The organism is Cellulomonas marina (assembly GCF_900111925.1).
GTDB classification, from domain to species: Bacteria; Actinomycetota; Actinomycetes; order Actinomycetales; family Cellulomonadaceae; genus Cellulomonas; species Cellulomonas marina.
Genome location: NZ_FOKA01000009.1, coordinates 57176 through 113466, shown reverse-complemented (window position 1 = coordinate 113466; position 56291 = coordinate 57176). Strand labels below are relative to the sequence as shown.

Annotated in this window: 57 protein-coding genes and 1 pseudogene (2 of these 58 running past the window's edge); 28 read left to right on the top strand and 30 right to left on the bottom strand. The window is 76.3% G+C overall.

Annotated features, from left to right (window positions below):
* The 3 genes in view from BM048_RS11135 to BM048_RS11125 are tightly spaced (at most 9 nt apart) and all read left to right on the top strand, a layout consistent with a single transcriptional unit that may run on beyond the window.
* A protein-coding gene (locus tag BM048_RS11135; protein ID WP_139224429.1) for a DUF2599 domain-containing protein crosses the window boundary here: on the top strand, positions 1–511 show its 3' portion. It extends 422 nt beyond the left edge of the window; only the last 511 of its 933 coding nucleotides appear in the window; the start codon falls outside the window, past its left edge; it ends in the stop codon at positions 509–511.
* Position 512: 1 nt separating this feature from the next.
* The gene (locus tag BM048_RS11130) at positions 513–1040 is read left to right on the top strand and encodes a 2'-5' RNA ligase family protein (protein WP_090033129.1); all 528 of its coding nucleotides are present in this window, start codon (positions 513–515) and stop codon (positions 1038–1040) included.
* 9 nt (positions 1041–1049) lie between these two features.
* Complete coding sequence (locus BM048_RS11125; protein WP_090033128.1) at positions 1050–1631, top strand: MarR family winged helix-turn-helix transcriptional regulator; 582 nt, start codon at positions 1050–1052, stop codon at positions 1629–1631.
* Here BM048_RS11125 and BM048_RS11120 read toward each other — a convergent pair.
* The 4 genes from BM048_RS11120 to BM048_RS11105 form a co-directional block, all read right to left on the bottom strand.
* On the bottom strand, positions 1541–3820 hold the full coding sequence (locus BM048_RS11120; protein ID WP_090033126.1) for a putative bifunctional diguanylate cyclase/phosphodiesterase: 2280 nt from the start codon (positions 3818–3820) through the stop codon (positions 1541–1543). The genes BM048_RS11125 and BM048_RS11120 overlap by 91 nt on opposite strands.
* A gap of 99 nt (positions 3821–3919) precedes the next feature.
* Positions 3920–5410 (bottom strand): putative bifunctional diguanylate cyclase/phosphodiesterase, encoded by a 1491-nt coding sequence (locus BM048_RS11115; RefSeq protein WP_175499512.1) that lies wholly within the window; start codon positions 5408–5410, stop codon positions 3920–3922.
* Positions 5411–5946: 536 nt separating this feature from the next.
* Positions 5947–8118, bottom strand: coding sequence for an acyl-CoA dehydrogenase family protein (locus BM048_RS11110; RefSeq protein ID WP_373308394.1), 2172 nt, complete (start codon positions 8116–8118; stop codon positions 5947–5949).
* A gap of 65 nt (positions 8119–8183) precedes the next feature.
* The gene (locus tag BM048_RS11105) at positions 8184–8909 is read right to left on the bottom strand and encodes a TetR/AcrR family transcriptional regulator (protein ID WP_239078672.1); all 726 of its coding nucleotides are present in this window, start codon (positions 8907–8909) and stop codon (positions 8184–8186) included.
* Positions 8910–9033: 124 nt separating this feature from the next.
* Here BM048_RS11105 and BM048_RS11100 point away from each other — a divergent pair, with 124 nt between their 5' ends.
* The 3 genes from BM048_RS11100 to BM048_RS18955 are packed head-to-tail and all read left to right on the top strand — an operon-like array spanning position 9034 to position 12816.
* Entirely contained in the window at positions 9034–10419 is a 1386-nt protein-coding gene (locus BM048_RS11100) for an acetyl-CoA C-acetyltransferase (protein WP_090033123.1), read from the top strand.
* A 1-nt stretch (position 10420) separates the two neighbouring features.
* Positions 10421–11785 (top strand): 3-oxoacyl-ACP reductase, encoded by a 1365-nt coding sequence (locus BM048_RS11095; protein WP_090033121.1) that lies wholly within the window; start codon positions 10421–10423, stop codon positions 11783–11785.
* Positions 11786–11799: 14 nt separating this feature from the next.
* Positions 11800–12816 (top strand): MaoC/PaaZ C-terminal domain-containing protein, encoded by a 1017-nt coding sequence (locus BM048_RS18955; RefSeq protein WP_275407326.1) that lies wholly within the window; start codon positions 11800–11802, stop codon positions 12814–12816.
* A 60-nt stretch (positions 12817–12876) separates the two neighbouring features.
* Here the strand turns inward: BM048_RS18955 and BM048_RS11085 are convergent.
* The 3 genes and pseudogenes from BM048_RS11085 to BM048_RS11075 all read right to left on the bottom strand — a co-directional run bounded on the left by BM048_RS11085 (position 12877) and on the right by BM048_RS11075 (position 14882).
* Positions 12877–13691 (bottom strand): annotated as a pseudogene (locus BM048_RS11085) (formate/nitrite transporter family protein).
* A 46-nt stretch (positions 13692–13737) separates the two neighbouring features.
* Positions 13738–14400 (bottom strand): hypothetical protein, encoded by a 663-nt coding sequence (locus tag BM048_RS11080; protein WP_175499511.1) that lies wholly within the window; start codon positions 14398–14400, stop codon positions 13738–13740.
* 2 nt (positions 14401–14402) lie between these two features.
* Entirely contained in the window at positions 14403–14882 is a 480-nt protein-coding gene (locus BM048_RS11075; protein ID WP_090033120.1) for a pyridoxamine 5'-phosphate oxidase family protein, read from the bottom strand.
* A 148-nt stretch (positions 14883–15030) separates the two neighbouring features.
* On the opposite strand from BM048_RS11075, the gene BM048_RS11070 reads away from it, so the two are divergent.
* Entirely contained in the window at positions 15031–15318 is a 288-nt protein-coding gene (locus BM048_RS11070) for a hypothetical protein (protein ID WP_090033119.1), read from the top strand.
* A gap of 169 nt (positions 15319–15487) precedes the next feature.
* Positions 15488–17818, top strand: a complete 2331-nt coding sequence (locus BM048_RS11065) for an ATP-binding cassette domain-containing protein (RefSeq protein WP_090033117.1) — start codon at positions 15488–15490, stop codon at positions 17816–17818.
* On the opposite strand, the gene BM048_RS11060 is transcribed toward BM048_RS11065, so the two are convergent.
* On the bottom strand, positions 17803–18396 hold the full coding sequence (locus BM048_RS11060) for a GNAT family N-acetyltransferase (RefSeq protein ID WP_090033116.1): 594 nt from the start codon (positions 18394–18396) through the stop codon (positions 17803–17805). The two genes, BM048_RS11065 and BM048_RS11060, sit on opposite strands and share 16 nt — an antisense overlap.
* Positions 18397–18508: 112 nt before the next feature.
* Between BM048_RS11060 and BM048_RS11055 the strand changes: the two genes are divergently transcribed.
* A complete protein-coding gene (locus tag BM048_RS11055) occupies positions 18509–19108 on the top strand; it encodes a pentapeptide repeat-containing protein (protein ID WP_090033114.1) in 600 nt (199 codons plus the stop codon).
* A gap of 26 nt (positions 19109–19134) precedes the next feature.
* On the opposite strand, the gene BM048_RS11050 is transcribed toward BM048_RS11055, so the two are convergent.
* The 4 genes from BM048_RS11050 to purS all read right to left on the bottom strand — a co-directional run bounded on the left by BM048_RS11050 (position 19135) and on the right by purS (position 21247).
* A complete protein-coding gene (locus tag BM048_RS11050) occupies positions 19135–19560 on the bottom strand; it encodes a hypothetical protein (RefSeq protein WP_090033112.1) in 426 nt (141 codons plus the stop codon).
* A gap of 166 nt (positions 19561–19726) precedes the next feature.
* Positions 19727–20260: a GNAT family N-acetyltransferase gene (locus BM048_RS11045; protein WP_090033111.1), complete on the bottom strand. Its 534-nt coding sequence runs from the start codon at positions 20258–20260 to the stop codon at positions 19727–19729.
* A gap of 1 nt (position 20261) precedes the next feature.
* Positions 20262–20960, bottom strand: coding sequence for a phosphoribosylformylglycinamidine synthase subunit PurQ (gene purQ, locus BM048_RS11040; RefSeq protein ID WP_090033110.1), 699 nt, complete (start codon positions 20958–20960; stop codon positions 20262–20264).
* A complete protein-coding gene (gene purS / locus BM048_RS11035) occupies positions 20960–21247 on the bottom strand; it encodes a phosphoribosylformylglycinamidine synthase subunit PurS (RefSeq protein ID WP_090033108.1) in 288 nt (95 codons plus the stop codon). Before purS ends, purQ begins: the two co-directional genes overlap by 1 nt.
* A 135-nt stretch (positions 21248–21382) precedes the next feature.
* Here purS and BM048_RS11030 point away from each other — a divergent pair, with 135 nt between their 5' ends.
* From BM048_RS11030 to BM048_RS11010, 5 genes are all read left to right on the top strand, one after another.
* Positions 21383–22867, top strand: coding sequence for a cryptochrome/photolyase family protein (locus tag BM048_RS11030; RefSeq protein ID WP_090033107.1), 1485 nt, complete (start codon positions 21383–21385; stop codon positions 22865–22867).
* 82 nt (positions 22868–22949) lie between these two features.
* Positions 22950–23873: an NADP-dependent oxidoreductase gene (locus BM048_RS11025; protein WP_090033106.1), complete on the top strand. Its 924-nt coding sequence runs from the start codon at positions 22950–22952 to the stop codon at positions 23871–23873.
* An 85-nt stretch (positions 23874–23958) separates the two neighbouring features.
* Positions 23959–24294 (top strand): YnfA family protein, encoded by a 336-nt coding sequence (locus BM048_RS11020; RefSeq protein WP_090033105.1) that lies wholly within the window; start codon positions 23959–23961, stop codon positions 24292–24294.
* Positions 24295–24478: 184 nt separating this feature from the next.
* Entirely contained in the window at positions 24479–25345 is an 867-nt protein-coding gene (locus tag BM048_RS11015; protein WP_373308397.1) for a DNA/RNA non-specific endonuclease, read from the top strand.
* A complete protein-coding gene (locus BM048_RS11010) occupies positions 25342–26376 on the top strand; it encodes an asparaginase domain-containing protein (RefSeq protein ID WP_090033103.1) in 1035 nt (344 codons plus the stop codon). The genes BM048_RS11015 and BM048_RS11010 overlap by 4 nt, the downstream gene beginning before the upstream one ends.
* 85 nt (positions 26377–26461) lie before the next feature.
* Here the strand turns inward: BM048_RS11010 and BM048_RS11005 are convergent, their stop codons facing one another.
* The 9 genes from BM048_RS11005 to BM048_RS10965 all read right to left on the bottom strand — a co-directional run bounded on the left by BM048_RS11005 (position 26462) and on the right by BM048_RS10965 (position 35346).
* Positions 26462–27349, bottom strand: coding sequence for an ABC transporter ATP-binding protein (locus BM048_RS11005; RefSeq protein ID WP_090033234.1), 888 nt, complete (start codon positions 27347–27349; stop codon positions 26462–26464).
* A complete protein-coding gene (locus tag BM048_RS11000) occupies positions 27346–28395 on the bottom strand; it encodes a FecCD family ABC transporter permease (RefSeq protein WP_090033102.1) in 1050 nt (349 codons plus the stop codon). The genes BM048_RS11005 and BM048_RS11000 overlap by 4 nt, the downstream gene beginning before the upstream one ends.
* Entirely contained in the window at positions 28392–29462 is a 1071-nt protein-coding gene (locus tag BM048_RS10995) for a FecCD family ABC transporter permease (protein ID WP_203708734.1), read from the bottom strand. The genes BM048_RS11000 and BM048_RS10995 overlap by 4 nt, the downstream gene beginning before the upstream one ends.
* Positions 29463–29481: 19 nt before the next feature.
* A complete protein-coding gene (locus tag BM048_RS10990) occupies positions 29482–30534 on the bottom strand; it encodes an ABC transporter substrate-binding protein (protein WP_090033099.1) in 1053 nt (350 codons plus the stop codon).
* Positions 30535–30614: 80 nt separating this feature from the next.
* On the bottom strand, positions 30615–31544 hold the full coding sequence (locus tag BM048_RS10985) for a phosphoribosylaminoimidazolesuccinocarboxamide synthase (RefSeq protein ID WP_203708732.1): 930 nt from the start codon (positions 31542–31544) through the stop codon (positions 30615–30617).
* On the bottom strand, positions 31541–31948 hold the full coding sequence (locus BM048_RS18225) for a hypothetical protein (protein ID WP_090033098.1): 408 nt from the start codon (positions 31946–31948) through the stop codon (positions 31541–31543). The genes BM048_RS10985 and BM048_RS18225 overlap by 4 nt, the downstream gene beginning before the upstream one ends.
* Positions 31949–31997: 49 nt before the next feature.
* Entirely contained in the window at positions 31998–33266 is a 1269-nt protein-coding gene (gene purD / locus BM048_RS10975) for a phosphoribosylamine--glycine ligase (RefSeq protein WP_090033096.1), read from the bottom strand.
* Between the two features lie 199 nt (positions 33267–33465).
* On the bottom strand, positions 33466–34749 hold the full coding sequence (locus BM048_RS10970; protein WP_090033094.1) for an adenylosuccinate synthase: 1284 nt from the start codon (positions 34747–34749) through the stop codon (positions 33466–33468).
* 171 nt (positions 34750–34920) lie between these two features.
* On the bottom strand, positions 34921–35346 hold the full coding sequence (locus BM048_RS10965) for a DUF3151 domain-containing protein (RefSeq protein ID WP_090033092.1): 426 nt from the start codon (positions 35344–35346) through the stop codon (positions 34921–34923).
* 185 nt (positions 35347–35531) lie between these two features.
* On the opposite strand from BM048_RS10965, the gene BM048_RS10960 reads away from it, so the two are divergent.
* Together BM048_RS10960 and BM048_RS10955 are read left to right on the top strand one after the other, a co-directional pair.
* Positions 35532–35954 (top strand): STAS domain-containing protein, encoded by a 423-nt coding sequence (locus BM048_RS10960; protein WP_090033231.1) that lies wholly within the window; start codon positions 35532–35534, stop codon positions 35952–35954.
* Between the two features lie 101 nt (positions 35955–36055).
* On the top strand, positions 36056–36454 hold the full coding sequence (locus BM048_RS10955; RefSeq protein ID WP_090033090.1) for an STAS domain-containing protein: 399 nt from the start codon (positions 36056–36058) through the stop codon (positions 36452–36454).
* Positions 36455–36528: 74 nt separating this feature from the next.
* On the opposite strand, the gene fbaA is transcribed toward BM048_RS10955, so the two are convergent.
* Positions 36529–37551, bottom strand: coding sequence for a class II fructose-bisphosphate aldolase (fbaA, locus tag BM048_RS10950; protein WP_090033229.1), 1023 nt, complete (start codon positions 37549–37551; stop codon positions 36529–36531).
* Between the two features lie 143 nt (positions 37552–37694).
* Here fbaA and BM048_RS10945 point away from each other — a divergent pair, with 143 nt between their 5' ends.
* From BM048_RS10945 to BM048_RS10940, 3 genes are all read left to right on the top strand, one after another.
* On the top strand, positions 37695–40151 hold the full coding sequence (locus tag BM048_RS10945; RefSeq protein ID WP_175499510.1) for a glycosyl hydrolase family 95 catalytic domain-containing protein: 2457 nt from the start codon (positions 37695–37697) through the stop codon (positions 40149–40151).
* 63 nt (positions 40152–40214) lie between these two features.
* Entirely contained in the window at positions 40215–40352 is a 138-nt protein-coding gene (locus BM048_RS18220; RefSeq protein ID WP_175499508.1) for a hypothetical protein, read from the top strand.
* Positions 40301–41422, top strand: coding sequence for a PP2C family protein-serine/threonine phosphatase (locus BM048_RS10940; RefSeq protein WP_239078669.1), 1122 nt, complete (start codon positions 40301–40303; stop codon positions 41420–41422). The genes BM048_RS18220 and BM048_RS10940 overlap by 52 nt, the downstream gene beginning before the upstream one ends.
* A gap of 25 nt (positions 41423–41447) precedes the next feature.
* Here the strand turns inward: BM048_RS10940 and BM048_RS10935 are convergent, their stop codons facing one another.
* Together BM048_RS10935 and purT are read right to left on the bottom strand one after the other, a co-directional pair.
* Positions 41448–42122 (bottom strand): TrmH family RNA methyltransferase, encoded by a 675-nt coding sequence (locus BM048_RS10935; protein WP_090033086.1) that lies wholly within the window; start codon positions 42120–42122, stop codon positions 41448–41450.
* Positions 42119–43339: a formate-dependent phosphoribosylglycinamide formyltransferase gene (purT, locus tag BM048_RS10930; protein ID WP_090033085.1), complete on the bottom strand. Its 1221-nt coding sequence runs from the start codon at positions 43337–43339 to the stop codon at positions 42119–42121. The genes BM048_RS10935 and purT overlap by 4 nt, the downstream gene beginning before the upstream one ends.
* A gap of 83 nt (positions 43340–43422) precedes the next feature.
* Between purT and BM048_RS10925 the strand changes: the two genes are divergently transcribed.
* Positions 43423–44166: a VTT domain-containing protein gene (locus BM048_RS10925; protein WP_090033083.1), complete on the top strand. Its 744-nt coding sequence runs from the start codon at positions 43423–43425 to the stop codon at positions 44164–44166.
* 35 nt (positions 44167–44201) lie between these two features.
* Complete coding sequence (locus BM048_RS10920) at positions 44202–44942, top strand: HAD-IIA family hydrolase (protein ID WP_090033225.1); 741 nt, start codon at positions 44202–44204, stop codon at positions 44940–44942.
* 6 nt (positions 44943–44948) lie between these two features.
* On the opposite strand, the gene pyrE is transcribed toward BM048_RS10920, so the two are convergent.
* A complete protein-coding gene (pyrE, locus tag BM048_RS10915; RefSeq protein ID WP_090033081.1) occupies positions 44949–45524 on the bottom strand; it encodes an orotate phosphoribosyltransferase in 576 nt (191 codons plus the stop codon).
* Positions 45525–45533: 9 nt separating this feature from the next.
* Positions 45534–46301, bottom strand: a complete 768-nt coding sequence (locus BM048_RS10910) for an SDR family NAD(P)-dependent oxidoreductase (RefSeq protein WP_090033223.1) — start codon at positions 46299–46301, stop codon at positions 45534–45536.
* Positions 46302–46345: 44 nt separating this feature from the next.
* Here BM048_RS10910 and BM048_RS10905 point away from each other — a divergent pair, with 44 nt between their 5' ends.
* Positions 46346–47143: an exodeoxyribonuclease III gene (locus BM048_RS10905; protein ID WP_090033222.1), complete on the top strand. Its 798-nt coding sequence runs from the start codon at positions 46346–46348 to the stop codon at positions 47141–47143.
* Positions 47144–47147: 4 nt separating this feature from the next.
* Here the strand turns inward: BM048_RS10905 and BM048_RS10900 are convergent, their stop codons facing one another.
* Complete coding sequence (locus tag BM048_RS10900) at positions 47148–47834, bottom strand: TetR/AcrR family transcriptional regulator (protein WP_090033220.1); 687 nt, start codon at positions 47832–47834, stop codon at positions 47148–47150.
* Between BM048_RS10900 and BM048_RS10895 the strand changes: the two genes are divergently transcribed.
* From BM048_RS10895 to BM048_RS10880, 6 genes are all read left to right on the top strand, one after another.
* Positions 47833–49014, top strand: coding sequence for an MFS transporter (locus BM048_RS10895; protein ID WP_175499506.1), 1182 nt, complete (start codon positions 47833–47835; stop codon positions 49012–49014). The two genes, BM048_RS10900 and BM048_RS10895, sit on opposite strands and share 2 nt — an antisense overlap.
* Positions 49015–49076: 62 nt before the next feature.
* A complete protein-coding gene (locus BM048_RS19050; RefSeq protein WP_308439481.1) occupies positions 49077–49949 on the top strand; it encodes a glycoside hydrolase family 3 N-terminal domain-containing protein in 873 nt (290 codons plus the stop codon).
* On the top strand, positions 49835–50770 hold the full coding sequence (locus BM048_RS19045) for a glycoside hydrolase family 3 protein (protein WP_308439480.1): 936 nt from the start codon (positions 49835–49837) through the stop codon (positions 50768–50770). The genes BM048_RS19050 and BM048_RS19045 overlap by 115 nt, the downstream gene beginning before the upstream one ends.
* On the top strand, positions 50743–51372 hold the full coding sequence (locus BM048_RS19040) for a fibronectin type III-like domain-contianing protein (protein WP_308439483.1): 630 nt from the start codon (positions 50743–50745) through the stop codon (positions 51370–51372). Before BM048_RS19045 ends, BM048_RS19040 begins: the two co-directional genes overlap by 28 nt.
* Before the next feature lie 250 nt (positions 51373–51622).
* Entirely contained in the window at positions 51623–52612 is a 990-nt protein-coding gene (locus BM048_RS10885; RefSeq protein WP_175499504.1) for a DUF4190 domain-containing protein, read from the top strand.
* A gap of 89 nt (positions 52613–52701) precedes the next feature.
* On the top strand, positions 52702–53220 hold the full coding sequence (locus tag BM048_RS10880) for a septum formation family protein (protein WP_090033076.1): 519 nt from the start codon (positions 52702–52704) through the stop codon (positions 53218–53220).
* Between the two features lie 39 nt (positions 53221–53259).
* On the opposite strand, the gene BM048_RS10875 is transcribed toward BM048_RS10880, so the two are convergent.
* The 3 genes from BM048_RS10875 to BM048_RS10865 form a co-directional block, all read right to left on the bottom strand.
* Positions 53260–54303 (bottom strand): NAD(P)-dependent alcohol dehydrogenase, encoded by a 1044-nt coding sequence (locus tag BM048_RS10875; RefSeq protein ID WP_090033074.1) that lies wholly within the window; start codon positions 54301–54303, stop codon positions 53260–53262.
* A 106-nt stretch (positions 54304–54409) separates the two neighbouring features.
* Entirely contained in the window at positions 54410–55396 is a 987-nt protein-coding gene (locus BM048_RS10870) for an acetylxylan esterase (RefSeq protein WP_090033073.1), read from the bottom strand.
* Positions 55397–55647: 251 nt separating this feature from the next.
* Positions 55648–56291 carry the 3' portion of a dienelactone hydrolase family protein gene (locus BM048_RS10865; RefSeq protein ID WP_090033071.1) on the bottom strand. It continues 496 nt past the right edge of the window, so the window shows 644 of its 1140 coding nt (coding positions 497–1140); its start codon lies off the right edge, out of view; its stop codon occupies positions 55648–55650.

Here is a 56291-nt window from a genome sequence, read left to right as displayed (position 1 = left end):
CGACGGGACGGTGGTCGTCACCGATGCGGCGGGCGGGTTCGTCGCGGGCGTCGCCGCGCCGGGGACGGCCCCGGCCGCCGACGGGACGACGTCCGTCCCCGGGCCCCGCGGGGCGGGCGTCGTCCCCGGTCCCGACGGCACCCTCGCGGTCATGCTCCCCGCGAGCCCCACCTCGACCGCCGGCACGACTCCGGCCGAGCTGCCGCTGTGGCTCGCCGCGACCACCGTCCTCGACGCGCGGTGGGGCGACCGCGAGGGCGGGCGGTCCCTGGCCGTGACCCCCTCGGCCTGGGCGCGCGTGGGCGGGGCCGCCGCGGCGGAGGGCGTGTGGGCGCAGCTCGTCGCCCGCGAGCCGGAGGCCGGGACGACGTCGATGCACGACCAGCTCTGGTGCCACCAGCTCGGCGCGCCGACGAAGGCGACCTGGAACCTCGAGCCGTGGCGGCCCGAGGTCGACACGCTCGAGCTGCTGGCCGCCGGCTGCAACCCGGTCGAGCAGGGCGAGGGCTGACGTGCCGCGCCTCCACGCCCTGGAGCTCCTGCCCGACGGGGCCGGCGACGCCGCGGTCCGCGCCGACTGGCAGGCCCTGCGCGACGCGGACCTGCCGTCCCAGCTCGACCACACCGGCGCGACGAACGCCCCGCACGTCACCCTGCTGCCCGCCCCCGCGCTCGACGAGCCGCTGCTGGCGCGGGCCGCGGCGCTGGTCGGGCCCCTCCTGCCGCTGGAGGTGCGCGCGGCGGGCCTCGTCGTGCTGGGCGGGGAGCGGGTGACCCTCGCGCGGCTCGTCGACGTGCCCGACGCGCTCACCGCGGCGGCGCTCGAGCTGCGGGCCGCGGCCCCCACCACGCCGCACCCCGGCTGGCTGGCGCACGTCACGCTGGCCCGGCGGCTGCCACGCGCCGACGTCGGGCGGGCGCTGGCGGTGCTGGGGCACGCCGACGTCGTCCTGCGGCTGGTGGCGCTGCGCCGGTGGGACCCGGAAGCCGGGACGGTGACCACCCTGGTCAGCGCTGACGGGACGCCGACGACGCCGTAGGGTCCCGTCATGGGCACGCGGTGGCTGGGCGAGGCGCAGCTGGCGGCCTGGCTGCCGCTCATCGCGGTGGTCGAGCGGCTCCCGACCGTGCTCGACGCCCAGCTGCGGCGCGACGCCGGGCTCACGCACTTCGAGTACATGGTCCTGGCGATGCTGTCCGAGGCCGACGGCGCGACGCTGCAGATGACGGACCTGGCCCGCCGCACCGACGCGACGCTGCCGCGGCTCTCGCACGTCGTCGCCCGCCTCGAGGCGCGGGGGGCGGTGACGCGCTCGACGAGCCCCACCGACCGCCGGGCCACGGTCGTGACCCTCACCGACGCCGGCGGGGACGTCGTGCGCGCCGCCGCCCCCGGGCACGTCGCGCAGGTGCGGCGCAGCGTCTTCGACGTGCTCGACGAGGAGCAGGTCGAGCAGCTCCGGGGCATCGCGAGCGCCGTCCTGGCCCGGCTGGAGGAGGACGGCCGGCAGCCGCGCCGCACCGTCGGCGGGTCCGTGCGTCAGGACGCTGAGCCACCCGCCGAGCCGCCCGCGAACCCGCCCGCGAACCCGCCCAGCAGCGCGACCGGCCCGGGCCGGCCCAGCAGGTAGCCCTGCGCGTCGTCGCACCCCTCCTCGGTGAAGAACGCGAGCTGCTCCTCGGTCTCGACGCCCTCGGCGATCGTCCGGACGCCCAGGTCGCGGGCCAGGCCGAGGATCGCCCGCACGACCGTGCGGGTCCGGCTCTCGTCGACGGACACCGCGAAGGACCGGTCGAGCTTGAGCACGTCCACGGGCATCCGCCGCAGCCACGTGAGGGCCGTGTTGCCGGCGCCGAAGTCGTCGAGCGCGATGGCGAACCCGCGCTCGCGCTTGCGCCGCAACCGGTCGCCGAGGCCCGGCACGTCGGTGCCGAGCACCTCCTCGGACAGCTCGAAGAACACGCCGTGCGGGTCGACGCCGTGCCAGGCGGCCAGCCCGGCGAGCTCGCGGTCCAGCTCCGCGACGGCGAGCTGCACGGCCGCGAGGTTGATGAACACGTCCGGCCCGTCGCCCGCGGCCTGCCACCGTGCCGCCTGGCCGAGGGCGGCGTCCACGGCCCACGACGACAGCGCCGGCATGAGCCCCACCTCCCCCGCGAGCGGCAGGAACTGCGCGGCCTCCACCACCCCGCGCCGCGGGTGGTTCCACCGCAGGAGCGCCTCGGCCGCCACCGTCCGCCGGTCGGCCAGCCGGACGATCGGCTGCCAGTACAGCTCGAGCTCCTCCTGCTCCAGCGCCTGGTGGAGCTGGCTGCCCAGGTCGAGGCGGTGCTGCACGCGGGCGCCCAGCTCGGCGGTGAACGGCTCGGCGCGGGCCCGGCCGCGGCGCTTGGCCTCGTGCAGCGCGGCGTCGGCCTGGGCCAGCAGCTCCTCGGCGCGGCGGCCGCCCGTGAGGCCCGCCGGCGCGTCGTCGCCGCCCGGGTCCTCGGGCTGGTGCGTGACCACGCCGATCGACACCGTCACGCGCGTGGCCACCGAGCCGACGCGGAACCGCCCCTCGGCCGCCGCGGCGACGCGGGCCGCGAGCCGGGTGCCGGCGTCGTCCTCGCCGGTCGCCTCCCCGTGCGCGTTCCCACACGCGTCCCTGAGCGTGCTGGCGGTGACGGGCAGCCCCTCGGCGACGACGACGAACTCGTCGCCCCCGAGCCGCGCCAGCGCGAGACCTGGCCGCAGCTGCGTGGCCAGGCGGGCGGCGAGCTCCACGAGCAGCAGGTCCCCGGCGGCGTGACCGAGGCTGTCGTTGACGACCCTGAAGTCGTCGACGTCGAGCACGGCGAGCGCGAACGACGTGCCGTCCCGCGCGCTGCGGGCCACCGCGTCGCGCAGCGCCCCGAGGAACCACCGGCGGTTGGGCAGGCCGGTGAGCGGGTCCTCGAGGGCGATCTGGTGGAGCTGGTCCTCGGCGGCGCGCTGCGCGGTGACGTCGCGCAGGTGCACGACGAGGCCCGCGACGGCCGGCTCGTCGAGCCAGTTGGCCGCCAGCAGGTGCAGCCAGCGCACCTCCCCCTCCGGCCCGGGGCCGCGCAGCACGCGCGCGTGCACCTCGGCGGTCCCGCCCGTGGGCTCCGCGGCCACGTCGCGCAGCAGCGCCTCGACCAGCCCGCGGTCCTCCGGCAGCGCGAGGGCGGGCAGGGCGACGCCGTCGAGCGCGTCGGCGCCGCGGCCGCTCACCCGCACGGCGGCCGGGCCGCTCCACGTCACGGTCCCCCCGGCGTCCGTGACGACGACGGCGTCGGCGGCGTTCTCGACGAGGGCGCGGAACCGCTGCTCGCTGCTGCGCCGGGCGGCCTCCGCCCGGCGCACGTCCGTCACGTCCCGCCACAGGACGACGACGAGGCCGCCGGCCGGGACGCGGACCGTCTCGGCGACCCGGGTCGCCGACGACCCCTCGTCGGGCGCCCCGGGCACGGCGGGAGGGCGCAGGCGGCCGTCGGCGTCCGCGACCAGCTCGACGTCCTCGCGCACCGTGCCCCCGGTGGTGAGCACCTCGCGGTTGACGGCCACCAGCCGGTCGGCGAACGCGGGCGGGTAGAGCTCGCGCAGCGTCCGGCCGAGGCTCGGGACCCCGGCCAGCCGGGCGGTCATGCCCGTGTCGGCCACCACGCGGAAGTCCGTGGGCGCGTCCGGCGGCCCGACGGGCCGCAGCACCGTGACGCCGTCACTACCCTGCGCGGCCAGCCCGGCGACGAGCGCCGCCAGGAGCGCCGGCTCGTCCGGGTCCCAGGCCGGCGGCCCGGAGTCTTCGGGGAGCGCGTCCACGTCGCCACTCTGCTGGTCAGCGGCTCGGCGCGCCAGCGACGGGCCACGTGTCGGGATGGCCGGTCGCGGACAGGGCCTCACCGGCGCCACCCGCCGACGTCACCCGGGCAGCAGCACCTCGGCGGGCACGGGCCGGCCCAGGAGCCACCCCTGCGCGTAGTCGCAGCCGGCCTCGGCGAAGAAGTCGCGCTGCGCCTCCGTCTCCACGCCCTCCGCCACCGTCCGCACGCCCAGGTCGCGCGCCAGCGCGAGGATCGCCCGCACGACCGTCCGCGTGCGGGCCTCCCCGACGGTCGCGACGAACGACCGGTCGAGCTTGAGGACGTCGACGGGCAGGTGCCGCAGCCAGGCGAGGGCCGTGCTGCCGGCGCCGAAGTCGTCGAGCGCGATGGAGAAGCCGCTCGCCCGCTGGTGCGCCAGCCGCTCCCCCAGCGCCACCACGTCGCTGCCGAGCACGTCCTCGGACAGCTCGAGGGAGACGCCCCGCCGGTCCAGGCCGTGCGCCGCCGCGAGCCGCGACAGCTCGCTGCCGAGGTCGACGGAGGCCAGCTGCGAGGCCGCGAGGTTGACGTACACGTGCGGCGCGTGGCCGCAACGCCGCCAGGCCGCGGCCTGCGCGAAAGCGGCTTCGACCGCCCACGCGGCCACCTCCGGGAGCAGCCCGAGCTCGGCCGCCACCGGCAGGAACTCCCCGGCCGCGACCAGCCCCCGCACGGGGTGCTGCCACCGCAGCAGGGCCTCCGCCGCGACGGTGGCGCCGTCGGCCAGCCGCACGATGGGCTGCCAGTGCAGCGTCAGCTCGCCACGGTCCGCCGCCCGGCGCAGCTGGGTGCCGGTCTCCGTCCGGCGCTGGACCGGCTCGCCGAGCTCCGCGCTGTACACGTGGAAGCGCGCGCGGCCGCGGCGCTTGGCCTCGTACAGCGCGAGGTCCGCCTGCCCGAGCAGCTCCTCGGCACGGCTCGCCGCGAGCTCGTCGTCCGGACCGCCGTCGCCCTTCCCGGGCACCTTCCCGGGCACCTTCCCGGGCACCTTCCCGGGCACCGTCCCGGGCACCGCCCCCGTCGGCTCGCGCAGCGCGACACCGAGGGAGAGCGCGACCTCGACCGTCAGGGCACCCAGCCGGTACAGGCCCTGGACCGCCCCGACGACCTGCCCGGCCAGGGCCTCCACGTCGTCCGGCCCGTACCCCTCGGCGACGACGACCAGCTCGCCGCCCCCGAGCCGCGCCACCGCCAGACCCGGTCCTGTCAGCGCCGCGGACAGCCGGGCCGCCATGTCGACGAGGAGCAGGTCCCCCGCGGCGTGACCGTGGGTGTCGTTGACCTCCTTGAAGTCGTCGACGTCGAGCACGAGCAGGGCCAGCGGCGTGCCCGAGGCGTCGCAGCGGGCGACGGCGTCGCGCAGGGCCGCGGTGAACCAGCGCCGGTTCGGCAGGCCCGTGAGGTGGTCCGCGAGCGCCTGCTGCTGCAGCAGGGCCTCGACGTGCTGCCGACGGGCCTCGGCGTCGCGGACGTCGGTGAGGTCGCGCCACATGACGACGACCCGGTCGCGCACGGGGATCCGCAGCAGGACGCCCTGGCGCACCTCCACCCCGGGCTCGTCCCGGTCCGGCGGCAGCCGCAGGCCCGCCGCGTCGAGGCCGAGCGGGAAGTCCTCGGCTCGACCTCCCCGCGCTCGAGCACCTCCCGGTTGCGGCGCACGAAGTCCTCGGCGGGTCCGGCCTCGTACAGCTCGCGGATGGTGCGGCCGATGCAGGGACGGCCCGACAGCCGCTCGGTCAGCCCCGTGTCGGCCACGATGACGAAGTCGACGACCCGCCCCCGGACGTCGCGCACCGGGCGGACGACGGAGATGGACTCCCCGCGGGCGGACATCGCCTCGAGCATGACCCCCGTCAGCCCGGCGGGGTCCCCCGTCCACTCCGCGCTCGCGTCGTGCAGCAACGCGCCCACGGGCGCGCCGTCCCGCGGCGAGGGCAGTCCGTCCCCCATCCGTCCCCCTGACGAGAACGACCCGCCCGGGCGGGGCGGCCGTGTCGTGCCGCGCGCGTGCCTGCACGACGGCGACCCCCATCTTCGGGGCACGCGCGGCGCCGGGGCAGGTCTTCCGTCCCCCGGGGACGAGGTTCACCCTGCCGGGCGAGCCGTCCGGCGCTCGGGGACGGGGGCGTCGGCCGCGGCCCGGCGGGCGCGGGCCCACCGGCGGGCCTCGTCCTGCCGGCGGCCCTCGGCCCCCGTCGCGATCTCGGCGCGCAGGTGCTCGGGCCCGTAGCCGAAGGCGTCGACGAGGTCCTGCGCGTGCGGCCGCAGCCGCGCGAGCAGGCGGTCGACGTAGGAGGTGACGGTCCGGGCGCGCCCGGCGGACAGCCTCCCGTTGAGCAGGTACCAGGCCAGGTGCTGCTCGACGAGGCCGAGGCCGTACAGGTCGCGCAGCCAGACGAGCACCTGCCGCGTGCCCGGGTCGGTGGTGCGCTCGACGGCCGCCGTGAACGACTCCCAGCGGATGAGCTCCGCGTGCGCCCGCGCGGCCTCCACCAGCGCGTGCTGCTGGCCGTTGAACAGCGCCGCCGCGACCTCCGGAGATGCCTTGCGCGCCGGCCGGAGCGCCGTGGCGACCTCCGCGACCATCGTCTCGACGCGGTCGACGAGCAGCGCGCGCTGGGTGGCCGTGTCGCGGAGCTGGCCGGCGCTGCGGCGCGGGTCGCCGACGTCGGCGACCGTCTGCAGCGCGCGGTGCAGCGGGGTGCGGTACCGGGCGGCGTCCGCGGCGCGCTCCGCGACGAGGCGCGCGACCTTCGTCGCGTCGAGGTGCCGCAGCTCCTGCGCGTGGTCGGCCAGGAGCCGCTTCCCGACGAGCTGCAGGAGGACCGTGTTGTCCCCCTCGAAGGTCACGTAGACGTCGAGGTCCGCGCGCAGTCCGACGAGGCGGTTCGTCGCCAGGAAGCCGGCACCGCCGCACGCCTCCCGGCAGGTCTGCAGCGTCCGCAGCGCCGACCACGTCGAGGCGGCCTTCAGCGCGGCCGCCATGGTCTCGAGGTCCTCGCGGGACTCGGTGGTGTCGTTGCGTCCGGAGAAGACGTCGTCGAACGCGGCCAGCAGGTCCTCGTGGGCGAAGCCCGCCGCGTACGTCTCGGCGAGCAGGGGCAGCAGCCGACGCTGGTGCTCGGCGTAGTCGAGCAGGACGCCCTCGTCGCCCCCGGGCCCGGCGAACTGGCGGCGCTGGTTGCCGTACGTCACCGCGACGGCCAGGCCGGCGCGGGCGGCGGCGACGGCGGCCCCGTCGAGCGAGACGCGGCCCTGCACGAGCGTGCCGAGCATGGTGAAGAAGCGCCGGCCCGGGCTGGCGATCGGCGAGGAGTACGTGCCGTCGGGAGCGACCTGGCCGTAGCGGTCCAGGAGGTTCGTCCGCGGGACGCGGACGTGGTCGAACCAGAGCCGGCCGTTGTCGATGCCGTTGAGCCCACCCTTGAGCCCGTCGTCCTCCGAGCCGATGCCGGGCAGCAGCGCGTTCGTCCCCCGGTCCCGGATGGGCACGTAGACGGCGTGCACGCCGTGGTCGACGGGCTGCCCCCCGCGCGGAGCCGTGACCAGCCGCCCGAAGACGACGGCCGCCGTGCCGTGCACCGCCGCGTTGCCGAGGTAGTCCTTGCGCGCTGCGGGGAACGGCGTGTGCACGACGAGCTCGTCCGTGGCCGGGTCGAACGTGATCGTCGTGCCGATCGCCGAGACGTCCGACCCGTGCCCGGTCTCCGTCATGGCGAACACGCCCGGCACGTCCACCGACAGGGCGTCGGGCAGCCAGGCGTCGTGGTGGCGGTCGGTCCCCAGGTGCAGGATCGCCGAGGCGAACAGCCCCCACTGCACCCCGGCCTTGATCTGCAGCGACGGGTCCCCGACGACGAGCTCCTCGAAGCGGGCCAGCGAGCCGCCGTGGTCGTCGGCGCCGCCGAACCTCGTCGGGAAGGCGCGGTGCACGTCCCCCTCCGCCGCGAGCGCGCGGAGCTGCTCCAGGACGCGCGTGCGGTGCTCGGCCATGGGCAGGCCGGGCACGCCGTGGAACCGGTCCTGGGCCATGAGCGCACGGGCCTGGCGGCGCAGCTCGGGGTAGTGGCCGAGCAGCAGCCCGGCCAGCGCCGGGACGTCGACGGCGCTGTCGCGGTCGAGGCGGGGGTCGCCGGTGTCGGGCACGGTGCTGGGCACGGTGCTGGGCACGGTGCTGGGCACGGTGCCGGGTGCGGGTGCGGCCGGGGCGTGGGCGGCCGGCGCGCCGGCCGTGGGGCGGGGGGCGGTGGTGGTCACGGGGACTCCTCGTCGTCGTCGTCGTGGAGCGGGCAGGGTGGTGGCCTCGGTCAGGGCCGCAGGGGTCAGGTGGTCGAGGGAACGGCGGCGGGACGGGCGGGGGTCAGGGCGCCGGGGCCGGCCCAGAGCCAGCGGGCCAGGCGGTCGGCGAGCGCCGTGCGGTCGGGGCAGCCGGGGTCGGCGCGGTGGGCCATCCACCACTCGCCCGCACCGCGGACGTAGCCGACGACACCCGCGGCCCAGGCCTGCGCGGCCCAGCGGTCGGCCTCGTCGGGCTCGGCGCGGCCCTCGTCGTCGGCCGGGGCCAGCCGCGTGAACCGAGCGGCGACGAGCGCCGCGACGGACTGCTGGAAGTGCCCGAGCGGCCCGCCGAGCTCGACCGACCCTCCCCGGGTGACGAACGCGTACACGTTCGGGGACTGCTCGATGGTGTCGAGGTAGACCGCGATCATCGAGCGCAGCCCCTCGCGCGGGGAGGGCGCCAGGCGCAGCACGGCCTCGATCGCGCCCTCGATCTGCCCGACGACGAGCTCCCCGACCGCGATCTGCAGGCCGGTCTTGTCGTTGAAGTAGCGGTACACGATCGACTTGGAGGTGCCGGCGGCCGCGGCGATCTCCTCCATGGAGACGTCGGGCCCGCGCTTGTGCACGACGCGACGCGCTGCCCGGACCAGCTCCGCCCGGCGGGCCTCGCGGTGCTCGGCCCAGCGCGTCGTGCGGCCGTCGGGCTCGTCGAGGTCCGGCCCCGTCCCGGGGACCGCCCGCAGCACCACCTCGTCGTCGCGGCTCACGGGACCGACGGTATCAGGTACTGTCGGTCGTAGACAGACCGGCGGTCCGACGAGGGCCGCCGTGCAGCAGCACCCGCACAGCACCAGTTCCATGACCATCGACGACGATGCAGGAAGAGGCGCCATGTCCCCCTCCGCCACGATCGGCACCCCCGGCACCCGGGTCGGCGACAGCAGCGGCGGCGCCGGCACGCCGGGCGGCGCGCGGCCGGCCTACGTGCTCGGCGGCAACCGCGTGCCGTTCGCGCGGGCCTTCACGGCCTACGCGCGGTCCTCCAACCAGGACCTGCTGACCGCCGCGCTCGACGGGCTCGTCGCGCGGCACGGGCTGCAGGGCGAGCGCATCGGCGAGGTCGCGGCAGGTGCCGTGCTCAAGCACAGCCGGGACTTCAACCTCACGCGGGAGGCCGTCCTCGGCTCGGCCCTGGACCCGACGACACCGGCGTTCGACGTGCAGCAGGCGTGCGCCACGTCCCTGGAGACCGTCGTCGCCCTGTCCAACAAGATCCGGCTCGGCCAGCTCGAGTCGGCGATCGCCGGTGGCGTCGACACGACGTCGGACGCCCCCGTCGCCGTCGACGACCGGCTGCGGCGGACCCTCGTCGAGCTGCAGCGCGCCCGCACGCCGCAGGCACGGCTCAGGGCCCTCGCGCGGATCCGACCCGCGCACCTCGTCCCCGACGCCCCGAGCGCCTCCGAGCCGCGCACGGGTCTCTCGATGGGCGAGCACCAGGCGCTGACCACCGCGCAGTGGGGCATCAGCCGGAGCGCGCAGGACGAGGTCGCGGTCCGCAGCCACCAGCGCCTGGCCGCCGCGTGGGACGCCGGCTTCTTCGACGACCTCGTCACGCCGTACCGCGGGCTGACGCGCGACGGGAACCTGCGTGCCGACACGACCCTCGAGAAGCTGGCGGCGCTGAAGCCGGTGTTCGGCAAGGACCTGCCCGGCGAGGCCACGATGACGGCCGGCAACTCCACACCGCTGACCGATGGGGCCTCGACCGTGCTGCTCGGCAGCGCCGCGTGGGCGGCGGAGCACGGGCTGACCCCGTGGGCCGCGGTGGTCGACGCCGAGGTGGCCGCCGTGGACTTCGTGCACGGCGAGGACGGGCTGCTCATGGCGCCGGTGTTCGCGGTGCCGCGGCTGCTGGCCCGGAACGGGCTCACGCTGGACGACCTGGACCTCGTGGAGGTCCACGAGGCGTTCGCGGCGACGGTCGTGTGCACGCTGACGGCGTGGGAGTCCGACGCCTTCGGGCGCGAGCGGCTGGGGCTGGACGGCGCCTTCGGGTCGGTCAAGCCCGAGCGGCTCAACGTGCACGGCTCGTCGCTGGCGGCCGGGCACCCCTTCGCGGCCACGGGCGGGCGGATCGTCGCCACCGTGGCCAAGGAGCTGCACCTGCGCCGGCGCGCGCTGCTCGCGGACGGCGACGACCGCCCCGTGCGCGCGCTGGTGTCCGTCTGCGCCGCCGGCGGCCTCGGCCTGGCGGCCCTCCTCGAGGCGGCCTGACATGACCGACACCTACCTGCACCTCGTCAACCACGGGGCGACGAGGACCGTCGCGAAGAAGCTGGGCCTGCCGCGGCCCCCGGTCCTGCGGCGGTACGAGCCGGGGGCGCCGCTCGTCGCCGGGCCGGTGCTCGTCGCGGGGCGCGGCCCGGACGCCGACGCCGTCGCCCAGCACCTGGCCGGGCCGCCCGCCGAGGGCGGCTGGGACCTGGCGGTGCACCGGCACGCCGACGACGGCGTGCGGTACGCCGCCGTCGTCGCCGTGCTGACCGAGGTGGCGCGTCCGTCCGACCTCGCCGACCCCGCGCTCGTGGTGGGCGGCGTGCTGAAGGGCCTGCTGCCCGGCGGACGGGTCGTCACGCTGTCCCGGCCCGCCCTGCCCGACGACGGACCCGCGCTCGCCGCGGCCCGGCAGGGCGTGGACGGGTTCCTGCGGTCGCTGGCCAAGGAGCTGCGCGGCGGCGCGACGGGCAACGGCGTCGTCGTGGCGGCCGGCGTGCCGGTCACGGCGGCGTCCGTGCTGGCGACGCTGCGGTTCTTCCTCTCGGCGCGGTCGGCGTACGTGGACGGGCAGCTCCTCGAGGTCGACGCCGACGTGCCGGCGGGACCGGTCGTCGCCGACGAGGCACGGCCGCTGGAGGGCCGGGTCGTCGTCGTCACCGGCGCCGCGCAGGGCATCGGCCGCGCGATCGTCGAGACGCTGGTCCGTGACGGCGCCCGCGTCGTGGCCGTCGACGTCCCGGCGGCCGGGGAGAAGCTGGCCCGCGTCGCCAACGCCGTCCGCGGCACGGCGCTGCAGCTCGACGTGACCGCCGCCGACGCCGGCACCCGCATCCTCGAGCACGCCCTGGCCCGCCACGGCCGCCTGGACGTCATGGTGCACAACGCCGGGATCACCCGGGACAAGCTGCTCGCGAACATGGCGCCGGACCGATGGTCGTCGGTGCTGGCCGTCAACGTCGAGGCGCAGCTGCGCATCACCGAGGCCCTGCTCGAGTCCGGGGAGTTCGTCGACGCACCCCGCCTCGTCGCCCTCGCCTCCACCTCTGGCATCGCGGGCAACCGCGGCCAGACCAACTACGCGGCCTCCAAGGCCGGCGTCATCGGCATGGTCCGGGCCACGGCGCCCCTGCTGGCGCCCTTCGGCGGGACGGCCAACGCGGTGGCGCCCGGCTTCATCGAGACGGAGATGACGGCCCGCATCCCCCCGGTGACCCGCCAGGTCGCGCGGCGGCTGAGCACGCTGCAGCAGGGCGGGCTGCCCGTCGACGTGGCGGAGGCCGTCGCCTTCCTCGCGTCGCCCGCCGCGGGCGGGATCCAGGGGCGCACGCTGCGCGTCTGCGGGCAGAACCTGGTCGGCCGGTGACGACGAGCGCGCCCGTGGTCGGAGCGCGGGCCGCCCTGGTCGCACCGGCGCGGGAGGAGCACCTGCCGTCAGTCCCCGCGCTCGGCACGCTGTACCGGGCGGCACTCACGGGTGCAGCGCGGCGGGCACTCGGGCGTGGGCTGCCGACGAGGGGCCGGGCCGCGACGGGCAGCGCCCCCACCCTGCCCGAGGCCGCCCTGCCTGCCATCGCCCTGCGCGTGACCGACGTGCGCGCGGACGCCCGTCGGCTCACCGACTACCAGCACCTCGTCGGCGAACCCGCGTCGGACACGCTGCCCCCCGGATACGTGCACGTCCTGGCGTTCCCCGTGGCGATGGCCGTCATGGCGCGTCCGGACTTCCCGCTCCCCCTGCTCGGCCTGGTCCACCTCGCCAACCACGTCGAGCAGCGCCGCCCCCTGGACGTCGGGGACGCCCTGGACGTCCGCGCCTGGGCCCGGGACCTGCGGCCGCACCCCAAGGGCACGGCGGTCGACCTCGTCGCCGAGGTGTCGGTCGCCGGCGAGGTCGCCTGGACGGGCGTCTCGACGTACCTGGCCCGCGGCGGGCAGGGCATCGACCCCTCGGCCGGCGGCCACGGTCGAGACCCGGGCCCCGCGAGCGTCCCTCACGACCAGGCCCCCTCCCCCGACAGCACGGGCGACCCCGGTACCCGCACGGCCCTGTGGCGCCTGCCCGCCGACGAGGGCCGCCGCTACGCCGCCGTCTCCGGCGACGCCAACCCCATCCACCTCTCACGCGCGACGGCCCGCGCCCTGGGCCAGCCGCGAGCCATCGCGCACGGCATGGACACAGCCGCCCGCGCCCTGGCCCTCGTCGGCCGCGCCCGTGGTGCGGCCTTCACATGGGGCGCCGCCTTCGGCAGCCCCGTGCGGCTGCCGAGCACCGTCGCCGTGGCGGTGCGGCGGTCAGCCGACGGCGACGGCGGGGCCCAGGGGTGGGTGGTCGACGGACGGGACGCGAGGAGCGGTCGTCATCACGTGACGGTGCGCATCGTCCCGCAGGCATGACGCCGCGCGGCCGACGAGCGGCGGCCGCCCGGACCCGTCCCGCCCGACGAGCCGCACCCGTCAGGCTCCCTCCACGGGGTCGCGCCGCTCCTGGACCACCCGGTGCTGCACGCGCAGGAGACGGATCGCCGTCACGAGCACCACGCCACCCAGGACGTTGCCCAGCACCAGCCACCCGAGCCGGGCGAGCCAGTCGAGGTAGCCGAAGTCGGCGCCGACCTGCAGCGCGGCGAACATGAGCAGGGAGTCCAGGACGGAGTGGAAGAGCTGCGCGCCGGCCAGCAGCGCGCCGAACAGGATCGCCGGCACCACCTTCACGCCGATGCTCTCCGTCGCGTGCTGCATGCGCGTCATGAGCGTGATCACGGCGCCCGCCAGCACGGCCGAGCTGAAGGACGTCAGGTCCAGCGGCGCGGTCCCGATGTGCTCACCCGCCTCGAAGGCCGTCGCCCGGACCGTCGGCAGGGCGTGGACGATCAGCCACGTCATGACCCACCCGCCGACGAGGTTGAGGACCAGCGTCACGCCCCACAGCGCAGCAGCTGCCGCGGGCTGCCCCTGCGCGCGACGACCGCGATCACCGGCACGAGGAAGTTCTCGGTGAACAGCTCGCTGCGCGCCAGCAGGAGCGCGACGAACCCCACGGAGAACGCGAGCCCCGCCAGCAGGTGGTCGTCGGTCGCGGCGAGCACCACCAGGTACGCGAGCACGCCGGTCCCGATGTCGATCCCGCCGAGGATCCCCGTGCTGACCAGCGGCCACCAGGGCCGGGCCAACCTGTCCTCGCCCTCGTCGACGAGCCGGTCGAACGCGTCCTCGACCTCCGGCTCCGGCTCGGCGGGCGGGGCGGCGGGCGACTCGCGGGCATCGGTCATGTCTCAGGGAACGGCACGCCGGCCGCTGCCGCGAACGGGGGCGCCGTCAGAGGGGTCGACCGCCGCGGGCGGCCCGGTAGGGGCGCAGGCGGACGGCGGCCGCCCAGCCGTACGTCGTGACGCCGGCCGGTGGGTGCAGGACCGGATCCAGGCGGCGGGGGGTGTCGTGCGACTCCTCGTCCAGCGTCAACGCGCCCACGTCGTGCAGGGGCTGTGTGCCGACGGCGGCGCGCAGCGTCCAGCGGCCGGGAGCGCCCTCCGGCGCGGCGAACAGCACGAGCGGCCCGAGCCGGGACCGGTACGGCATGAGCGACCCGAGGGTGCCCTCGACCCCCGGCCGGCGCAGCGTCAGCACGAACCGGGACAGCGGCCCCGTGCCGGTCGAGGCCAGGAGCACGTCGTGCGGTGCGTCGGCCGGTCCCCACCGCAGGGCGAGGCCGTCCACGTCGGGCAGCGGCGCCGGCAGCCCGACGGACCGCGAGCGCCGGGCGACCACCGCGAGCTCGTGACCCGGGACGCCCAGCCCTGCCACGGCCGCGCCCGGCCCCCACCGCAGGGTGCCGTGCAGCGCCCTGCCGACGGGGTGCAGCGGCCGCCGGCGCCCGAGCGCGCGGACGGCGGCCGAGAGCAGGCCCAGCCCTGCGCCGACGACGGTCGCGACGCCCGTCGCCACCCGGGCGGCGGGCGTCGCGTCGTCGGGAGCGCCCACGGTCAGAGCGCGACCGTCGCGTTCTCGCCGCCGTCGTAGCGCTCACCCGTGAGCTTGCTCTTGGCGAGGCTGAGCGCGGTGGCGATGCGGCCGCCGGGGCTGTCCCAGTACTCCGCCGTCTGCCCGTGCACCACGACGATGACGAGGTTCGGCGTCTCGGGGCCGTCGGGGTACCACGCCTCGGCGGACGGGCCCCACAGCTCCTTGGCCTTCGCGGTGTCGCGCACGACCTCGGCGGAGCCGGAGATGGACAGCCACGACGTGGCGTTCGAGAACGAGGCGTTGGCCGGGCTGCCGGCCTGGATCTCGTGCACCTTGTGGCTGTCGGCGTCGGCGAAGAAGTACAGGTCGCCGTCGAACTCCACGTCCTGCACGGCCATGGGCCGGCTGACGAGCGCGCCGCCCTCCCCGACCGTGGTCAGCATCGCGAACCTGCTGTCCTTGACGAGCTCGACGACCTTCTCGCGCGGGCTGTCGCCCATGGTGCTGCCCCTCTCCTCGGGAATCGGTCGCCTCCACGCTAGGGAGGGCCACCGACATCCGCTCGACGAGCCCGTCGCCACGGACGTGGCGTCCTCAGCGGACGAAGGGCCCAGGGGTTGCGCCGGCGCCGCACGTACCGTCCCTGCCATGGGGACGACGCTGCTGCTGGCGATGCTGCTCGGTGCCGCGGGAGGGACCGCGGCGGCCGCGCTGCGCCGGCGGCTGGCGGGTGCGGCCCGGCCGGCCGCCGACCTCGCGGTGGTGCTGCTCCTCGTCGCCGCGGCGTGGACGCTGTCCGGCGGCGGGTCGGCCGACGGCGTCGTGCCGGCGTTCCTGCTGGTCTACCTCGCGGCGACGACCGTCGGGGACGCCTGCACGGCGGGCCTCCTGCCGCGCCGGCCGCACGTGCGGCGCCTCGTCGGCCACGGTCGCTGACGGATCGCTGACGGGTCGCTGACGGGTCGCCGAGGACACGACGACGGCGGGTCCGAGGGGGGCCGATGAGTCCTCGTCGTCGCGACGGTCAGTCGGTGGGCAGGGTCCCCGGACCCCGTGTCGGTGGGGTGGTCTAGCGTCCCCGTCGACCGCCCGACGAGAGGCCGCCGTGACCACGCCGCACGTCCCCCAGCACGACACCGACGTCATCCGCATCCGCGGCGCCCGCGAGAACAACCTGCGCGCCGTCGACCTCGACCTGCCCAAGCGCCGCATCACCGTGTTCACCGGCGTCTCCGGGTCCGGCAAGTCCTCGCTCGCGTTCGACACGGTCGCCGCCGAGTCGCAGCGGCTCCTCAACGAGACGCACACCGCGTTCATCCAGAACTTCCTGCCGCAGTCCCGCCAGCCCGAGGCGGACTCGCTCACGGGCCTCACCGCCTCGATCGTGGTCGACCAGCAGCCCATGGGCGGCTCGTCGCGGTCGACCGTGGGCACGGCCACCGACACCTACGCGTGGCTGCGCCGCATCTACGCGCGGCTCGGCACGCCGAACCTCGGCACGCCGATCGCCTTCTCCTTCAACGACCCTCGCGGCATGTGCCCGGTGTGCGAGGGCATCGGCACGGTCGCCGCGATCGACGAGGACGTCCTCCTGCGGCCCGACCTGAGCCTGCGCGAGGGGGCCATCGACTTCCCCGGCTTCGCGCCGGACTCCTGGCTCTGGAAGATCTTCGCGGAGTCGGGCTGGTTCGACGTCGACGCCAAGGTGCGCGACTGGACGCCCGAGCAGCGGCGGCTGCTGCTGTGGGGCCCGGAGGAGTCGACGACCCCCGGCTCCCGGGCCCGCAGCAAGGTGAAGGCCGAGAAGATCGACGTCGGCGGCATGTCCCTGTCCTACGAGGCGCTGATCCCCCGCCTCCGGCGCAGCGCGCTGAGCAAGAACCCCGAGCAGCTCCAGTCCCACATCCGCACCGCGGTCGAGCGCATCTCCACGCGCGGGGTGTGCACGGAGTGCGAGGGCACCCGGCTCAACGCGGCCGCGCGCGGCAGCCTCGTCGCGGGGCGCTCCATCGGCTGGTGCGCGGACGCGGAGGTGTCCGAGCTCGCCGCCTGGGTGCGCGGCGTCGACGCCCCCGAGCACCGGCCGCTGCTCGACGACCTCGGGGACCGCCTCGACGACCTCGTCCGCATCGGGCTGGGCTACCTCAGCCTCAGCCGGCCCAGTGCGACGCTGTCGGGCGGGGAGTCGCAGCGCGTGAAGATGGTCCGGCACCTGGGCTCGGCCCTCACCGACCTCACCTACGTGTTCGACGAGCCGAGCGTGGGCCTGCACCCGCACGACATCCACCGCATGAACGAGCTGCTCGTGGCGCTGCGCGACAAGGGCAACACGGTCCTCGTCGTCGAGCACAAGCCCGAGGTCATGGCCATCGCCGACCACGTGGTCGACGTGGGGCCCGGCGCGGGAACGGCCGGCGGCACGGTCGTCTACGAGGGGGACCTCGAGGGGCTCCGGGCCTCGGGCACGCTCACGGGACGGCACCTGACCTCCCTGCAGCCGCTCAAGCGCGACGTCCGCGTCCCCACGGGCACCCTGCGCATCGAGCACGCGCGGACGCACAACCTGCGCGACGTGACGGTGGAGATCCCGCTCGGCGTGCTCACCGTCGTCACGGGTGTGGCCGGCTCGGGCAAGAGCTCGCTCATCCGGGCCGAGCTGCCGCGCCGGTACCCGGACGTGGTGGTCGTGGACCAGGCGACGACCCGCGGCTCCCGCCGGTCCAACTCCGCGACCTACACCGGGATGCTCCAGCACATCCGGAAGGCGTTCGGCAAGGCCAACGGCGTGAAGCCGGCGCTGTTCTCCGCCAACTCCGAGGGCGCCTGCCCCGAGTGCGGCGGCCTGGGCGTCATCTACACCGACCTGGGCAACCTCGAGCCGATGACGTCGCCGTGCGAGGTCTGCGGAGGCCGCCGGTACACCGAGGAGGTCCTCGGCTACACGCTGCGCGGCCGGTCGATCGCGGACGTCCTGGAGATGTCCGTCGTCGAGGCGCGGGCGTTCTTCACGGAGCGGTCGGAGAAGCCGGTGGCCACGCAGCTCGCGGCGATGGAGGACGTGGGCATCGGCTACCTGACGCTCGGGCAGCCGCTGTCGACGCTGTCCGGCGGCGAGCGGCAGCGGCTCAAGCTCGCGATCGAGCTCGGCTCACCGGCGTCGGTCTACGTCCTCGACGAGCCGACCACCGGCCTGCACATGTCCGACGTGGACCGGCTCATCACGCTGCTCGACCGCTTCGTCGACGCGGGGTCGACCGTCATCGTCATCGAGCACAACCTCGACGTCGTCTCACGCGCCGACCACGTGGTCGACCTGGGGCCGGGCGCCGGGACCGCGGGCGGGCAGGTCGTGCACGCGGGACCGCCGGCGGACCTGGTGGGCGTCGAGGGCTCCCTCACCGGGCGCTACCTCGCCGCCCGTCACGGCCTGGGGTGACCGTCGCCCGTCAGCCCGAGCCGCCGCTCCAGCGCGGTCCGGGCCGCCGGCCACTCGTCGGGCAGGAGGGAGAAGTACGCCGTGTCGGCGCGGGCACCGGTCGGGTCGACGCGGTGCGAGCGCAGCACGCCCTCCGGTCGGGCGCCGAGCCGCCGGATCGCCGCGATCGAGCGGGCGTTGCGGGCGTCGGCACGCAGCGCCACCCGCTGCATGCCCATGACCTCGAAGGCGTGCCGCAGGAGCAGGAGCTTGCACGCGGGGTTCGTGCGGCCGCCCCACCACGCGCGACCGTAGAAGGTCGACCCGATCTCGAGGCGGCGGGCGTGCTCGTCCACGTCGTAGAACGACGTGGAACCGCGCACCTCCCCCTGGTCCCCGACGACGGCGAAGGCCAGACGACCGGGCGCGCGGTGGGCGGCGGCCACCCAGGCCGCCATGTCGTCGGCGCTCCGCGGCACCGGCGTGCTCATGCCCGCCCACAGCGCGTCGTCGACGAGTGCCACCAACGGGCCGGCGTGGTCCTCCTCCAGCGGGACGAGGCGCAGGCCGGGACCGGTGAGGACGAGGTCGTGCCGCATACCGCGATCCTGCCAGCGCCCGCCACCGTCACCGTCGTGGCACCCCCGTGGCACCCTCGTGGCACCCCCGTGGCACCCCTGTGACGGGCGGGACCGTGCCAGGCTGGTCGGCGTGAGCGCGCGCCTCGTCCCCGACGACCTGCTCGACGACGAGAGCTTCGTGGACGAGGACCTGAGCGGCGAGGACGCCTCCGGGGCGCGCTGGCTCGACGTCACGCTGACCGGCTGCACGCTCGACGAGCTGGTCCTCGACAGCGCGGACCTCGCCGCGTGCCGCATCACCCGCTCCCACGCCACGGCGCTGCACGCGAGGGACGGCGGGTGGCGGGACACCGTCTGGGAGGGCTCGCGGCTGGGGGCGCTGACCGCGCACGGGTCCCGGTGGGACCGGGTGACGCTGCGCGGGTGCCGACTGGGCTTCGTCAACCTGCGGGACGCCCGGCTGGAGGCGGTGCGGCTCGAGGGGTGCCAGGTCGACGACCTCGACCTCGCCGGGGCGCAGACGTCCCGGCTGACCCTCGTCGACTGCCGCGTGCGGCGCCTCGACCTCAACCGGGCGTCACTGGCCGGGGCCGACCTCACGGGGCTGGACGTGGCCGCGCTCGAGCGGCTCGACGGCGTCGCCGGGCTGCGCGGTGCGACCCTGGCGCACGACGGCCTGCTGACCCTGGCCCCGCTGCTCGCCGAGCACCTCGGCATCCGGCTCGCCTGACCGCGGGGGTCCCTGCGGCCCGGAGGTCAGGCCGCCAGCAACCGGCGCGCCGACGGGGTGAGGGCGAGCACGACGTCGTCCGCGCCGGTCGCGGCCACGCGGGCGGCGACCTCGTCGCGCAGGCGCGACGGCGTCGTCACCAGCCAGGCCGCCGAGCGCGCCCAGCCGACGCCGACCATGGCGTCGGTCGTGCCGTGCAGGGCGCGGGCACGGGCGATGCGCTCGTCGGCGGCCGGCCCGTCGGGCACGAGCACGACGGGCAGCCGGAGCAGGAGACGGGGCAGGAGTCGGGGCGCGGTGCCGCGCAGCGCCTCGGCCCGACGCGCGAGGGCGGCGTCGTCGGGCACGTCCGGGCCGTGCTCGAGCACGACGGCGGGCGCGGACGTCCGGGCGACGGACGCGACCGGGAGGGACGGGGCGGCAGGACGGGACGCGAGCAGGAGCTCAGCCATCGGGGGTGTTCCTCGCTGGACCGGGGGTGCGCGCGAGGGCCGTCGGTGGCCGCGGGCGCGCGGGGGTGTCAGCTCAGCGACAACACACCCGGGTCAGCAGCACGGGACGAGCGTACCCACGCGCCGCCGCGCCGACCAGGCCCAGGTCCCGGGTCCAGGTCCCGACTCACACCGTCGCAGCAGTCCCGCCCGTCAGCCGCTTGGCGAAGCACCGCGACATCGGGTGACCCGCGTGCTCGCCGTAGGGCGTGATCGCGGTCCAGCCGGTCGCCGCGTACAGCGCCAGCAACTCCGGCTGCCGCGTGCCGGTCTCCAGCACCAGCCGGTGCAGGCCGCGCGCGGCGGCCCCCGCCTCCGCCGCCGCCAGGAGCAGCCGGGACAGCCCGCGCCGCCGGTGGTCCGGGCGGACGTAGAGGCGCTTCAGCTCGCCCGTCCCCGGACCGTGCTCGGCGGAGACGTCGCGCACGGCGACGCACCCCACCGGCTCCCCGGCGACGAGCAGGCGCAGCGTCAGCAGCACCGCCTCGCCGGCCACGGCCGGGTCCGCGCCGCCGTAGCGGGCGGCCAGCTCGGCCTCCTGCTCGGCCCGCAGGTGCGCCGTCGCCGGGTCGTCCCAGGGGACCTCCTCGACGAGGACGTCGGCGGCTGCACCCGTCCTCCGGCCAGCACCCGCACCGGTGCTCGTCGTGCTCGTCGTCACCTCAGCCGACGAGCGCGTGCAGGACGGACGTGAAGAACCCGAGCCCGTCGGTGCCGGTCCGCGGGCCGCGGGGCCCGTCCGGCCCGAAGCCGGCCTCCACCGCGTGCTCGGGGTGCGGCATGAGCCCGACGACGTTGCCGGCGACGTTGCTGATCCCCGCGATGCCGCGGCGCGAGCCGTTGGGGTTGACGCCCTCGTAGCGGAACACGACGCGGCCCTCGCCCTCGAGCTCGTCGAGCGTGCGCTCGTCGGCGACGTACTGGCCGTCCTGGTTCTTCAGCGGCACGGTGATGTGCTGGCCGTCGGCGAAGTCCCGCGTCCAGGCGGTCGACGCGTTCTCCACCACGAGCTCCTGCTCGCGGCACACGAAGTGCAGGTGATCGTTCTTCACCATCGACCCGGGCAGCAGGTGCGCCTCGGTGAGGACCTGGAAGCCGTTGCAGATGCCGAGCACCGGCAGGCCCTTGCCGGCCGCGTCGACGACCTCGCCCATGACGGGCGCGAACCGGCTGATCGCCCCGGCCCGCAGGTAGTCCCCGTAGGAGAACCCGCCCGGCAGCACGACCGCGTCGACCCCGTGCAGGTCGGCGTCGGCGTGCCACAGCGCGACCGGCTCGCCGCCGGCCAGGCGGACCGCGCGCGCGGCGTCGCGGTCGTCGAGCGTGCCGGGGAAGGTGACGACCCCGATGCGGGTGGCCATCAGGCCAGCCCGGCGGAGGCGGTGGTCGCGGCGGCGTCCGCCTCGATGTCGGCGACCCGCACGACGTCCTCGATGACGGGGTTGCTCAGCACCTGCTCGGCGGCGCGCGCGGCGGCGTCGAGCACCTCGGCGGTCACCGGGCCCTCGACCTCGAGCTCGAACCGCTTGCCCTGGCGCACGGAGGTGAACTGCCCGAAGCCGAGGCGCGGCAGGGCGTTGGCGACGGCCTTGCCCTGCGGGTCGAGGATCTCCGGCTTCGGCATGACGTCGACGACGACTCGTCCCACGGGTGAGCTCCCTGCTGCGCGGCGGGTGGGGGTGGCGATGGGGATGCCCCAGGGTACCGAGCCGCTGTGGCAGCCCTGAACGGGCGTCCGGCCCACGGGCAGGCGGGTGGCGGCGGGCCGTGGGAGCGTCGCAGCATGGCCCGGCCGGTGCGCCTCGTGCTCCCCCACCAGCTGTTCGCGGAGCACCTCGACGTGCCGCGCGGCACCGTCCTCGTCCTCGTCGAGCACGACCTGCTGGTCCGCCAGTACGCGTTCCACGCCCAGAAGCTCGTGCTGCACCGTGCCGGCATGCGGCGGTTCGCCGAGCGGCTGCGCGCCGCCGGGCACGACGTCGAGGTCGTCGAGAGCCGCGCGGACCGGTCCAGCCACGACGGCCTCGTCGCCCTGCTGCGGCGCCTGCGCCCCACCGGGGTGAGCGTCGTCGACGTCGTCGACGACTGGCTGGGCCGCGACCTGTCCGCCGCGCTGGAGGAGGCCGGGCACCGCCTGCGGCCCGACGAGGTGCTGGAGTCGCCCGGATTCCTCACCACGCGCAGGCAGCTGGTCGACGCGCTCGGCGGCAGCCGCAGCCGCGCGCGCATGCAGCACTTCTACGCCTGGCAGCGGCGGCGCCTCGACGTCCTCGTGGACGGCGACGAGCCCGCCGGCGGCCGCTGGTCGTTCGACGAGGAGAACCGCCGCTCGCTGCCCGCGCACGTCGTCGTGCCGGCTGTGCCGCCGGTCGCGGAACGGCGGCACTCCGAGGTCGAGGCCGCGATCTCCTGGGTGCGCGACGAGTTCCCCGACGCCCCGGGCGACCCGGACGCCTTCGCCTGGCCGACGAGCCACGAGGAGGCGGCGGAGTCGTTCGAGGTCTTCCTCGACGAGCGCTTCGGCCTCTTCGGCCCCTACGAGGACGCCATCTCCGCGCACCACGACACGCTCTTCCACTCGCGGCTGACGCCGTCGCTCAACACGGGCCTCGTGTCCCCGGCGCACGTCGTCGAGCGCGTGCTGGAGGTCGCCGAGCGGGACGGGGTGCCGCTGCCGACCGTCGAGGGGTTCGTCCGCCAGGTCATCGGGTGGCGGGAGTACATGCGCGGGACCTACCACCTGTGGGGACGGCGGCTGCGCACGGGCAACCGGCTCGGGCACACGCGTCCGCTCGCGCCGGGCTGGTGGGACGCCACGACGGGCCTCGAGCCGGTGGACCTCGTGGTGCGGCGGGTGCTGGACAACGGCTGGGCGCACCACATCGAGCGGCTCATGGTGCTGGGCAACGCGATGACGCTGCTGCGCACCGACCCCGACGACGCCTACCGCTGGTTCATGGAGATGTTCGTCGACGCCTACGACTGGGTGATGGTGCCGAACGTGTACGCGATGAGCCAGTTCGCCGCCGGGGAAGCGGTGACGACCAAGCCGTACGTGTCCGGCAGCGCGTACCTGCGGCGCATGTCCGACATCCCGGCGGGGCCCTGGACGGCGGAGTGGGACGCGCTCTACTGGACCTTCGTCCGCGACCACGCCGACGTGCTCGGCCGCAACGCCCGCTCGCGCGTCATCACGCAGGCCTACGACCGGATGGCACCGGCGACGAAGGCGGGGCACACCCGACGCGCGGCGGCCTGGCTGTCCTGACGGGCGCGCGGCCGACGGGCCCGGCGCGCGCGGTGGAGCCCCGCCGGGAACACGACCGGCCCCGCCGTCCGTTGCGCCCGGCATGAGAGCTGTCGCCTACCACCGCTTCGGCGGACCCGAGGTCCTCGAGACCGTCGACCTGCCCACCCCCCTCGTCGGCCCGGACTCCGTGCTGGTCCGCGTGCGCGCCGCGGGCGTCAACCCCGTCGACTGGAAGGTGCGCCAGGGCCACCTGCAGGGGCTCCTGGACCACGTGTTCCCGGTCGTGCCCGGCTGGGACGTCGCGGGCGTGGTGGAGAAGGTCGGCCTCGACACCCCCGAGTTCCAGGTGGGCGACGAGGTCGTCGGCTACGTGCGCAAGGACGTCATGCACGGCGGGACGACCGCCGAGCTCGTCGCCGCGCCCGTGCGCACGCTGGCGCGCAAGCCGGAGAGCCTGTCGTGGGCGGAGGCCGGGGGCCTGCCGCTCGCCGGGCTGACCGCCTACCAGGCGCTGCGACGGCTGGGCGTCGGCGAGGGCGACACCGTGCTCGTGCACAACGCGGCCGGTGGCGTCGGGTCCTTCGCCGTCCAGGTGGCCCGGGCCTTCGGCGCGCGGGTCATCGGCACGGCCTCCGAGCGCAACCACGAGCGCGTCCGCGGGTTCGGCGGCGAGCCGGTGCCCTACGGCGACGGGATGGTCGAGGCCGTGCGCGCGCTGGTGCCCGGCGGGGTGGACGCGGTGCTCGACCTCGTCGGTGGCGGCGTCGCGACGACGACGTCCGACGTGGGGACCGCCGGCGTGCGGCTGGCGTCGGTGGCGGACGGGTCCGTGACGCAGCTCGGCGGCGCCTACGTGTGGGTGCGCCCGGACGCGGCGGACCTGGCCGCGCTCGGCGCGCTGGCCGACGAGGGCCGGCTCACGGTCCCGGTCGCCGCGACGTTCGGGCTCGAGCAGACCGCGGACGCCCACCGCCTCTCCGAGGAGGGGCACGCCGCGGGCAAGGTCGTCGTCACGGTCGACTGACGCCCGCGGTCGGCACGGTGCCCGCGGCCGGGCGTCGCCGGCCGGTGCCGGCCGGTGCCGGCCGCGGCACCCCTACCGTGCGTGCATGAGCGTCCTCGCCTCCGTCGCCCTGTTCGTGGCCGCCGCGCTCGCCGAGATCGGCGGCGCCTGGCTGGTGTGGCAGGGGGTGCGCGAGCACCGGGGCTGGGTGTGGATCGGGGCGGGCGTCGTCGCGCTGGGCCTGTACGGATTCGTGGCGACGCTGCAGCCCGGGGCGCAGTTCGGGCGGATCCTCGCCGCCTACGGCGGGGTGTTCGTCGCGGGGTCGCTGGTATGGGGGATGGTCGTCGACGGGTACCGGCCGGACCGGTTCGACGTCGTCGGGGCGCTCGTGTGCCTCGTCGGCGTCGCGGTGATCATGTACGCGCCGCGCGGCGGCTGACCGGGTCGGTGCGGGTCCCTGAGGGTCCGTGGGGCCCGTGTCGGTCCCGGTCGCTAGCGTGCGACGCGTGACCTCCTCCCCCGGCGCGACGCCGACGCCCGTCCCCGTCACCGCTCCCGTCACCGGGCCCGTCGACGGGCCCGTCGACGGGCCCATCGATGGGCCCGTGCCCGGGTCCGGCCCCGTGGTCCCGCACGCCGACGAGCCCCTCGGCCACGACCCCGGCTTCCTCGGGGACGCACCCGCGCTGGCCGTCCCCCTGCCCGTGCCCGCCCAGCGCGTGCGGGAGCTGCCGGCCACGCACTTCACCGTGCTGCTGGACCCGGTCCGGCGCCTGGCCGCGGCGACGGTCGTGGACGTCGACGGCGCGTCCCTGGTCGACGTGCCGCGCGGCGACGACTGGCGGCTCGACGAGCGCGTGCCGGCGGACGAGCAGGCGGGTCCGGAGCTGTACGCCCGCAACGACCTCGACCGCGGGCACCTCGTGCGCCGCCGGGACCCGGTGTGGGGCCCGCCGGCCGTGGCCGCGCGCGCCAACGCCGACACCTTCCGCTACCCCAACGCCGCCCCGCAGGCGTCCCGCTTCAACCAGGGCGAGGACCTGTGGGTCGGCCTCGAGGACCACGTGCTGGCGTACGCGCGGGCGGAGCGGAGCCGGCTCGTCGTGCTCACCGGCCCCGTGCTCGCCGACGACGACCCGGTCTACCGCGGCATCGGCATCCCCCTGCTGTTCTGGAAGGTCGCGGCGTGGGCGGAGGGGGACCGCGTGCGCGCCCTCGCGTTCGTGCTCGACCAGGAGCCCGCGCTCGACGAGGACGAGCTGCGGGCCGGACGCGCACGGGCCCAGGCCGCCGACGAGCCCCCGCCGCTGGGGCCCTTCCGCACGTTCACCGTCCCCGTCGCGGACGTCGCGGCGCGCACGGGCCTGGGGCTCGGTCCGCTCGTGGCGGCCGACGTGCAGGCGGGCGCCGTCGTGCCCGCGACCGCGCCGACGCGCGAGGACTGGCTGCCCCTGCGCACCGCCACCGACGTCGAACGGCTGCTCGCGTGAGCGCTCGGGTCCTGCTCCTCACGCTGGGCGGCACCATCGGTTCCTCGCGGCCGGCGGGCGGCGCACCCGACGCGGGAATCGTGCCGACCTCCGGCGCCGCGCTGCTGGCCCGCGAGCTGGAGCCCTGGCTGGCGGGTGTCACGCTCGTCCCGCACGAGCTGCGGCTCGCCCCCTCGCCGTCCCTGCTGCTCGACGACGTCCTGGCCGTCGCCCGGGCGGTCCGTGCGGCGGCCGAGGACGCCACCGACGGCGGGTTCGCCGGGGTCGTCGTGTCCCAGGGCACGGACACGCTCGAGGAGACGGCGTTCGTGCTCGACGTGCTGGGCGCGGCGCGGGACCTGCCTGTCGTCGTCACGGGCGCCATGCGGGACCGGGAGGCCCCGGGCACGGACGGACCGGCCAACCTCGTGGCGGCGGTCGACGTGGCCGCGTCCCCGGCCGCACGGGGGCACGGGGTCCTCGTCGCCTTCGCCGACGCCGTGCACGCCGGCCGTCACGTGCGCAAGGAGTCGTCGACGCACACCTCGGCGTTCACGTCGGCGCCGTGGGGTCCCGTCGGGCACGTGCACGAGCGGGTCCCGCACCTGCCGCTCGTCGCCCAGCCCGTGCCCCGGCTCGCGGCGGCCGACGCGCTGCTGGCGGCGCCGCCCGGGGGCTGGCCCGCGGTCGCGCTGGTCGGCACCGGCCTCGGCGACGACCTGCGGCTCCTGCCGCACCTCGCCGCGCTGGGCTACGCCGGGGTCGTGGTCGAGGGGATGGGTGGCGGCCACGTCGCCGCGGTGGCCATGGAGCACGTGCGCGGTGCGCTGGCGCACGGGCCGGTCGCCGTCTGCAGCCGCGCGGGCGTCGGGCCCACGCTCCGGCGGACCTACGGCTACCCCGGCGGGGAGATCGACCTGCTCGGCGCGGGCGCGCTGTGGGGCGGCCTGCTCACCGGCGCGAAGGCGCGGCTGCTGCTCGCCCTGTGCCTGCGGGCCGGGCTGTCGGGCGACGCGCTGCGCACGGCGTTCGAGGCGCTGGCCGCAGCCTGACCGCCCGCCCGGCCACTCCGCCTCATCCGTCCAGCCCGCCCACCCCGCCAGGGTGCAGCGGTCGGCGCGGCGGGCAGCGCGCGCCTCAGACCGCTGCCGGCCGGGGACCCGGCCGACGCGGAACGACCAGCGGCGTGCCCGTCTCCGGGTCCGGCACCACCCGGCAGGGCAGCCCGAACACGTCCTCGACGAGCGCCTCCGTCACGACCTCCGCCGGCGGTCCCTGGGCGACGACGCGGCCGTCGCGCAGGGCGACGAGGTGGGTCGCGTACCGCGCGGCCTGGTTGAGGTCGTGCAGCACGGCGACGAGCGTGCGGCCCTCCTCGTGCAGGCGGGCGAGCAGCTCCATGACCTCGACCGCGTGGGCGATGTCGAGGTAGGTGGTCGGCTCGTCGAGCAGCAGGAGGTCGGTCTCCTGCGCGAGGGCCATGGCCAGCCAGACGCGCTGGCGCTGGCCGCCGGACAGCTCGGCCACGGGCCGCTCGGCCAGGTCGGCCACCTCCGTGGCGGCCATGGCGGCACCCACGGCCGCGGCGTCGGCCGTCGACCACGGCCGCAGGACCCGCTGGTGCGGGTAGCGCCCGCGCGCGACGAGGTCCGCCACCGTGATCGCCTCGGGGGTCACGGGGCTCTGCGGCAGCAGCGCGAGGCGGCGGGCGACCTCCTTGGGCCGCTGCTCGGCGATCGGGCGGCCGTGCAGCAGCACGTGCCCGTCGCGCGGGCGCAGGGTCCGCGCCAGCGCCCGGAGCAGCGTGGACTTGCCGCAGCCGTTGGGGCCGATGACGACGGTGAAGGACCCGGCGGGCACCTCGAGGGTCAGGTCGTGGACGACGACGCGGTCGTCGTAGGCCAGCGTCAGCCGCTCCGCGACGAGGGGTGCGGCTCGCCCCGCCGGACCCGTGGCCGTGCCGGTCGTCGTGCCGGTCGTCGCGCCTCTCGTCGTGCCGTTCGTCGCACCCGTCCACCGCGTCATGCCGAGGCCCTCCGCCACTCCCGCACCAGCAGGTACGCCAGGTACGCGCCGCCGAGGGCGCCGGTCACCACGCCGACCGGGTAGGGCGTGCCGGGCACGGCCCGCTGCGCCACCTGGTCGGCGACGACGAGCAGCGCCGCGCCGGTGCACCCGGCCGCCGCCAGCCCGGGCCCCGCCGCCCGCGTCAGCCGCCGCGCCACCTGCGGCGCCGTCAGCGCGACGAACGCCACGGGCCCGCAGACGGCCACCGCCGCCGCGGTGAGCAGCACCGCGAGCACGACCCCGGCGGTCCGGACGTGCGCCGGGGGGACGCCGAGGGCGGTGGCCGACTCGTCGCCCATCTCCACCAGGCCGAGCGGGCGGCTGAGCGCCAGGGCGGCGGGCAGCAGCAGCACCACGGCCGCACCGACGAGCAGGACGTCGTCCCAGCCGCGCGCCGCGAGCGAGCCGTAGATCCAGGCGGCGACCTCGAGCGCGTCCTCGCGGGTCGCGCGCGCCAGGGCGGTCTCGACGAAGGCCAGCGCCATCGCCCCGACGGCGATCCCGACGACGACCATCCGGAAGGGCGAGGCGAACCCGCGACCCGACCCGAGGAAGACCGCCGTGATGGCGATGCCGGCCCCGATCAGCGCGCCGACCGGCACGGGCACGGCACCGGGCCAGACGAGTCCCGCCGCCGCGGCGCCGGCGGCCGCCCCCGAGCCGAGGCCGATGACGTCCGGGCTGCCGAGGGGGTTGCGGGTGACGGACTGCAGGAGGGCGCCGGCGACGCCGAGGGCGAGCCCGGCCAGGGCCCCGACCGCGACGCGCGGCAGCCGGTCGGAGAGCACCACGAAGCGCTGGATGCGCGTCCCGCCGCCGCCGAGCACCTGCGCGACCTCCGGCAGCGCGAGGCCGAGGCGGCCCAGCGTGAGCGCGGCGAGACCCGCGGCGGTGGCGACGAGCAGGGCACCCACCCCGACCGCGACGGACCGGCGCCGCGTCGCGTGCCCGGGACGGCGGACGGGCCCGTCGGCCGGGGCCGGGCGCGTGGCGAGGGCGCTCATGCCGCCACCCGACCGCGTCGCACCGCGGCGACGAGGAACGGCGCGCCGACGAACGCCGTCACGGCCCCGACGACCAGCTCCCCCGGCCGCGCGACCACCCGGCCGACGACGTCGGCGGCCAGGACGAGCACCGGCCCGAGCAGGGCGCAGTAGGGCAGGAGCCACCGGTGGTCGGGGCCGGTGAAGCCCCGCACGACGTGCGGCACGGCGAGCCCGACGAACCCGATCGGACCCGCCGCGGCGACGGCCCCGGCGACGAGCAGCGTCGCGGCCACCAGCCCGAGGACGCGTGTGGTGCCGGGCCGCAGGCCGAGCGCGGTGGCGGCCTCGTCGCCGAGCGCGAGGGCGTCGAGCGGGCGCGCCAAGGCCAGGGCCAGCACGAGCCCCGCGGCGACGAACGGCAGCACCTGCCCGACCACCGCGGGGTCCCGACCCGCGAGGGAGCCGAGCACCCACGCGCGGTAGGCGTCGAAGACGGTGGGGTCCGCGAGCGAGACCGCCTGGATGACGGCGCCGAGCACGGCGCTGACGGCGGCGCCGGCCAGCACGAGCCGCACCGGGCCCGCCCCGCCGCGGCCGGCCCGGGCCCCGCCGGACCCGACGAGCTGCACGACGACCGCCGCCAGCAGGGCCCCGGGCACCGCCGCCCACGGCGTGCGCCCGACCCCCGCGCCCGCCACCGCCGTGAGGACGACGATCGACGCCGCCGCCCCCGCGTTGACGCCGAGCAGCCCGGGGTCGCCGAGCGGGTTCCGGGTCAGGCCCTGGATGAGCGCGCCGGAGACGGCCAGCGCGGCGCCGACGAGCAGGCCCAGCAGGGTCCGCGGCACCCGGGAGGCCACCACGGTCGCCTCGAAGGACCCGTCGGGCGCGACGAGCGCCGTCCAGACAGCGGCGAGCGGAACGCCCCGCGCCCCGACGGCGATGCTCAGCCCGGCAGCGAGGACCAGGGCCGCCCCCGCCACCAGCAGCCCGGCGGCGAGCAGGCCCGTACGCCCCCGCGGGCGGCGCACCGCGGGGGCGGCCGGGGCGGGTGCCCCGGCCGCCCCCGCGGAGGGTGCCGTCACGACCACGCGGTGCCGGGCGTCAGAGCTTCTCGGCGGCGGCGGTGATCATCGGCACGTAGGCGTCGACGGCCCACGGGATGCCGAGCGGCGTGGCGGTGGAGACGGCCATGCCGAGCTGGCGGTCGAGCATGGGCACGTACGCGCCGGACTGCACGGCCGGGATCTGCGCGAAGAGCTCCTGGCCCTCCGTGGCCTGCTGCTCGGCCTCGTCGTTGAACCAGGTGAAGAGCAGCTGGGCGTCGGCGAGCCGGTCCGCGTTCTCCAGGCCGAGCGACGCGGTGAAGGTCCCCTCGTCGGGCTGCAGCGCCGCCACGGACGGGGCGACGGTCAGGCCGAGCTGGGTGAGGAACTCCACGCGCGTGTCGCCCGGCATGTACACGGTGAGGGCCCCGGGCTGGGTGCCGGCGTAGACGTAGGCGAACGACACGCCCTGCAGCTCCGGGTGCGCCGCGACGGCCTCGTCGATGGCGGCCTGGCGCTCGTCGAGCAGCTCCTGGGCACGCTCGGGGACGCCGAGGGCGGTCGCGGCGATCTCGACCTGCTCCTCGATCGGGGTCTGCCACGGCTGCTCGGGGTACGCCACGACCGGGACGACCTGCGAGAGCTGGTCGAAGACGTCCTGCTCGAGGCCCGACTGCGGCGCCAGGACGAGGTCCGGCTCGAGGGCCAGCACGGCGTCGACGTCGAGCTCCGGGTACATGGCGATGGTCTCGGGCAGCTCGGCGCCCTGCTCCTCGACGGCGTCGCGGAACCACGGGTGGTAGCCGTCCTCGTCGCCGCCCCACGTGTCCTCCTCGATGCCGACGGGCACCGTGCCGAGGCCGAGGGCGATGTCGTCGGCGCCCCAGCCCAGGGTGACGACGCGCTCGGGCTTCGCCTCGATCGTCGTCGGGCCGAGCGCGCCCTCGATGGTGACGGGGAACGCCGCGTCGCCACCGGCACTCGACGATGCGGCCGGCTCGGCGGAGCCGGCGCTGCTCGAGCCGGCGTTGTCGGTGCCGCCGCAGGCGGCGAGGGCGAGGGCGACGGCGGCGACGAGGCCGGCGGACGCGCTGCGGCGCAGGTGGCGCACGGGAGCTCCCGGGAGGTCGAAGGGGGCGGAGAGTGAGGGAAGCCTAACCTTCTCCCACTACCCCTTCGACCATGCCTCCGTCACAGCGCGAGCGCACGACCCGTCAGCCGCTCGAACGCCTCGAGGTACTTGTCCCGGGTCCGCGCGACGACGTCGTCCGGCAGGGGCGGCGGGGGCGCGTCCGACGCCCGGTCCCACCCCGACGCCGGGGAGGTCAGCCAGTCCCGCAGCACCTGCTTGTCGACGCTCTCCTGCGCCCGCCCCGGCTCCCACGTCGCTGCCGGCCAGAACCGCGAGGAGTCGGGGGTGAGCACCTCGTCGCCCAGCGTGAGGGCGCCGGTGACCGGGTCCGTGCCGAACTCGAGCTTCGTGTCGGCCAGGACGAGCCCGCGCTCCCGCGCGATGCCCTCGGCCCGGGTGTAGACCGCGAGCGTGAGGTCCCGCAGCTGCGCCGCGAGGTCCGCGCCGACGGTGGCGGCCACGGTCTCGAACGGGACGTTCTCGTCGTGCTCGCCGACGGCGGCCTTCGTCGCCGGGGTGAACACGGGTTCGGGCAGCCGGGAGCCGTCGAGCAGGCCCGGCGGCAGCGGGATGCCGGTCACGGAGCCGGAGGCGCGGTACTCCGCCAGCCCGGACCCGGTGAGGTAGCCGCGCGCGACGCACTCCACCGGCACCATGTCCAGGCGGCGGCACACCATCGCGCGCCCGGCCACCGCCGCGGGCACCGGGACCGGGAGCACGTGGTGCGGGACGAGGTCGGCGAGCTGCTCGAACCACCACAGGCTGAGCTGGGTCAGGACGACGCCCTTGTCCGGGATGCCGGGGCTGAGCACGTGGTCGTAGGCGGAGACCCGGTCCGAGGCCACGACGAGCACGACGTCGCCGTGGGCGGCGACGAGGGCGCGGCCCGCCTCCCCCTCGTCCGGCTCGTACAGGTCGCGGACCTTGCCGGAGTAGGTGTGCCGCCAGCCCGGCAGCGCGCCGACGACGGGCACCCCGACGCCCGTCACCCCAGGTCCGCGTCGTGCAGCGCGTCGGGCACGGGCAGCCCGACGAGGCGCAGCAGCCGCTCGACGGTCTCCTCGACGAAGACGTCCTGCGGGTCCTCGACGCCCTCCTCGGCGAGGAGCGCGCGCACCTCGCCCGGCTGCACGTCGTCGTGCCCGACCTCGGCGGCCCAGGCGGCGAAGGCCTCGGCCTCGCCCGCGAGGTCCACCGGCTCGCTCTCCGCCGGGTCGTCGTAGTAGTCGCGCGGCTGGTAGCCGAGGTAGAAGCGGCCCAGCCCCTCGGGCGCGGGCCGGTAGGTCACGGTCGCGAGGTCGCTCTCGTGCACCTCGATGGTCAGGCTCGGCTCGTCCGCGGGGTCCCCGCCCCACTCGCCGCCGCCGTACGTCAACGTCTCGGAGCCGCTCACGACCCTCCCCCTCCGTCCGTGGCCGGGCGCCGTCGCGGCCCGACCGCCGTCAATCCTGCGACGCCGCCGCCGTCAGCGCGATGTCCGTCCGGTGGTGCGACCCGGGCAGGCCGACCCTCTCGACCCCGGCGTAGGCGGCCTCCCGCGCACCGGCCAGGTCCACCCCGACGCCGACGACGGACAGGACGCGCCCGCCCGCGGCGACGAGGGTCGCGTCGTCCGCCTGTGCCGTGCCGGCGTGGAGGACGTGCACGCCCGGCACCGCCGCCGCCTCGTCGAGCCCCGTGATCGCGTCCCCGGACCGGACCGTGCCCGGGTACCCGTGCGCGGCGACGACCACGGTGACCGCCGCCTCGTCGCGCCACTCCAGGGGCGGGAGCGCGGCGAGCGTGCCCGTCGCGGACGCCTGCAGGACGCCGGCCAGCGGCGTGGCGAGCCGGGCCAGCACCACCTGCGTCTCGGGGTCGCCGAACCGGGCGTTGAACTCGATGACGCGCACCCCCCGCCACGTCAGGGCGAGGCCGCAGTACAGGACCCCGGAGAAGGGGGTGCCGCGGCGGGCCATCTCCGCGACCGTCGGGCGCGCGACCTCGCGGACGACGTCGTCGACGAGCGTGGCCGGCGCCCACGGCAGCGGCGAGTAGGCGCCCATGCCGCCCGTGTTCGGGCCGGCGTCCTGGTCGTGCGCGCGCTTGAAGTCCTGCGCCGGGACCAGGGGCACGACGTCGGTCCCGTCGGACAGGACGAACAGCGAGATCTCGGGGCCGTCGAGGTACTCCTCGACGACGACACGGCCCCCGGGCTTGGCGAGGCACGCGGCGGCATGCGCCAGGGCCTCGTCGCGGTCGTCGGTGACGACGACGCCCTTGCCGGCCGCGAGCCCGTCGTCCTTGACGACGTAGGGCGGGCCGAACGCGTCGAGCGCGGCGGCGACCTCCGCCTCGTCGAGCGCCACGCGGGCCTCGGCCGTGGGGACGCCGGCGGCCGCCATGACGTCCTTGGCGAACGCCTTGGAGCCCTCGAGCTGCGCGGCCGCGGCCGAGGGGCCGAAGGCGGCGATCCCGGCGGCGCGCACCGCGTCCGCGACGCCGGCGACCAGGGGCGCCTCGGGCCCCACGACGACGAGGTCCACCCCGAGCCGCGCCGCCAGGGCCGCGACGGCCTCCCCGTCGAGCGGGTCGACCGCGTGCAGCGTGGCCAGCGCGCCGATCCCCGGGTTGCCCGGGGCGGCGTGCAGGGCCGTGACGGCCGGGTCCTGGTGCAGCGCGCGGACGAGCGCGTGCTCGCGGGCGCCGGTGCCGACGACGAGGATCCTCACGCCGCCGGAGCCTAGCGGGGCCCCCCGACACCCCCGTCCCGCCGTCCGCGCAGGACCACGAGCTCCGTCCGCGGGCGACGAGGACGAGAGGGTGCGTGTCGACGTCCCGGACGTGGGTCGTCGGCGAGCAGCACACCACCTGGGCGGACACCGACCTGACGGCGGTCGTCGTGCAGCGGGGCGCCCCCCAGGCTGGTCGCTAGAGCAGCTCGTGCCGGACGATCGTGGCCTCGCGCCCGGGTCCGACGCCGATCGAGGAGATGCGCGTGCCGGACATCTGCTCGAGCTCGAGGAGGTAGCGCTGGGCCGCCTTCGGCAGGTCGTCGAACTCGCGGGCGCCGCTGATGTCCTCGCTCCAGCCGTCGAGGTGCTCGTAGACCGGCTTCGCGTGGTGGAAGTCGGACTGGTCGTCGGGCATCTCGTCGACGCGGCGGCCGTCGACGTCGTACGCGACCGCCACGGGGATGCGGTCGCGGCCCGTGAGGACGTCGAGCTTCGTGACGACGAGGTCCGTCAGGCCGTTGATCCGGCTGGAGTACCGGGCGACCACCGCGTCGTACCAGCCCGTGCGCCGGGGGCGGCCGGTCGTCGTGCCGTACTCGCCGCCGGTGCTGCGCAGCCACTCGCCGTCGTCGTCGAACAGCTCGGTCGGGTACGGGCCCTCACCGACGCGCGTGGTGTACGCCTTGGCGACGCCGACGACGCGGTCGATCCGCGTCGGGCCGATCCCCGACCCCGTGCAGGCACCGCCGGCCGTGGCCGACGAGGACGTCACGAACGGGTAGGTCCCGTGGTCGATGTCGAGCATCGTGGCCTGCCCGGCCTCGAAGACGAGCGTCTTCCCCTCGTCGAGCGCGCCGTTGAGCAGGAGCGGGGTGTCGGCGACGTGCGGGCGCAGCCGCTCGGCGTGCCGCAGCAGGTCCTCGACCGTCTCCTCGACGGTGATGGCGCGGCGGTTGTAGACCTTGAGCAGCAGGTGGTTCTTCTGGTCGAGGGCGCCCTCGACCTTCTGCCGCAGGATGTTCTCGTCGAACAGGTCCTGGATCCGCACCCCGACGCGGTTGATCTTGTCCGCGTAGGCCGGGCCGATCCCGCGGCCCGTGGTGCCGATGCGGCGCTTGCCCAGGAATCGCTCGGTGACCTTGTCGAGCGTGCGGTGGTACGGCGCGATGACGTGCGCGGCCGACGACACGACGAGCCGGTCGGTGGCGACCCCGCGAGCCTCCAGCGCGTCGACCTCGGAGAACAGCACCTCGAGGTCGATGACGACGCCGTTGCCGATGACGGGCACGACCCCGGGCGACAGGATCCCCGACGGCAGCAGGTGCAGGGCGTACTTCTCGCCGCCGATGACGACCGTGTGCCCGGCGTTGTTGCCGCCGTTGAACTTCACGACGTAGTCGGTGCGATCGCCGAGCTGGTCGGTCGCCTTGCCCTTGCCCTCGTCGCCCCACTGGGCGCCGAGCACCACGACGGCGGGCATGTCCTCACCACTTCCGGGTCTGCGGATGGTCTCGCGTCTGCGCGTCCTGCCCTCGCGGGCGGCGTCACGCCGCTGGTCCCGGGCAGCGGGGGCGTGCTCGCCCCCGCGCCCAGCCATGCTACCGAACGGCCCGTCGGCGTCCTGGGCCCCCGCCGGCTGGGCCCCGGCCCGTCAGCCGCGCAGGGCCATCACCTCGTCCGCGCTCGTGCCGCTGTCGACGAGGAACGTCCGGCAACGGGTCGCCTCGTCGTCCTCGCCGATGGCCTCGGCGGCCTGCGCGAGCGCCAGCAGGGCGCGCAGGAAACCCTGGTTGGGCTCGTGGGCGGCGGGCACCGGGCCCTGGCCGCGCCAGCCTGCGCGGCGCAGGGCGTCCAGCCCGCGGTGGTAGCCGGTGCGGGCGAAGGCGTAGGCGGCCACGGCGTCCGTGGCCAGGGCCTGCTCGGCCAGCAGCGCCCACGGCAGGCTCGCCGAGGGCGCCGTCCGGGCGGCGGCACGGGCGTCGTCGCCCGCGGCCAGCGCCGCGCGGGCCGTCGCGTCAGGTCCTTCGGCGGGCAGGAGCGTGGGCGCGGGACCGCCCAGGAGGTTGTCGTGGCTCATGGGTGCGACGGTACTGCGGACGGGAGACGCCGCTCCCGTACCGCGCACGGGTGACGCCGCCCCGGGCGGCGCCCCTGCACGTGCGGACCCCGGGGGCCGCTCGTACGCTGACGGGCGCCGGAGGCCCGACCGCCGGCGCCGGGCCCTCCCTGACGTCCCGGCCCTGCCGAGCCCGGGACGTGCGCGTGATCCAGATCTCGACGTCGCCGACGACGACGACGCTGACGGTCACCGGAGACCTCGACCTCGGCCAGCGCGACCAGTTCCCCGAGGTGACGGCCCGCGTCGGGTCCCTGCGGCGTCAGCTCCTCGTCGTCGACATGTGCGGTGTGACGTTCCTCGACTCCACCGGAGCCGCGTTCCTCATCTCCCTGGCGGACGGCGGCCGGCGGCGCGGGGCCGCCACCGTGCTGCGCGGCGCCGCGGCGCGGGACCTCTTCGTGCTCGAGATCTGCGGCGTGCTCGACATGTTCCGGCTCGACACGCAGCACCGCTGCCCCGAGACGCCCGACGACGGGACGCCGCCCGGGGGGACGCCCGTCGAGGAGGACGTCGTCGCGCCGCAGGCCGACGCCGCACCCGCGGGTGTTGACCGGCCCCACCCGTGATCCCGTAGGTTGCCACGCAGGCACCACCGCCACGCACCCGCACAGAGCCCCGCACAGAGCCCCGCACAGAGCCCCGCACAGAGCCCCACGGAACGGACGTCATGTCAGACAGCAGCACGCAGCCGGGGAACGGCGCACCGGACGGCTCGGACGTCACGGTGGGTGAGCCGGGGTCGGTGCACGTCATCACCGAGCAGGACCGGACGGTCATCGTCCTGTCGGGCGAGATCGACGCGGACCTCAGCCCCGAGCTGGGCGAGGCCACGGCCGAGGCGGAGGAGCGCGGCCTCCCCGTCGAGGTGGACGCCCACCACGTCACCTTCATGGACTCCTCCGGCGTCGCGTTCCTCGCGCGCCTCTCCATGCGCAGCAAGCACCGCGTGCGCCTGCTGCGCGTCCCGCCGACGGTGCGGTTCCTGCTCGACGTCACGAAGATCGGCGAGCTGCTCGACGTCGTCGACGAGCCGGCCAGCGGCGCGGAGAGCTCGCCCGTCGGCTGACCCGACGCATGCACGCCGGAAGCCCGGTCCCCCTCGGGGGACCGGGCTTCCGTCGTCGAGCCGGGCGGCGGTGGTCAGCCGATCTTCTGGCCCGCCGAGCGGAGCTGCTGGCACGCCTCGACGATGCGCTGCGCCATGCCGGCCTCGGCCAGCTTGCCCCAGGCGCGCGGGTCGTAGGCCTTCTTGTTGCCGACCTCGCCGTCGATCTTCAGCACGCCGTCGTAGTTCTGGAACATGTGCGTGACGACCGGACGCGTGAACGCGTACTGCGTGTCGGTGTCGATGTTCATCTTGATGACGCCGTTGTCGACGGCCTCGCCGATCTCCTCCGCAGTGGAGCCGGACCCGCCGTGGAAGACGAGGTCGAACGGGTTCTCCTTGCCGATCTCGGCGCCGACGGCCTTCTGGATGTCCGCGAGGATCGACGGGCGCAGCTTGACCGCACCCGGCTTGTACACGCCGTGCACGTTGCCGAAGGTGAGCGCCGTCAGGTAGCGGCCCTTCTCACCGGCGCCGAGGGCCTTGACCGTCGCCAGGCCGTCCTCGGCCGTCGTGTACAGCTTGTCGTTGATCGCGGCCTCGTGGCCGTCCTCCTCGCCGCCGACGACGCCGACCTCGATCTCGAGGATGGTCCGGGCGGCCTGGGACAGCTCGAGGAGCTCCGCGGCGATGACGAGGTTCTCGTCCAGCGGGATGTCCGAGCCGTCGAACATGTGCGACTGGAACGTCGGGTTCTCGCCGCGCTTGACCTGCTCGGCCTCGAGCGCCAGCAGCGGGCGCACCCACGAGTCCAGGTTCTTCTTCACGCAGTGGTCGGTGTGCAGCGCGATCGTGACGCCGTAGTTCTTCGCCACCTCGGTCGCGTAGGCCGCGAGCGCGAGGGAGCCGGACACGCGGTTCTTGATCGTCGAGCCGGAGGCGTACTCGGCACCGCCCACGGAGACCTGGACGATGCCGTCCGACTCGGCCTCGGCGAAGCCCTGGATGGCGGCCGTGACGGTCTGCGACGAGGTGATGTTGACCGCCGGGTAGGCGAACGAGCCGGCCTTGGCGCGGTCGATCATCTCGGCGTAGACCTCGGGGGTGGCGATGGGCATCGCGGGCATCTCCTGCGTGTCGGTGGTGGGGGTGGCTCCGGCGCGGCGGTCCGCCGACCGGTCTGCCCCCGAGTCTGGCACGTCCCGTGCGGAGGTGACCGGGACGTCCTGCCCAGCGGTCGGGCCGTCGTAGCGTGCTGCCCGTGACCGCCGACGCCGACGTCAGCCCGCTGGACCTGCCGCCGCTGCCGGCCGGGCCGCACGTGCTGGTCCACACCTTCCCCGCGCGGGCCTTCGAGGAGGCCTTCCCCCTCGGCAACGGGTCCCTGGGTGCCATGGTGCTCGGCGACGCGCGCCACCTGACGCTCGCGCTCAACGACGACACCGCGTGGTCCGGCAGCCCCGCGTCCCAGGACGAGCCCGGGCTGCCCACGCCCGACGAGGCCGCGGCGGTCCTGGCGCGCACGCGGGCGCTGGTCGACGCCGGTGACCTCGTCGCCGCGACGGACGCGCTGCGCGCCCTGCAGCACCGCCACAGCCAGGCCTACCTGCCGTTCGCCGACCTCGTCGTCGAGGTGCTGGGTGCGCCGGAGAGCCTGACGCCGGGTCCCGCCGTGCGACGGACCCTCGACCTGCGCACCGCCACGCACCTGACCGCCGAGGGACCCGCCGACGACCCCGCCGTCGCGCACCGCACCTGGGTGAGCGCCCCCCACCGCGTGCTCGTCCACGAGGTGGCCACCCGCGCGCCGCAGGACGTGCGCCTGTCCGTGTCCAGCCCGCTGCGCGTGCTGGGGGCGACGGACGGCGCCGACGGGCTCGTGCTCCACCTCCAGCTGCCCGCCGACGTGGCGCCGACGCACGACGACGTGCCCGACCCGGTCCGCTACGACGACCGCCCCGGCGCCTCCCTGCGCGGCGCCCTCGTCGCCCGCCTGCAGCACGACGGCACCGCGCGGCGCGACGACGACGGCCGCCTCGTCGTCGCCGGCGCCACGCGGCTCGTCGTCGTCCTGGCCACGGCCACCACCTCCGCCGGCCCCCTGCAGACGCCGCGCGGCGACGCCCGGGACGCGGCGGCCACAGCCCGCGACCGGGTCGACGCCGCGCTGGCGGCCGGGGTCCCCGCGGTCCGCCGCGCCCAGCTCCACGACCACGACGCGCTCTACGGCCGGGCCGAGCTCACGCTCGACGACGCCGTCACCGGCGGCGACACCGCGGAGCGGCTGCTGGCCGTGAACGGCCCCGACGGGGCCGACCCCGCGCAGGACCCGACGCTGCTCGCGACCCTCTTCCACCTCGGGCGCTACCTGCTGATCTGCTCCTCGCGCCCCGGCACGCTGCCCGCCACCCTGCAGGGCATCTGGAACCGGGAGCTGCAGCCGCCGTGGAGCTCGAACTACACGACGAACATCAACGTCCAGATGGCGTACTGGCCGGCGGGCCCGACGAACCTCGCCGAGACGGAGGAGCCGCTGCTGGACCTCGTCCGGGCGATGGCGGTCACCGGAGCGCGCACCGCCCGGCGCCTGTACGGCGCCGGCGGCTGGGCGGCCCACCACAACAGCGACGCCTGGGCGTACACGCTGCCCACCGGCCACGGGCGCCACGACCCCAAGTGGGCGGCGTGGCCCCTGGCGGGGTTGTGGCTCGTGCGGCACGTGGCGGACCACGCCTCCTTCGCGCCCGACGACGCCCTCCTCGACGACATGGCGGACGTGCTGCGCGGGGCGGCCGCCTTCGCCCTGGACCTGCTGGTGCGCGACGCCGACGGGCTGTGGGGCACCAACCCGTCCACCTCGCCGGAGAACGACCTGCGCACCGCCGACGGTCGGGTCGCCTCCGTCGCCGCCTCGTCCGCGGTCGACCTCGACCTCGTGCGCGGCCACCTGCAGCTCGTCCTGCGGGAGGCCGACCGGCGCGGGACGTCCGACGACGACCCCGTCGTGCGCCGTGCGCGCGCGGTCCTGCCCGCGCTGCGCCGGCCCGCCGCCGGCCGGTCCGGGGCCCTCGCGGAGTGGGCCGGCGACCACGAGCAGGTCGACCCGCACCACCGGCACCTGTCCCCGCTGGTGGACCTGTTCCCCGGCAGCCCCACGGAGCTCCCGGCTCCGGCGTGGCTGGCCGCGGCGGAGCGGTTCCTCGACGAGCGCGGCGACGAGGCGACGGGCTGGTCGCTGGCGTGGAAGCTGGCGCTGCGGGCCCGCCTGCGGCAGCCGGCGGCGGTCGACCGTCTCCTGCGCCTCGTGCTGCGCGACATGACGACCGACCGCGGCGGCACGAGCGGCGGGCTCTACCCGGACCTGCTCGCGGCGCACCCGCCGTTCCAGCTCGACGGCAACCTCGGCGTCACCGCCGCCCTGGCCGAGGCGCTCCTGCAGTCGCACCGCGGGGAGGTCGAGCTGCTGCCCGCGGTGCCGGCCGCGCTGCGCGCCGGCGCGGTGCGGGGCCTCGTCGCCCGGCCGGGCGTGGAGGTCCGGGTGAGCTGGGACCGGGACGACGAGGGACGGGCGCGCGTGCGGGGGGCCGCCCTGCGGGCGCAGCACGCCCGGGCGGCGGGGGAGCACCGGGTCGTCGTCGGCCGCCGCGCCGCCGTCGTCGTGCTGCCGCTCGGCGTCGAGGTCGAGGTCGACGCGCTGCGCGGCGCCTCCGCCGGGTAGCGCGCACCGGAGGTCCCGCCGCCCCGGCGGGTGGCGCGACCTCGGCCCCCCTACGGTGGCGGGATGACGAGCGACGACACCCTCACCCTGCGGGTGCTGCGCACGTTCCTCGACGAGGTCCACCTCGCCACCCCGACGACGTCGCGCGGGTGGCCGACGACGCGGCGCGGCTGCTCGGCTGGCGGGCTCGGCTGTGGGTGACCGACTTCGAGCAGCGCCTGCTCGTGCCCGTGCCGACCACGGAGCTGCCGCCCGCGGAGCCGGTGGGATTCGACGGCACGCTCGCCGGGCGGGCCTTCCGCCGTGTCACTCCCGTGCCCGCACCCGGCGAGCCGCCCGTGCTGTGGCTCCCCCTGCTCGACGGGGTGCACCGGTTCGGGGTGGTCCAGTACGAGCTGGCGGCGGGAGACTCCCCCGACGACCCGGACGTCCGCGACCGGTCCGCGCTGCTCGCGCACCTCGTCGGGCACCTCCTGGCCGCCAAGAACCCGTACGGGGACACGCTGGACGTCGTCGGGCGCCGCCGGCACCGGTCCGTGGCCACCGAGCTGCTGTCGGGGCTCCTGCCACCCCTGACCTTCGGCTGCCCGGGGCTCGTCGTGTCCGGGCTGCTGGAGCCCTGCTACGAGGTCGCCGCGGACGCCTTCGACTACGCCGTGCAGGACCGGACGGCCTACCTGGCGGTGCTGGACGCGGCCGGCCACGACCTGCAGGCGACGCTGGCGGTCTCGGTCGCGGTCGCCGCCCTGCGCAACGCGCGCCGCGAGGGCCGGACCCTGTACGAGACCGTCACGGGGATCGAGGAGGCCCTGCAGGAGCAGTGGCACGGCGAGACGTTCGTGACCGCCGTCCTCGCCGAGCTCGACCTGCCCAGCGGGCGCCTGCGGTACGTCAACGCCGGCCACCCGGCCCCGCTGCTCATGCGCGACCGCAAGGTGGTCAAGCGCCTGGAGGGCGGCCGCCGCATCGTCCTCGGGCTGGGCCACGGGGAGCTGGAGGTGGCCGAGGAGTGGCTGCAGCCCGACGACTGGCTGGTCCTGCACACCGACGGGATCACCGAGGCGCGCGGGCCCGACGGCACCTTCTTCGGCGTGGACCGGCTCGTCGACCAGCTCGCGCGGTCGGCGGCCAACGGCGAGCCCGCCCCCGAGACGCTCCGGCAGGTGGTGCACGCCGTGCTCCGCCACCAGGAGGGCCGGCTCCAGGACGACGCCACGCTGCTCGTCGCGCAGTGGTCGTCGGGCGAGGAGCGGGAGATGCACGCCCGCTGAGCCCGCACCGACGACGGCCGGGCGCCTAGGCCGGCGGCGGTCCCGCGTGCTGCACGACCCAGGCGTGCATCGCGATCGCGGCGGCCGCGCCCGCGTTCAGCGAGCGCGTGGAGCCGTACTGCGCGATCCGGAGCACGGCGTCCGCGCCCGCGACGGCCTCCGCGGACAGGCCCGCGGACTCCTGCCCGAGCAGCAGGACGCACGCGCGCGGCAGCGCCCGGCCCTCCAGCGGCACCGACCCCGGCACGTTGTCCAGGCCCAGCACCGGCAGCGGCGCGCCCCCCGGCTCGCCCGTGCGCGCCCACGACAGGAGGTCGGCCACCGTCGCGTGGTGGTGCACGTGCAGGTAGCGGTCGGTCACCATGGCGCCGCGGCGGTTCCACCGCCGCCGGCCCACCACGTGCACCCCGGCCGCGTTGAACGCGTTGGCCGTGCGGACCACCGAGCCGATGTTGAGGTCGTGCTGCCAGTTCTCCACGGCGACGTGGAAGGGGTGCCGGCTCCGGTCGAGGTCGGCCACCACCGCCTCCACCGTCCAGTACCGGTAGCGGTCGACGACGTTGCGCCGGTCCCCCTCGGCCAGCAGGACCGGGTCGAGGCGCGGGTCGTCGGGCCAGGCGTCCGGGCCCCCGGGCCAGGGCCCGACGCCGACCTCGACGCCGACCCGAGGCTCGTCCGTCCCCCCGCCCGTGCCGCTCACGCCGGGTCGAGGTGCACGACGAGGCGCGCGGCCGCCTCGCGCGCCCGCGCCCGGGCCTCGTCGACGTCCGCGCCGCGCGCGAGGGTGACCGCCACGCGGCGGTGCCCTGCCACCACCGGCTTGCCGAACAGCCGCACCTGCGCGGTCCGCACGGCGAGCGCCGCGTCGACCCCCTCGAACCGCGGGACCCCGTGCCCCTCCGCCAGCACCGCGCACGACGCCGCCGCCCCCTGGCCGTCACCGGCGCCCAGCCGCAGCACCTCGCCCGCCGGCAGCCCCAGCACCGCCCGCGCGTGCAGCGCGAACTCCGACAGGTCCTGCGAGACGAGCGTGACCAGCCCCGTGTCGTGCGGCCGCGGTGACACCTCGCTGAAGAGCACCCGCTCCCCCACGACGAACAGCTCGACGCCGAAGAGCCCCCAGCCCCCGAGCGCGTCGGTCACGGCGACGGCCACCCGCTGCGCCTCGGCCAGCGCCGCCGCGGGCAGGGCCGCCGGCTGCCACGACTCGCGGTAGTCCCCGTCCACCTGCACGTGCCCGACGGGGTCGCAGAACGACGTGCCGCCGGCGTGCCGCACCGTGAGCAGCGTGATCTCGGAGTCGAACTCCACGAACCCCTCGACGATCACCCGCACCGCCGCTCCGCCGCCCGCCCCGGCCCGACCGCCGGACTGCGCCGCCTCCCACGCGCCGGCCAGGTCGTCGGGCGTGCGGACCACGGACTGCCCCTTGCCCGACGAGGACATGACCGGCTTGACCACGCACGGCAGCCCCAGGGCCGCCACGGCGTCGGCGAGCCCCTCCGGCGAGTCCACGAACCGGTAGGGCGAGGTCGGCAGCCCCAGCGTCTCGGCCGCCAGCCGCCGGATGCCCTCGCGGTCCATCGTCAGGCGCGTCGCCCGGGCCGTGGGCACCACGCGGACGCCCGCGGCCTCGACCTCGGCCAGCACCGCCGTGGCGATGGCCTCGATCTCGGGGACGACCACGTCGGGGCGCTCCTCGTCGAGCACGGCGCGCAGCGCGACCGGGTCCAGCATGTCCACCACCCGGGCGCGGTGCGCGACCTGCATGGCCGGCGCCCCGGCGTAGCGGTCGACGGCGACGACCTCCACGCCGAGGCGCTGCAGCTCGAGGGCGACCTCCTTGCCCAGCTCCCCCGCGCCCAGCAGCAGCACCCGCGTGGCCCCCGCCGTCCCCGGCGTCCCGATCGTCGTCACGGGCCCATCGTGGCCCACGTCCTCACGCGATCCCCATCACGTCCACACCCCGCGCACGTGTCCGGCCCGTACCCTCGGGGACCATGCTGACGACCGCCCTGGCCGGCCTCACGAGCGCCGCCGTCCCCGCCCTCGGGCCCGGCTTCCTCGACCCCGAGAACCTCATCTCCTCCTTCGGGACGGCCGCCATCATCGGCATCGTCGCCGTGGTCTTCATCGAGACCGGGCTGCTGTTCCCGTTCCTGCCGGGCGACTCGCTGCTGTTCACCGCGGGCGCGCTGGTGGCGCAGGAGCAGCTCGACTTCCCCATCTGGCTGCTGTGCGTGCTGCTGTTCGTCGCCGCCTTCGCGGGGGACCAGGTCGCCTACCTCATCGGGCGGACGCTCGGCCCGAGGGTCTTCGACCGGCCGGACTCGCGGTTCTTCAAGCGCGCGTACATCGACCAGACGTACGCCTACTTCGAGAAGTACGGCGGGCGGACCATCGTCGTGGCGCGGTTCGTGCCCTTCGTGCGGACCTACGCGCCGGTCGCGGCCGGGGTCGGGCGGATGTCCTACCGGCACTTCGTCACGTGGAACGCGCTCGGCGCGCTCCTGTGGGGCGTGGGCGTGACGCTGCTGGGCTTCGCGCTGGGCACCATCCCGTTCGTGAAGGAGAACATCGAGGCGCTGCTGGTCCTCGTCGTCCTCGCCTCGCTGGTGCCGATGGCCGTGGAGATCCTGCGCGCCCGCCGCGACCGGCGCCGGGAGGCCGCCGCCGCGGCCGCCGCGCTGGCCGAGGCCCCGCTCAGCCCGGCCGCCGAGGCCGTCGACGGGACGCTGCGGTGACCTCCGTGCGACCCGTCGCGGCCTGGCTGTCCGACATGGACGGCGTCCTCATGCACGAGGGCGTCGCGCTGCCCGGCGCCGCGGAGTTCATCGCGGCGCTGCGGGAGAAGGAACGGCCCTTCCTCATCCTCACGAACAACTCCATCTTCACGCCGCGGGACCTGTCGGCGCGGCTCGCGGCGGCCGGCCTCGACGTGCCCGAGGAGTCCCTGTGGACCTCGGCGCTGGCGACCGCGCGGTTCCTGTCCGACCAGGTGCCCGGCGGCAGCGCCTACGTCGTCGGCGAGGCCGGCCTGACCACCGCGATGTACGACGCGGGCTACACGCTCACGGCCGCGCGTCCGGAGTTCGTCGTCCTGGGCGAGACGCGGACGTACTCCTTCGAGGCCATCACGCAGGCGATCCGGCTCATCCAGAACGGCGCCCGCTTCATCGCGACGAACCCCGACGTGACGGGCCCGTCCGCCGACGGCGACCTGCCGGCGACCGGCGCCGTGGCCGCGATGATCACCGCCGCCACGGGCCGCAAGCCGTACTTCGTGGGCAAGCCGAACCCCATGATGATCCGCTCGGCGCTCAACCGGATCGACGCGCACTCCGAGACGGCCGCGATGGTCGGCGACCGCATGGACACCGACGTCCTGGCCGGCCTCGAGGCAGGGCTGCAGACGTTCCTCGTCCTGACCGGCTCCACCCGGCGCGAGGACGTCGAGCGCTACCCCATCCGCCCGACGGAGATCCTCCCGTCGATCGCCGAGGTCACCGCCTACGTCTGAGGCGCACTACACCAGGCCGAGGTCCGCCAGGTCGAACAGGTGGTGGTAGGGCACGCCCAGCGCCTCGATCTTCTCCTTGGCACCCGTCGCCCGGTCGACCACGACCGCCACGCCGAGCACCTCGGCGCCCGCCTCCCGCGCCGCCTCGACCGCGGCGATGGGGGACGCGCCCGTCGTGGAGGTGTCCTCCAGGACGACGACGCGCCGACCGGCGACGTCCGGGCCCTCGATGCGGCGCTGCATCCCGTGGGCCTTGGCCTCCTTGCGCACGACGAACGCGTCCAGGTCCTGCCCGCGGGAGGCGGCGGCGTGCAGCAGCGCCGTGGCCACGGGGTCGGCGCCGAGCGTCAGCCCGCCCACGGCGTCGACCTCCGCGGTGCCCAGCCCGACCTCCTCGAGGTGGTCCAGCAGCACGTGCCCGACGAGCGGCGCCGCGCGGTGGTGCAGCGTCACGCGCCGCAGGTCCACGTAGTAGTCGGCCTCGCGGCCGGAGGACAGCGTCACGCGGCCGCGCACCACGGCGAGCTCGGCGATGAGCGCGCGGAGCTGCTCGCGCGGGGAGGCGGCGGTCGAGGTCGTCACGCCCGCAGGCTAGCGGCGCAGCCCCAGCCGGCGCCGCCCGACCGCCCGGACCACCCAGCGCGGCGTCACGCGCAGCGCCGCCGACAGAGCCTGGTACCGCAGGCTCGGCGTCGACACGACGAGCCCGCGTCGCACGTCCGCGAGCGCCCGCGCCACCACGTCCTCCGCGTCGAGCCACGCCACCTCGGGCAGGGAGCTGACGTCGAGCCCCTCCCGCGCGTGGAACTCGGTGTGCGTCAGCCCCGGGCACAGCGCGGTGGCGGTCACGCCGGTCCCCGCCAGCTCGACCGCCAGCCCCTCCGTGAAGGTGCGGACCCAGGCCTTGTGCGCCGAGTACGTGCCGCCGGCCAGCAGCGCCGCCACGGACGCGACGTTGAGGACCGCGCCGCGCCCGCGCGCCACCATGGCCCCCGCCGCCGCGTGCGACAGCACGAGGACGGCGCGCACCATGACGTCCAGGGCCTGCTCCTCCTTCGCCAGGTCGCCCCCGACGAACCGCTGGCCCAGCCCGTGGCCGGCGTTGTTGACCAGCAGGCCGACCGGTCGCTCGTCGGACCGCAGCCGCTCGGCGACGCGGTCGACCCCCTCCCGCGTCGCGAGGTCCGCGACGAGCACCTCGGCGTGCACCCCGGCGGCCGCCTCGAGCTGCCGCGCGAGCCGGGTCAGGCGCTCGGCGTCGCGCGCGACGAGGACGAGGTCGTGCCGGGCCGTGGCGAGCTGCCAGGCGAACTCCAGCCCGAGGCCGGCGCTCGCGCCGGTGACGAGTGCGGTACCCATGCCGCCCACCCTACGGACCCGCGCTGAGGGCTACGGTGCCGGGCGTGCGACTGGCGACGTGGAACATCAACTCCGTGCGCGCGCGGCTGGACCGCGCGCTCGCGCTGCTCGAGCGGCACGACCTCGACGTGCTGGCCCTGCAGGAGACGAAGTGCACGGCCGAGCAGTTCCCGGCCGCGGCGTTCGAGGAGCGCGGCTACCGGGTGGCCGCGCTGGGCACGAGCCAGTGGAACGGCGTCGCACTGGTGTCCCGCGTCGGGCTCGACGACGTGGCCGACGGCTTCCCCGGCCAGCCCGGGTGGGGCGAGCCGCCCGCGGCGGAGGCGCGCGCGCTCGGCGCGACCTGCGGCGGCCTGCGCGTCTGGAGCCTGTACGTCCCCAACGGCCGCGAGCTGACCGATCCGCACTACGCGTACAAGCTCGACTGGCTGGCTCGGCTGCGGGACGCGGCGGCGGGCTGGCTCGCGGCGGACCCGGACCTGCCGCTGGCCCTCGTCGGGGACTGGAACATCGCGCCGCTCGACGACGACGTGTGGGACCCGGAGGTCTTCGTCGGGCGCACGCACGTGTCCGGGCCGGAGCGCGCGGCCCTCGCGGCGCTGGACGCGCTGGGGCTGCAGGAGCAGACGCGGGTGCACCTGCCGGAGCCGCACACCTTCACCTACTGGGACTACCAGCACCTGCGCTTCGCGCGGCGCGAGGGCATGCGGATCGACCTCGCCTACGCCTCGCCCGCGCTGGCCGCACGCGTCACCGGCGTGCGGATCGACCGCGACGAGCGCAAGGGCAAGGGCGCCTCGGACCACGCGCCGGTGCTGCTGGAGGTGGCCGACCCGGCGTGACCCGTCAGGGCAGCGGGACGGTGAGCTCCGCACGCAGCTCGTCGCGCAGCCGCGCCACCATGTCGGTGCCCGCGCGGTCGTACAGGAACTGCACCTGCAGGCCGTCCATGAGGGCGACGAGGCGGCGCGCGGCGTCCTCCGGCTCGACGCCCGCCCGCAGGTGGCCGTCCTCGGCCGCCGCGCGGTAGGCGTCGGCGGCGAAGGCGAGCACGGTCTCGTACCGCCGGCGGAACCAGTCGTGCGCCGGGTGGTCCGGCGCCGTCGCCTCGGCGGACAGGACGCAGAACAGCTCGACGATCGCCGGCCGGTGGGTGTTGCGCTCGACGATGTCGACCATGCCGGCCAGGGCCGCCACGCCCCGGCGCCCCTCGACGAAGGCGACCGTGTCGTCCTCGTCGCGCTGCTCCAGCACGGCCAGGAGGAGCGCCTCCTTCGTGCCGAAGTGGTGCAGCAGGCCCGGGTGCGACAGCCCCGCGCGGGCGGCCACCTCGCGCAGCGACGCGCTGCGGTAGCCGACCTCCCCGTAGAGCTCGGTGGCGGCCGCGATGACGTCCCGGCGACGGGCGCGGCCCTTCGCGCCGTCGGGGGCGGTCCGACGCCGGCGGGGTGCGGGACCGGGTGCGGGGCCGGGTGCGGGACCGGCGGCCCCGTCGGCCACGGCGGCCCCGTCGTCCGTGGCGGGCAGGCTCATGCGCGTCACCCTAGCGCGGCACCGTCGTGACCTGCGGCTCCGCTACCGGTTGTCGGGCGAGGCGACCCGTGCCGCGGACCTCGCGCTCGTCACCGGCGTCGGCGCCTTCTTCGCCTTCGTCGCCAACCCGCTGGCCGGGGCGCTGTCCGACCGCACCACGTCCCGCCTCGGCATGCGGCGCCCCTGGCTGCTGTGGGGCGGCGTGCTCGGCTCGGTCGGCATCGCGGTCATCGCCTTCGCGCCGAGCATCGCGGTGGTCGTCGTGGGGTGGGCGCTCGCGCAGGCGGCCTTCAACGGCACGCAGGCCGCGCTCCAGGCGCTCCTGCCGGACCAGGTCGACGAGGCCCAGCGCGCCCGCGTCTCCGGGTGGCTCGGCATCGCCCAGAACGTGGCGCCGCTCGTCGGCATCGCGCTGGCCTTCGCGCTGACGTCCGCGGGTGCGGCCAGCACGTGGATGTTCCTGCTGCCCACCGTCATCGGGCTGGCGGGCGTCCTCTGGCTGACCGCGACCCTGCGCGACCGCGTGCTCGACCGGTCGACCGTCGGGCCCTTCCGCCTCGGCGCGTTCCTGCGGGGCTTCTGGATCAGCCCGCGGCGCCACCCGGACTTCGCCTGGGCGTTCACCGGCCGGTTCCTGCTGCTCTTCGGGTTCGCCAGCTACAACGCCTTCCAGGTCTACTACCTGCTCGAGCGCTTCGGCTTCGACACCGCCACGGCCCTGTCCTGGCAGCTGCGCCTCATGGTGGTGCAGGCCCTCCTGCTCTTCGTCGCCGCGGCCGCCGGCGGCGCCGCCTCGGACCGCACGGGCCGGCGCAAGGTGTTCGTCGTCGTGTCCACCGTCCTCGCCGCGGCCGGGCTCGTCGTCTTCGCCGTGGCGCAGGCGCCGGAGCTGCTCTACGTCGGCGCCGCGCTGTTCGGCCTCGGCCTCGGCGCGTACTTCGCCGTCGACCTGGCCCTCGTCACCGACGTCCTGCCGAACCGGGACACGGAGGCCGCCAAGAACATGGGCGTGTTCAACATCGCCAACGCCCTGCCGCAGTCCATCGCGCCCGCCGTCGCACCCGTCTTCCTGGGCATCGGTGCCGGCGCGGCGGACAACTACGCCGCGCTGTTCGTCGCCGGCGCCGTCATCGTGGCCCTCGGCGCCCTCAGCACGATGTTCATCCGCGGCGCCCGCTGAGCGCCGTGACCCCGTCCGTCCAGCCCGCACCTCGCACCCGCACGCACCACCGGAGGACCCGCATGACCACCACGACCACACCCCCCACGACCACGGGCGCCCCCCTCGACGTCCCCGACCTGCTCGCCCGGCTGACGCTCGAGGAGAAGGTGTCCCTGCTCGACGGCTCCGACTTCTGGCGCACGCTGGCCGTCGAGCGCCTGGGCATCGGGACGGTCATGGTCGCGGACGGCCCGCACGGCCTGCGCGCCCAGCACGAGGAGGGCGACCACCTCGGCGGGCTGGAGGCCGCGCCGGCCGTCGCCTTCCCGCCGGCGGCCGCCACCGCGTCGTCGTGGGACGTGGCGCTGCTCGGCCGCGTCGGGCGGGCGCTGGCGGAGGAGGCGCGCGCCCTCGGCGTGTCCGTCGTGCTCGGGCCGGGCGTCAACATGAAGCGCTCCCCGCTGTGCGGGCGGAACTTCGAGTACTTCTCGGAGGACCCGTTCCTCGCCGGGCACCTCGCCGCCGCCCTCGTCGACGGCGTGCAGGCGCACGGCGTGGGCACCTCGCTCAAGCACGTCGCCGCCAACAACCAGGAGACCGACCGCATGTCGGTCTCCGCCGAGGTCGACGAGCGCACCCTGCGCGAGATCTACCTGCCCGCGTTCGAGACCGTGGTGACGCGCTCCCAGCCGTGGACCGTCATGTGCTCCTACAACCGCATCAACGGCGTCTACGCCTCGCAGGACCCCTGGCTGCTGACCACGGTGCTGCGCGACGAGTGGGGGTTCGAGGGGCTCGTCGTCTCCGACTGGGCGCCGTCTACGACCGAGACCGCGCCGTGGCCGCGGGCCTCGACCTCGAGATGCCGTCCTCCGGCGGCGTCGGTGCCGCCGCGGTGCACCGGGCCCTGGAGGCCGGGACCCTCACGGAGGCCGAGGTCGACCGCGCGGTGACCCGCGTGCTGGAGCTCGTCTCGCGCTCGCAGGCCGCGCTGGCCCCCGGCCAGACGTACGACGAGGCCGCCCACCACACCCTGGCCCGCGAGGCGGCGGCCGCCTCCGTCGTGCTGCTGAAGAACACCGACGCCACGCTGCCGCTCGACCCGGCCGCGGGCGGCGCGGTGGCCGTCGTCGGCGAGTTCGCCCGTTCCCCGCGCTTCGGCGGCGGCGGCAGCTCGCAGGTGACGCCCACGCGGCTCGACGACGCCCTCTCCGCGCTGCGCGAGCAGGTGACGGGCCGGGAGGTGCGCTTCGCGCCCGGCTTCACGCTCTCCGACGAGACCCCCGCCGACGAGGCGCGGGCCCTGCTCGACGAGGCCGTCGCCGCCGCCCGGGACGCCGCGGTCGCCGTGGTCTTCCTCGGCCTGCCCGACGCCTACGAGTCGGAGGGCTACGACCGCGACCACATGCACCTGCCGCCCCAGCAGGTCGCCGTGCTGGAGGCCGTCGCCGCGGTGGCCGAGCGCGTGGTCGTCGTCCTGACCAACGGGTCCGTCGTCGAGGTCGGGCCGTGGCAGCACCACGCGCACGCCCTCGTCGAGTCGTGGCTGCTCGGCCAGGCCGGCGGCGGGGCCGTCGCCGACGTGCTGACGGTGCGGTCAACCCGTCGGGGAAGCTGGCCGAGACCATGCCGGTCGGCCTCGTCGACAACCCCGCCCTCGGCAACTTCCCCGGCGACGGGGAGACGGTCCGCTACGGCGAGGGCCTCCTCATCGGCTACCGCTGGTACGACGCGCACGCGCTGCCGGTGGCCTACCCCTTCGGGCACGGCCTGAGCTACACGACCTTCGCGTACGCCGACCTGACGACGACGGTCGTGGTCGACGGCGCGCAGCCGCAGGTCCGGGTGTCCCTCACGGTGACCAACACCGGCGCGCGCGCCGGGGCGGAGGTCGTGCAGGTGTACGTCGCGGACGAGCAGGCCAGCGTGTTCCGGCCGGAGCAGGAGCTCAAGGGGTTCGCCAAGGTGGCCCTCGAGCCGGGCGCCTCGGCCCGGGTCGAGCTCGAGCTCGACGCGCGCGCGTTCGCCTTCTGGCACCCCGTGCTGCGTCGCTGGACCGTCGAGCCGGGGACGTTCGCCGTGCTCGTGGGCGCGTCGTCGCGGGACGTCCGGCTGCGCGGCACGGTCGAGCTGGCCGCCGAGCCCGTCGTGCTGCCCGTCGGGGCGGACTCCACCGCCGAGCAGTGGCTGGCGCACCCCGTCCTCGGGGACCGTCTGCGGACGGCCCTCGCCGGGACGGGTCACGGCGCCATGCTGGACCACCCGGAGACCGGGCAGATGATGCGCGCCATCCCGATGCGTCGGCTGGCCCGCTTCCCCGGGTCGCCGGTGACCGAGGAGTGGTTGGAGGAGGCGGCCGCCGCGGTCGCGTCCTGACGGGTCGCCCCGCCCGCGCCGACGCGCCCACCCGGGTGACGTCGGCGCGGGCCGCCGGTGAGGTCCGCACCGGTCGCTGGGCCGGTGCGACGACGCCCGCTACGTTCGCGGTGTGGAGCAGGACGAAAGCGTCGGACGCGACAATCCCTTCGCCCCGCCGCCCGAGGGCGGGGCGGGCACGGGACCGGGCACGGGATCGGGCACGAGCGGTCTGCCGCAGCCGGTCGGTGCGGCTCCCGGAGGCGCGCCCGTGCCGCCGCCGCCGAGCGGCTACGAGGCCACCCCCGGCGGCGGGCCCCGCCACGCGGGCGGCCCGAGCTACGCCGGCGGCCCGACCTACGCCGGCGGCCCCGGCTACGCCGCCGGGTTCCCGTACCCCGGCCAGCCGTCCGGTCCCGCGTGCGGCGCCCCCGCCGCCGGCGGCCCGGCGCACGGCGGACCGGCCTACGGCGCCCCCGCCTACGGGGGACAGACCTACGGGGGACCGACCTACGGGGCCTCGACGCCGCCCTACGCCGCGCAGCCCTGGGCCTCCCCGCCGCCGGTGGACGGGTTCGCGATCGGGTCGCTCGTCACGAGCCTCGTCGGGCTGGTGACGTTCGGCCTCACGTCGGTCGTCGGCGTCGTGCTCGGGTTCGTCGCCCTCGGGCGGACGCGGCGGCGCGGCACCCGCGGGCGCGGCCTGGCGGTCGCCGGCATCGTCTCGGGCTTCGTGGTGCTGCTGCTCGTCGCCGCCGGCATCGTGGCCGCCGTCGTGTTCGCCGCCCGCACCTCCGGGCCGTCCTTGGACGGCGGCTTCACCGGTGCCCCCTGGGACGACGGGGCCACCGCCGAGGAGATACTCCCGGACTACACCCTGCGGACCGACCTCGCGCCGGGCGCGTGCCTGCTCGGCGCGTTCGACGCCTACGACCTCGACGACGTCGAGACCGTGGACTGCGCCGAGCCGCACGACGCGGAGATCGTCACCCTGCTGCCGATGGACGCCCCGGTGTCGCTGTCGCTGGAGGACTACGACCCCGTCTTCGACGACCTCGCCTCCACGTGCGAGGCGGACGTCGAGTCGGCGGCGCCCGGGGTGCAGTCGGACGACCTGTGGGCCGACGTCTACTACCCCCACCCCGACGAGTGGGACGCGGGCGGCCGGCAGTCGTACTGCGTGCTGCTCTCGATCGGCACCGACCTCGAGGGCTCGGCCGTCGCGGGCGACCTCGTGCCGCCCGGCGGGAGCACCACCTGAGCGGCGCGCCCGCCTGGCCGGAGACCTACCGCGCGCCCGGCTGGGAGCCCGAGCGGCCGCGACGCGAGCCCCTGGCCGTCACCGCGGCGGTGGCCGCCGTGCTCCTGCTCGGGCCCTTCGCCGTCGCGGTGGGCGCGCTCGCGCTCCGACGGGTGCGGACCCGGGGGACCCGTGGCCGGCGCCTGGCGGTGACGGCGCTCGTCGTCGGGGCGGTCGAGACCCTGCTGGCCGCGGTCGCCGTCGTCGTGCTGGCCGTGACGCTGGCCGGGCTGCGCGACCTCCCGACCGCCCTGGACGGTCCGCGGGACGCCCACCCCGCGCAGGTCGTCCCGGGGCACTGCCTGGCCGGGCTCCCGCCCGACGGGGCCGTGCGCCGCGTGCAGCTCGTGCCCTGCGACGAGCCCCACGCGGCGGAGGCCGTCTCGACCTACGCGTTCGCCCCCGGGGCCGCCTGGCCGGGGCAGGCCGAGGCGGCCCGTGCCGTGGCCGCGTCCTGCCGGCTCGGCGACGCCGACCGGGCGGCGGGACGCACCGCGGTGGCCTGGGCGCCGACGAGGGCCGCCTGGCTGCTGGCCGACCGCACGGGCCTGTGCCTGCTCACGGGCTGACCTGCCGCGGCCCTCGTCGGGAGCTGTCGCGCGGGCGGGTCAGGCCAGCGTCGGCACGTCGATGACGAAGCGGTAGCGCACGTCGGAGCGCAGGACGCGCTCGTACGCCTCGTTCACGGCGTCGGCCCCGATCACCTCGACGTCGGCGGCCAGGCCGTGCTCGGCGCAGAAGTCGAGCATCTCCTGCGTCTCCCGGATGCCACCGATGCTCGACCCGGCCAGCGAGCGCCGGTTGCCGAACAGCGTGAAGACGTGCACGGGCAGCGCCTCGGGCGGGGCGCCGACGTTCACCATCGTGCCGTCCAGCGTGAGCAGGGACAGGTACGCGTCGAGGTCGACGACGGCGCTGACCGTGTTGACGATGAGGTCGAAGCGGTTCTCGAGCACCTCGAACGTCGCCGGGTCACCCGTCGCGTAGTAGTGGTCGGCGCCGAGGCGGAGCCCGTCGTCCTTCTTCGACAGCGTCTGCGACAGCACGGTCACCTCGGCACCCATGGCGTGCGCGATCTTCACGGCCATGTGGCCCAGGCCGCCCAGCCCGACCACCGCGACCTTCTTGCCGGGCCCGGCCCCCCAGTGCGCGAGCGGCGAGTAGGTGGTGATGCCCGCGCAGAGCAGGGGCGCGGCACCCTCGTACGGGATCGCCTCGGGGACGCGCAGGACGAAGTCCTCGTCGACGACCACGTGCGTGGAGTAGCCGCCCTGGGTGACGGTCCCGTCGCGGTCGGTCGCGGCGTAGGTGCCCGTGTTGCCGTTCAGGCAGTACTGCTCCTCGCCGGCGCGGCAGTTGTCGCACTCGCGGCAGGAGTTCACCATGCAGCCGACGCCGACCCGGTCGCCGACGGCGTGACGCGTCACCTCGGCCCCGACCTCGGCGACGACGCCGACGATCTCGTGGCCGACCACCAGCGGGTAGGGCACCGGGCCCCACTCGCCGCGCACGGTGTGGATGTCGGAGTGGCAGATCCCCGCGTAGCGGATCTCGATGAGGACGTCCTTCGGGCCGACGTCGCGACGCTCGATGGTCGTCGGGGCGAGCGGCTCGGTCGCGGACGGGGCCGCGATGGCGTTGACGGTACGCACAGCTCTCCTGGGTGCAGGACGGGTGGGGGCGGGCGGCCGCACGGCGGACGCCCGCTCCCACCGTAAGCCGGGCCGGGGCGGCGTGCGGTGCGGCGGGTGGGACCCCTCAGACGGCGGTGGGCCGCAGCCGCTCGGCCAGCCAGGCGTACTTGCGCACCTGGTGGTGCTCGTCGCCGCCCTCGTGCTGGTTGAAGGGGTAGACGGCGATGCGCTTGTCCTGCCCGCCCCAGCGGTTGAAGGCGGCGAAGACGGTCGACGGCGGGCACGTGGCGTCCATCAGCGCCACGGAGAACAGCGTCGGTGCGGTCGCGCGCGCGGCGAGGACGGCGCCGTCCACGTGCGCGAGCGTCCGCATGACGGCCTCCTCGGCCTCGTGGTACCGGGCCAGGAACCGCACGACCTCGTGGTAGGGGTCGTTGTCGGTGAGCGTCAGGGCCCGCGGGAAGTGGCAGAGGAACGGCACGTCGACGAGCGCGGCGGCGACCTGCGGGTGCAGCGCGGCGGCGGCGATGGCGATGCCGCCGCCCTGGCTCCCGCCGGCCACGGCGACGCGTGCCGGGTCGACGAGCGGTGCCGCCATCGCGGCGTCCACGGCCCGCACGGCGTCGGCGAACACGCGCCGGTAGAAGTACGTCTCCGGCGACTCGATGCCGCGCGTCATCGACCCGGGGACGGCGCCCGCGGTCGTCGTCGGCACGTCGTCGGGGGTGTCCCCGGCCCGCCAGCCCCAGCCCTGCCCGCGGGTGTCCATGACGAGGTGGGCGTAGCCGGCCAGCGCGTAGCTCATGTGCTGGTGCGGCAGCCCGCGCCCGCCGCTGTAGCCGAGGAACTCCACGACGGCCGGCAGCGGCCCCGCGGCGCCTGCCGGCACGTGCAACCAGGCCTTGACCCGGGTGCCGCCGAAGCCGCTGTAGGTGACGTCGTACGTCGTCACCAGCGCGAGGTGGTTCTCCACCTCGGTGAGCTGCAGGTCGAGCGGGAACTCCCGGGTCTCGGCCAGGGTCCGCTCCCAGAAGGCGTCGAGCCCGTCGGGCTCGTCGATCCGGGGCCGGTACTGCTCGAGCTCCGCCAGCGGGAGGTCGAAGTGCGCCACGCGTGTCCTCTCCTATCGGGGCCGTCGCTCGCGGGGCGTCGACCGGTCCGCGCACAGCCTGCACCGCCCGGCGCCCGCGCGGGGGCTCCCGGGCGGCGTGTCACCCCCCGGGGTGAGAGCTGGTCGTCCGTGCCCGCGGTCGCCGACGGCAGGGCGAGCTCGCGGAACAGCCGCCGCTCGCGCGACGGGCACGCCGTCCACGACCAGGGCCTCCACCGCAGGGGCGTCCACGCCCACGCCGGCGTCACCGCTCATGCCGGCGTCCCCGCGCCGAGCGCCCCGGCCAGGAAGGCGAACGCCTCGTCCTGCATCGGTGCGTCGAAGACGTGCGGGCGGTCCCACCACGCGCCGGTGTAGCGGCCGGTCCCGGCCCATGCGGCGGCGAGGCGCTCGTCGGCGGCGCGCTGCCCATCGAGCGGGAACAGCGCGTCCTGCCGCCCGTACTGCACCAGCAGGGAGCGGCCCGGGAGCGGCGGCAGCAGGTCCGGCCACTCGGAGAGGCCCCACAGCCCCGGGCTCATGAGCAGCCAGGAGTGGGTGTCGAGGTAGCGCGGCACCAGCGACGCGAAGGTCGCCATCATCCCGGTGACCACGTGCGCGCGGACGCGCTCGTCGAGGGCCGCGAGCAGCACCGAGCGGCCGCCGCCGCCGGAGAACCCGAACGCCCCCAGGCGCCCGGCGTCGACGCCCGGCAGCGCGGCCAGGACGTCCAGGGCGACGAGGTCGTCGCGCGCGACCATCCCGGCGAGGCTCGTGCCCAACACCCCTGCGGCCTTCGCGACGGTGTCCTCGTGCAGCCCGGACACCGCGTCGTAGCGCTGGTCGTCGTCGGGGTCGTGGCCCTCCGCCGCCCACCGCGCCTCGAGCGCCGCGACCCCGCCGGCGAGCCGCGCGC

What these genes read in the sequence shown, in the direction of transcription:
- BM048_RS10900 (WP_090033220.1), bottom strand. Translation starts at nt 47,834, where the DNA reads ATGAGCCTGCCCGCCACGGACGACGGGGCCGCCGTGGCCGACGGGGCC.
- BM048_RS19050 (WP_308439481.1), top strand. Translation starts at nt 49,077, where the DNA reads ATGACCACCACGACCACACCCCCCACGACCACGGGCGCCCCCCTCGAC.
- BM048_RS10955 (WP_090033090.1), top strand. Translation starts at nt 36,056, where the DNA reads ATGTCAGACAGCAGCACGCAGCCGGGGAACGGCGCACCGGACGGCTCG.
- BM048_RS11100 (WP_090033123.1), top strand. Translation starts at nt 9,034, where the DNA reads ATGTCCCCCTCCGCCACGATCGGCACCCCCGGCACCCGGGTCGGCGAC.
- BM048_RS10895 (WP_175499506.1), top strand. Translation starts at nt 47,833, where the DNA reads ATGCGCGTCACCCTAGCGCGGCACCGTCGTGACCTGCGGCTCCGCTAC.
- BM048_RS11030 (WP_090033107.1), top strand. Translation starts at nt 21,383, where the DNA reads ATGGCCCGGCCGGTGCGCCTCGTGCTCCCCCACCAGCTGTTCGCGGAG.
- BM048_RS11095 (WP_090033121.1), top strand. Translation starts at nt 10,421, where the DNA reads ATGACCGACACCTACCTGCACCTCGTCAACCACGGGGCGACGAGGACC.
- BM048_RS11020 (WP_090033105.1), top strand. Translation starts at nt 23,959, where the DNA reads ATGAGCGTCCTCGCCTCCGTCGCCCTGTTCGTGGCCGCCGCGCTCGCC.
- BM048_RS10920 (WP_090033225.1), top strand. Translation starts at nt 44,202, where the DNA reads ATGGACGGCGTCCTCATGCACGAGGGCGTCGCGCTGCCCGGCGCCGCG.
- BM048_RS11070 (WP_090033119.1), top strand. Translation starts at nt 15,031, where the DNA reads ATGGGGACGACGCTGCTGCTGGCGATGCTGCTCGGTGCCGCGGGAGGG.
- purQ (WP_090033110.1), bottom strand. Translation starts at nt 20,960, where the DNA reads ATGGCCACCCGCATCGGGGTCGTCACCTTCCCCGGCACGCTCGACGAC.
- BM048_RS10970 (WP_090033094.1), bottom strand. Translation starts at nt 34,749, where the DNA reads ATGCCCGCCGTCGTGGTGCTCGGCGCCCAGTGGGGCGACGAGGGCAAG.
- BM048_RS10910 (WP_090033223.1), bottom strand. Translation starts at nt 46,301, where the DNA reads ATGGGTACCGCACTCGTCACCGGCGCGAGCGCCGGCCTCGGGCTGGAG.
- BM048_RS10925 (WP_090033083.1), top strand. Translation starts at nt 43,423, where the DNA reads ATGCTGACGACCGCCCTGGCCGGCCTCACGAGCGCCGCCGTCCCCGCC.
- BM048_RS11060 (WP_090033116.1), bottom strand. Translation starts at nt 18,396, where the DNA reads ATGCGGCACGACCTCGTCCTCACCGGTCCCGGCCTGCGCCTCGTCCCG.
- fbaA (WP_090033229.1), bottom strand. Translation starts at nt 37,551, where the DNA reads ATGCCCATCGCCACCCCCGAGGTCTACGCCGAGATGATCGACCGCGCC.
- BM048_RS11025 (WP_090033106.1), top strand. Translation starts at nt 22,950, where the DNA reads ATGAGAGCTGTCGCCTACCACCGCTTCGGCGGACCCGAGGTCCTCGAG.
- BM048_RS11000 (WP_090033102.1), bottom strand. Translation starts at nt 28,395, where the DNA reads ATGAGCGCCCTCGCCACGCGCCCGGCCCCGGCCGACGGGCCCGTCCGC.
- BM048_RS11005 (WP_090033234.1), bottom strand. Translation starts at nt 27,349, where the DNA reads ATGACGCGGTGGACGGGTGCGACGAACGGCACGACGAGAGGCGCGACG.
- BM048_RS10965 (WP_090033092.1), bottom strand. Translation starts at nt 35,346, where the DNA reads ATGAGCCACGACAACCTCCTGGGCGGTCCCGCGCCCACGCTCCTGCCC.
- BM048_RS11125 (WP_090033128.1), top strand. Translation starts at nt 1,050, where the DNA reads ATGGGCACGCGGTGGCTGGGCGAGGCGCAGCTGGCGGCCTGGCTGCCG.
- BM048_RS11075 (WP_090033120.1), bottom strand. Translation starts at nt 14,882, where the DNA reads ATGGGCGACAGCCCGCGCGAGAAGGTCGTCGAGCTCGTCAAGGACAGC.
- BM048_RS11050 (WP_090033112.1), bottom strand. Translation starts at nt 19,560, where the DNA reads ATGGCTGAGCTCCTGCTCGCGTCCCGTCCTGCCGCCCCGTCCCTCCCG.
- BM048_RS18220 (WP_175499508.1), top strand. Translation starts at nt 40,215, where the DNA reads ATGACGAGCGACGACACCCTCACCCTGCGGGTGCTGCGCACGTTCCTC.